Genomic DNA, 57,671 nt, shown 5'->3' with positions numbered 1-57,671 from the left:
AAGGATATTTTTTAATGATTGGGATATTTTAAATATATCGCTGAAAGCGTGTTTCAATTATATTTCTACAATATTTCAATCTCTAAAATATAGTCAAATTTTAAGCATTAGGTAACAATTTCCGTACAACCAAATCCCCTATTTCATGTCTTGACCATGTAGATCGGAATCCAAAGTATCCCTTTTCTAATGGGTCTGGGTCTTCGTATTCGAAGAACAAAACATCATCAACCCAAAAACTAACCTTTCCATTCTTGCAGATGGTTTTGATTTCGTAATCATGGTTGGCTTCGAGTAGGTAAGGTGCTTCCAGAAATTCCCCGAGAACAGGTTTTTCTCCTTGATAGTATTTTCTGAATCGGGTGGTGGAATTGTAATTTCCCCCAAAACCCACATAATACAAATGCATATCATCGTAGGATTCGAATTTTCCCGATCGCATAAACATGCCAATTTCCGTAGGATCACTTGCAGCCCAAAACTGGTTTAGGTCGGAGAGTCGATCATTTTTCCCGGAATCAAGCACAACTTTTCTGGTATAGGTAATTTCATAATCCCCTTCCAATTCCATGTCAAGCCACACCGTCACACCTCCTTCAGTATCAAGGATGAGTTTTTCATTATCTGTATAAACAGCCGATTTGGAAGTAGAATCCATCTCCACTTTCCAAGTATTAAGATCCAAGGTTTTGGTAAAATCACTTTTGAAAAGGATGTTTTCTTCCTGATTTGAACTTACTTCTTGCTCCCTGTTATTTTCCTTGGATTTTTCGCAGGAAAATAAAAGGAGAAGGATTATGAAAAGAGTAAGTTTTGATTCTTTCATTTTTAGTTTGCTTAGATAATTTTAAAGAAAATCGTGAATATTCAACCAATTCGAGGCTTTTGTACTTCAGTTTTAATACTTGCCTCTTGTTTCTAGTCTTTCACATCTCGAATCTCGGTCATTTCCTTATTTTAATAGGAACTTTGTTTACACTTATCACTTAAATTTAAAGTACTAGTCATATCGAACAAAGTGAGATATCTCCCATATAGTCAATATGACTCGCTATTTTTTCTTGGTTCTGTCAAGTCCTAATTTTACATTGACACTTTTTTCTATTGATTTTATCTTTTTATACTAAGCTATTCAATTGCCCCGTCAGGGCAAAAGTTCTCAGATATTTACTTTGGCATTGGGTTGAAACCCAATGTTAGTTTCAATTGCCCTTTCAGGGCATGTCAAAGGCACCTTAACTCTTGTATTTTGCACCTTAAATCTTTGCTTCTTGATTCTCGTTTCTTGACGCTTATTTCTAATCTCTCACCTCTCCATTCCCTCTCCGATGAAAAAGCTCGGATGTGGGGGTTGGTTATAGGCTACATTTTGCCAAGCGACTGCCAAGCGGTACATGGGATCATGCATCAAGGTAATGATCCTATATTGGGCAGGAATGATTGTGGTATAAATCCTAAGTTCTGTATTGTCTTCTGTCCGCCATATCACTTCCTCGCGCCAATCTCCCAATAAATCAGCAGTCAAGCAGGGCGTTGATTTTGTTCCATTGTTGGAGACGACACCTTCGGGTGAAAAGATTGGAACAGTCTTTTTTTCCTCCCAATTCCATTTGGAAATGGTCGTCTTATCCAAAAGCTCTCGCAGCAAATCCCCGTCCCACCATATTCCGAAATTGGTGGAATTGGGCGTTTCTGGATAAATGACTTCCCCAGTATCTACCCTTCTAGTTCCTCCCGGCGCACCCCAAAGTTCCACTCCTGGATAGCGTGGATCTATATCTGCTGCCATTCCTCTTCCTGCATCAGACCCAGGATTGTTTGACCAGATGATTTCGCCTGTCTTGGCATCAAACAATGCAGAAGCAGGAGTTCCCAAAGGAATGGTTCTGCCTTCGTTTTCATGGATACCAAAAACTTCCATTCCAGGTCTATTTGGATCCAAATTTCCAGCGTGCAGCGCATCACCATGTCTCAGACCGGTGGTGAAGAGCCCTTTTCCATCGTGGTTGATCGTCATTGCTCCCACACAAATTTCATCATTGCCATCCCCATCAAAATCGCCGACAGTTACGGAGTGATTTGCCATACCAGAGTAGCCTTCCCATTCGGGCAAAGCTGAATCAAAAACCCATCTTTGGGTCAATTTCCCGTCTCTGTAATCCCAAGCTGCGGCAACAGTCCTTCCATACCAACCCCGAATCATCACCGCACTGGGAAGCGCTCCATCCAGATACGCAACACAGGCACTGAATCTGTCAGAGCGGCTTGCGCTGTCATCGTTTCCACCATTGCCACCTATTCCTCCCCAGCCATCAATTGGATACCTATCGGGAACATAGATTTCTGATTGCAAAGCCTTGCCAGTTGCCCCCTCGAATACTGTGAGATATTCTGGACCTTCGACAATCTTTCCATAAAACTTTCTGTCTTCAGGATCATGGTTTCGCCAATCTTTGTTGGCTTCTCCTATGATATTCCCCTGCCCATCAATGCTTCCATCGGCGGTTTTGCAGATCATTTCTGCCTTTCCATCGCCATCGAAATCATACACTAAAAATTGCGTGTAAGCAGCTCCTGATCGGATATTGATCCCCAAGTCAATTCTCCACAGTAGCGTCCCATCCATCTTGTAGGCGTCTAAAATCTGATTTCCAGTGAGCCCGAGTTGGGGTGGGTTTTTGGCATTTGAGGGCTGCCATTTGAGGATAATTTCATATTCACCATCTCCGTCCAAGTCTCCTACACTGACATCATTGGCTGAATAGTCATACCTGCTCCCACCTACCTCTCCACCGCTGGGAATTTGAAGTGGAATGGAAAGGTATTGCTTTTGGGGTGAGTTTGGTTCTAATTCCACAAATTCAGACACAGCCACTTGATTTCCTTTGACCACGGGGGTCAATTCATAAATAGCCCCTTTGGAAACATCAAAAGTATTATCCACAAAATCCGTGGTTTCCAGGATAGGTTCTTTGTTGAGTTTGTTTTTTTTGCCTCCTGAATTCAGGTAGATGTCAAAAGTGATGTTTTCAGGATCATTTCCCAATAGCCTCCATCCAATATACACTTGACTATCATTAAGTGGAATGGCAACAAGACCTCGATTGATATTTTCCATCAGTCTTTGCCCAAAAATCGGACTGCATGTGATCAGTAAAAAACACGCTACACAAAGAATTGATGATTTTGATATATTCACAGGCTTGGGTTTCTATTTGTGGTTGGAAATTACATTTTCTTTTTCCAAAAAGTCTCCTGTAGTGTCATGTTGGGGATTGGAGGATTAGTTATAAGGTTGGGAAAGTTGGAAGGTTGTAAAGTTAAAAGAGCTTGGCCGTGGCGGATTTGGAAAATTATATGATTCCATATTTTGCCATTCAATTGCCTGTCCCGTACCGAAAGCTTTCGGTACGGGACAGGCAATTCAGGGCATATTCTCTGTTTCTTGTATCTATGTCACATCCTGATTTTACTTGACACTTTTTCATTGCTTTTTGAGACTTGCTTTTTCTTATGGGACTTCATAATTCGATATTTAAAATTCAATATTCGACATTTTTTAAATCATGAATTTTGAACTCCGAATAATGAATTAAGAATTCGCTAGATCCTTGATTGTAATCCCGCATCTACTATCCCCAGCGTATCTCAGCAGCTTTGCACTCTGCGAGATGTTAATTTTGTCTTTTTACTTAATTTAACTTCACATTTTTAGGGTGCTTTTTGTGTAATTCCCTAAATCGTTCGTGCCTACGGCACTTGATAAACCGTCACGAATCTTTAATCTCGGTAATAAATTACCGATCTAATATTTCGTTCGTGCCTACGGCATTTTTTCTCAAGTACATGTCTCTAAAATCCCACACGCCCTCTCTCATCTTGTCACGTCCTGAAAATAGTTGACACTTTTTTTATACTTACGTCCTCGTTTTAGAGGCAAGTCATTTCGACTAGAGGAACCTGTCCCGCAGGATTGCGGGAAGAAATCTCGTACTGAATTTCACACTCCAACTTTATTTTCATTTGCCTGCTTCAAAGATGGGACGAGACCTCTCCTGCCGTCGAGGTGACTTGGTGGTCATTTCGAATTTACCTCCCGTAAGGGAGGCGTGGAGCCTGTCCCGCAGAATTGCGGGGAGAAATCTCGAACTGAAATTTATAGACACTGTTCATTTTCCAACTTCTTTGTCTTGCTTCTCGCCCCTTTGCTTCTTCTTGTCTCTCGCTTCTCGCTTCTAATATCTCACAATCAATCTTCCACTATATTTCCCTCTACCACGGTACCGCTTCCTGCGGAAAGCAGGTTGGCTGTGTGGCCGCCATTGCGAACGTCATTGTTGAGGATAAAATTGTTGTTTGTTCTAGGCAAGGTTTCCCAGATTCCGTGACTTTGGACTTTTGGAGTTCTGTCATCGTAAACCCTCAGATTTTTGACGGTAACATTAGAAGAAGCATGGTGCTCTTCAGAAGCTCTAGAGGTGATTCGCACGCCTTGCGCACCCGAATTGGCAACTGTCCCTCCTTCCACCATGAAGTCTTGCGTGTCTTCTATCAACATACCGTGACTGGTGCATCCGGAAATATCCACTTCTTTTATCGTGATTCCCCTACTTCCTGATACCGTAAATACACCTCTTCCGCATTCACGAGCGATTACTTTCTGGACTACGATGTTTGGACCACAGTTGTTGGCAGTTCGGAATCCTGCATATCCTCCACCATTATTGGCTCGGTATGCATCTACAAGCTCTACGGTTCCATCTTTGGTATCGTTCAATAAAAGTCCTGCACCTCCTGTATTCTTGGTAGTGATGGTCCCAATCGTAATGTTGTCAACTCCATAAGTTTCCACAGCATGGTGTTTGGTGTTTTCCACGTAGATACTATCCAAGTAAACATTTTGTGATCTGCTGCCACGGGCTTGATCAATTCTGATCCCCAGGCCGATACTTTGCGCTTCCGGAATATTGACATCAATATTAGTCAATCGGATATTTCTGCAACTTTGCAACCATATACCGTATCTTGGATTGCCTGTGATTTTTAGGTTTTTGACTTCAATATCGCGAGTGGAAAGTCCCCTGATCGGGACAATCAGGTCATCTCCAGTATCATTGACATGAATGGTATGCCCCTGAAAATCCAAAATTGTATAACTGGGAATATCTATAGCCTTCAGTCCACTTGTAGCTCCTGTTTCTCCAGAAGCATGGATATAAACAGTCTGCTTGAAGTCTCTCACTGCAAATAGACCTCCTGCCGCCTCCTGGATTGCCCGGATCATATCTGTTCCAGTGAAAACCGTATCTTCGTTGATCTTGACGATCCATTGGTTATCCTTTTTATAGACATTTCCCTCTCTTGCAAATGGATCCACTGGCGGTGGTGGGGGAGTTGTATCCTCAGGCTCTTCGGGAACGACCACTTCTTCTTCTATTTCCTCTTCTTCCACTACAGGTTCTTCTGGGCTAGAACATGCCCCAAGCAGTATGAATCCAAGCAAAAAAATGCTCAGGAAGTAATTTGTTATTAGTTTACTCATGATCTTTTAGTTAAAACAGTTGAAGGATTGATTTTAGGTTATTGTTTTTTTGACCTTCAATAGGCTGATGTTTTATTGAGGTTGCTATACCACTTAAGGAAATAGGCTCTGGTTTAAATATAGGTTGTTCTTTTTTGAGGTTAGATAACACCTTTTTCTTTCAATTTGAAGAGTTCAACCCGCTTCGGGGTTGTTGTCTTCTGGATCGTCATTAATCCCCGGGTTGCGACCCGGGGTTATTTAAAGTTTAACCCTGCCTGCAGCAGGCAGGCACTTCGTGGTTGTTGTCTTGAATCTTGCAGCTTACATCTGTCGTGTCCTGATTTTACTTGACACTTTTTTTATTGATTTTTCTTTATTTCCGACGACCATTCAATTGCCCCGTCAGGGCAGAAATGAACATGTCTTTTTATCCAAGCATAGGGTTACAACCCTATGCTAATGTCAAAAGTCCTTTCGGAGCAAGTCTTACTTCTCTACTTTTCGTCTACTGTCTCTTGTCTCACATCTAACCTCATTTCCCCTGATACTCGATGGTGCGAATAGCAGGCAATTTTGGCATTTCCATATCGTGGCCAAAATAATAGTCTGTGTGAGGGGGTTGGTTGTAGGCTACATTTTGCCATGCTACGCTTAGGCGGTAATGTGGGTTGTGCATCAGTGTGTAGATTCTGTATTCGGTAGGAATGGTCGTAGAGAATATCCTCAATTCCTTTCCATCCTCAGTTCTGGTAATCAATTCCTCTCTCCAATCTCCAAAGATGTCGGCAGATAGATTTGGATTGGATTTGGTGCCATTGTTTCGGGTCACTTGATAATCTGCCCCTGCTAGGATTCTGTTGGTTTTGCTGTTTTCCCAATCCCACTTGTCGATATTCACCCCATCAAGCAATTCACGCAGTAGGTCACCATCCCACCAGATTGCCATATTTGCAGTAGAAGGTCTTTTGTCTGAAATGACCTCACCTTTTACATTCCAAAGACCACTAAGCCCTTCACCGGAAGCCCAACTTTCAAATCCACGATGTCTTGGGTCTATGTCGATCGCTATTCCCCTTCCAACATCAGCTGATGGATAGGACCAAATCACCTCACCTGTCAATGCATCCCTGAGGTTTGCTGCATGTGGATGTCTGGCCCTTTCGTGGATACCAAATACTTCCATTCCCGGTCGGTCAGGGTCAATGTCTGACAAATGCATCGCATCGCCATGACCCAACCTAGTACTGTAAAGCCCTTTTCCGTCATTGTTTATGACCATAGAGCCAAATACGATTTCATCTTTTCCATCTCCGTCCACATCTCCAACAGACAAGCTGTGATATCCTTGACCCGCATACTTTCTGTTTTCTTCATTCCCATCATGGCTGTCAAATGTCCAAACTTCACTCAATTCCCCGTCTCTCCAATTCCAGGCAGAAATCACCGTTCGGGTATAATATCCCCTGCTGAGGATCAAACTTGGCTTTTCACCATCCAAATAGGCAATCCCTGCCAAAAATCTGTCAATTCTGTTTCCATAACCGTCTCCCCAAATTTCCTTCATTTCGTCTACACTAGGGTCTGTAATGCTTGGATGCCTGCTTGGAATGTAATCTGTAGTAGCCAAAGCAGCACCAGTCAACCCATCAAAAATGGTAAAGAATTCCGGGCCTTTGAGGATATAGCCATCGGCATTTCTATGGTCAGCCTCAGGATCACCAATGATTTTTCCCTGTCCATCTTTGGTTCCATCGGCGGTTTTGCAGGCGATCTCTGCACGGCCATCCCCGTCAAGGTCATAGACCATAAACTGTGTATAGTGTGCACCTTCCCTGATATTTTTTCCCAAGTTGATTTCCCAGAGAAACTTCCCCTCTAAGGTATAAGCTTGAAGAATGGGCTCTGTTGTGATTCCTTTTTGCGAATTGTCTTTGCCATTTCCGACCATATGAACCACGATCTCGTACTTGCCATCACCTGTCAAGTCCCCCACAGAAGCATCATTTGCATGGTAGCCATCCGGCGTTCTGAGTGGAATGGAAAGATAAGGTTTGTCCCAAGCACCGTAGGCTTCACCTTGTTTGGTTTCTTTGCCATCAATGATGGTCGTGACATAGTAGCTATTGTCCTGAATCGGATCAGCTGAGCTATCCAAGAAGTTGTTGCTCTCAGCAATTGGGCTGCTGTTGACTTTGATGGGATCACCATCATTTTCTATTCTATATAGATTGAAAGCGATGTCTTCCGCTTCAGTTCCCAGTTGTCTCCAACTTACAAAAATCCCCTCTTCGGATTGAATGGCCACCAAACCCCTGTCGAGGTGTTCCATTTGCCTTTGTTGGGCGATTGTAAATAATGGAATGGCTAGGAAAAGAAATAAGTTGGTAAAGAATTTTACTTTTTTAAATCGTATCATGTAATTTTTTTTTGACCTTCAAAGGCAGGGAAATCGCTTTTAAGAATTTTGGAACGAGGGCTTCCCATTTATAGGTTGTTCTCTTTTGGTCTGTGAGGACACAGACCAAGGCTACGGGAATAGTTTTTCAGATATAAATATAAGTAGAAGCATTGCCAGGTATGAATTCAAGGAAAAGGGATAGATCCGACACCTTTAAAAGCATATAAGTTTCCAAATAAAGAGGCTGCCTCAAACATTAATTATTGTTCAATTTCACATTTGAAGCAGCCTCTTTTCAATCTATATAAAATGTTTAAGGATAGATTTCTATACTAAGATGTAGCCTCCCTTCATCCCATGTACCATAAGGAGTTGGAATTGTAAAGTCCATTTGCAGCTCACAATCCCTAGTCTCAGTTCCAATATAAACCGAACCCTGCAATGTCATTGAATGAGAATAATAATGGTTATCTGGATAATTGAAATCCTCATTTGATAATTCCATATGAGCACCCCAATCATACAAAGTTACGCCTCCATCACCGAAAGCATTATGCACTCCTGGATAAGTTGGAAATGATAAAATATAATTGAAATAACCATTATTGGTAAATTCATAATTATAGGTTACATTACTTGGCATACTATGTGTATAAGTCTGTTTAACCACGTGATTATCCTGTGCTTTTGCAGCGGTAAAACATATTGATAATAGGAATAAAACAAAGTACTTTTTCATAGTTATTTTGGTTTACTATTGAGCCTACTCTATTAAGGGATTTTCAGCTTGCTCCTTTACTCATGATTTTTAAACATTATCATCTACTCTTAAAATATTTTAATAACCCTAAAGCGAGAAAAAAAGGGAAATGACATAAAATAAGCCACCTCCCTTCAGATATAACCCAAATAAATTAATTTGTATCCCAGTTGTATGGCAAGAACCAATCTCCTGCGAGCAGTTTTGTCCTTACCTCAGAAGCTCTTGACCTCTCGATCGGGTTGCTTGATTTAGATAGTTTTTCGTAAACTCTATCTGCGAGAATGGCAGGATCCCTGCGCATGGCTATCCTCAATAGCTGCTGCCATCTATGGCCTTCAAAAGCCAACTCCAATGCGCCTTCCTGCAAGATCAAATCCTCCGTCCAAATAACCTCTTCTTCGCCCGTCACATCCTCAGGAAGCACTACAGCAGGTAGGTTTGCCCTAGTCCTTATCCCAAGGTTTCTATACCAAGTACCTCGAAAGTAAGGGAAAGCACCTTCCCTTGCGTCAAAATCATACGGAGAAGGGTAGAACAAGGTATTCATCACCTCTGTAGCATCATGAAGGTTTTTGTTGAATCCTGGAGGGGTATATTCTACTTGTACTCCATTATTCACAAAAGCCCTTGCCAACCTGCTGAGCCCAGGAAGCGAACCTCTATTGGTTGCCTCTGCATATTTCAAATGAAGAGATGCAGCCCTTTCCAAAAACCACCTCCCATTTTGTATCAAGGGTGCTGTCAGCCCATTGTAGTTGAAAGTATATTTCCCAACCTCCGGGTATGCAGTCTCGTAGTTTTTGGTGGACAGCCTACCACGTGCATCAAATTCAAACCTGTTGTTTTGTACTTGACTATCCCAAGCATCGATCACAGCTACTGAAGGACGCAACTTGTATTCACCCGCACCTTCATTGGCAAATAGTCTGATAAAAGGATATGTAGGTGCAAATTGACTGTCAAAGTGCATCGCCCAAACCCATTCGTAATTGTATGGTCCATCTATGTTTCTTGCAAAAATCGATCTCCATCCATTGTTATTGGTGTTCACCAAAGAGTTGATATCATCAGCTTTGGTATATAGCACAGAATGAATTGAATTGGTCCCCCAAGTGATTCTATAAGTATCATAGTACAATGTTCCTGCAGTATCACCGCGAGGAGTTGCTGTCTCCATCACAGCCTTGTAATTCTCAGCTGCCCTTTCATAGTTCCCTTTCCAAAGATTCAGATCCCCCAAAAGCATCCGTTTATTGATAAAGAATTTAGCCGTAGCATAACCATCAGTACCGAAAGTGAGGTCAATATTATTTGGGTAAATATCCAAATACGGAAGTCCTTCTACGGTATTGATTAACTGGTCCAATAAGGCATCAAATTGCAATCTTGGAAACAATGATGGATTGTTCACATCATTGATTGAAGTAATCGTGCTAGTCACATAAGGAACCGTACCAAAATGGATTCCCAACTGAAGATAAACCCAAGACCTTACGGCAACGATATCGGAAATGCGTTGTTCATACTCACCAACTCCTATTCTATTTTCTTCCCGCATCTTTCCAAGACCTTCCAAAGCATCATTACAATTTAATACCACCCTATAGAATGGCTTTGGATCTGCATATTTATTGTTGTCAGTTGCCCTTACATTGTGGCTGCTGATAGCGATCAATTCGGCATCAGCATTCATGGTTGGCTCCATCAAATCCGCCCGAAGCTCATTGAGAACCACATATTGCTCTGCTAATTGCATCAATTGTCCATAGATCCCAATTACCGCCACATCCGCATCAAACTCATTTTGGTAATGCCTGTCTTTGTCAAGATCCAATTTGGGTTCTACTTCCAGCATATCCCCACAAGCCATCATTCCAAACCCTAAAGCGCAAGCTATTGAGAGTTTTTTGAAAGGAGTGATCAGTGCAAAAATTCCTTTGTTAAGTCCTGATGTTGAAATCATCTCTATATTTTTCATCAGCTTTTCGTCTAGTTGTTTTCTAAAATTCTTCATCATTACAAGCCAATTTTAAGTCCGAGCAATACACTGCTGAAAGTAGGCATCAAACCATAATCTACCCCTTGACCAAACACACTTCGTGTGGCACTAAACTCTGGGTCGTATCCCAGATAATTTGTCAAAGTGAACAGGTTTTGACCGGAACCATATATCGTTAGGTTCTTCACCATTTTTCCATCGATAGGAATATTGTAGGTGATATTGATGGCTTTCAGTCTCAAATAAGACCCATCTTCGATCCATCTGTCAGAGAACCTGTTGTTGCCATAAGGATCTCCGAAAGACATCCTAGGCATATCAGTGACCTGGCCTTCATTCCTCCACCTGTTGTTCACGGAGATCAATTGGTTGTCAAAATTCGTCATCGACTCCAGCTGATGTCTTTGGTAATTGTAGATGTCATTTCCTAATGAGAAAGTAAATGCCGCATCAAAAGTAAATCGTTTGTAGGCCGCATTGAGGCTGAACATCCCGAAAAGATCCGGATTGGGATTGCCAATGATCTGCTTATCATTTGCATCAATAATCCCATCACCATTGGTATCCACAAATCTCACATCACCAGCCCTGAAAGGCATCAATGTACCATCCGCAGCCCTGGTTTGCAATCCCGAGGCGTTGGCTTCCGCAGTCGTGCTAAAGACACCATTGGTCTTGTAGCCATAGAACATCGCTGCAGCACTTCCTTCTCTGGTGATCACTTCACCATTTCCCACTGGTGTCAATCGTTGCTGATAAGGCAATTCTGTCATTTCATTGATATACCTTCCCAGAGTCAAGCCCAAATCCAATTTCAATTCCCTGTCCCAAACTCTTGAATTGACTGCAAAATCAATCCCCCTGTTGGTCATGGAACCTGAGTTGACCAAGAAAAAATCCAAACCAGTCGCTGCATTGAGAGGCTGGAAAGTCAATAGATTGGAAATGTTATTCTGGTAGAAATCAATGCTGAAAGTCAATTTTTGGTTGAAAGCGGCAACGTCTACCCCTACATTGGACTTTTGGTTGGTTTCCCACTGTATCTCCGGGTTGGCAAGGTTTGACCTGATCAGCCCCTGCATACCTAATAGGTTACTTCCTCCATACAATTGGAAAGAACCATAATTTCCTATTCCATCATTGCCCGTGATCCCAAAACTTGCCCGCAACTTCATTAAATCCAACGCGGAATTGGCCATGAAATTTTCTGAAGAAATCAACCAAGCACCACTTACGGAAGGAAATACCCCAAACTTGTGCCCAAACAAAGCGATCCCATCCTGTGCTTCTTTTCCGATTCTGGAAGAACCATCCACGGACAGCACGGCATTCAAGAAGTATTTGCTCATAAAGTTGTAATTGGCATTCGCATAGTAACTCATCCATGCCCAGTCCGAAGCTGCACCAGAAGCCCTGTTCAAATTCAATACACCTGATTCCAAAGTGATCAAATCATCAGTACCTGAATTGAAAGCCAAACCTCTATCTTCTTCGATATTGTTGTTTTGGTATCTAAACCCAAGACCTACATTTAGATTATGGTTATAATCAAAAATCTTGTCATAGTTCAGCCTTGTATCACTGTAGCTGGAGGTCAATCTCTGCACTTGACCACCCATTCTATTGGTAATCAATGCATTTGGAGTGATCAATTCTTCTACACCAAGACTTGGGACAAAGAAAGATTCACGAACCTGATCCAAGGTCAATCCATAGAGTGAGGTGATGTTTAGGTTCTCGTTAAATTCATATTTGGCATTGAAAGAGCCAAAGAACCTGAACCTTCTATTTTGTCCCTGCATATTGTCATAAATAGCCATAGGATTGGTTTTTCCAAACTCATCTACATCGGAAATATTTGGTGAAATCACCCCATCTGCGGAGAAAATATTTGGTGCAAGGAATGGTGATTTTATCAATGCTGTATGGATAGGTGACACCGTTTGTGTACCTTGTCCATACATGTATTGATTGGCTATGGCATAGGCAAATGACATATTGGTACCGGCAGAGAGTTTCTCTGTGATCTTAAAATCGCCATTGAACCTTACACTTGATCTTGAGAACACATCATTTCCAATAATCCCCTTGCTATCGATATGCCCCAAAGAAAGTGCATAGGTTGCGATGTTGTCACCACCCGACACTTTGATGTAGTAATTCTGATCAAATGATGAATTCATTACCAAATTTTGCCAATCAGTATTATTTTGGTAATTGAAATACCCAAGTGTATCCTGCCTTTCATTCATATAGGGGTGCAACAAAGCTTCTCCTGGTGTCAATCCGCTGCTCAGCAACATTTGTGAAAAATAAGGCCTGTACTCACCGGCGTCCATTACTGGCAATCTCCTGGGACTCATATTCACCCCCCCATAAGTATGGAAATCGATTTTCGTTGTCAGACTTTCTGCCCTTGAGGTAGTGATCAGGATCACGCCATTTGCAGCTTTGGTACCGTAGATAGAACTTCCGTCCTTGATAAATGTCACATCAGCGACATCCTTGATATCGATCAAAGAAAGTGGATTGGAGAAGTAGCCGTCAATGATGGAATTATCATACTCATTCATATCATAAATCATCCCATCGACCACCACCAAAGGCTGTGTATTGGAATTCAAACTGGACAGACCCCTAATAAAAGTATTGGCACCCATTGCCAATGTACCTGATCTCCTGATCATATTCACACCAGCGGCACCACCTTGCAGGGCAGTCTCCGGAGAAACGGCGTTCATGGTCCAGGAATCCCTCAAGTTTACCGTAGATGTAGCTTCGGTATTGTGGTTTTCGAAAATCCTTCTGTAGGGAAGTTGTACTGTATATCCAGTTTTGGTCAAATCAGCATCTGTCAAGCTGATTTCCAATTGTTCCAAACCCTTAATTGGGATTTCCCTGATGACTTTGTCATCCCAGCGGAGCTGGATGGTACTTTTCAGTGAAGAAACCAGCAATTCAAACGCACCCTCTGAGTTGGTAAAGGTGGAAGTGAATTTTCCAAAAGAGACCCCTACACCTTCTATGGCTTGACCGTTGCTCTGATAGGTGATTTTTCCTTTTACCAATACCCCTTCCAGGGTTGGAGCACTTACTTCTACTACCTCTTGATCATCTTGGGCGCTTACAGGAGTTCCTGTGAATAGCCCAAATAGAAGCAGACCTAAGGCAAATTTTATATATGTAGTATATTTTGTCATGGTTTATAGTTTAGGCTTATTCAAATACAGGTTCCAATCTCAGGTAATCCAACACCATGGTATTCCAATCATTGTTAGTTACCGATGCTGAAGTCAAAAGCAAATTCAGGTTGCCATAAAGGTCGACTTCATATTCTCCCACAAAGACCTCCTCAAAGGTATTCCTAACTACCCACTGATAGCCAAAAGTCGGGTTGGTGATTTCGTTGATGGCAATCCTCTGCTCGTTGTCCCTTGGAATATAGTTGTCATTCACGGCTCTCCAATAGACTCTGTATTTGACAGAATGTGCTCGTGGTACACGATAGGTCAGGTGAAAACTGGCCGTAGCATGGCCTCTGACCAAGACATCCCTTCCACCGGAAGCCCAAGTTCTTGGTCTGATACTCACGAAATTGCTCCCGCCACTAATACTGTTATAATCTTCCCCTTCAATGATGATTTCTGGGATTTTGTCAGACAGCTTGAAGTCAAACTTGTCCACCATGTATATTAGCCCATTGCTGGCATTGATCTGCTCCACTACATGGGCTTGGTCAAAATACACCTCCACACTATCCAAGGAATGCATCATCGCAGGAAGCTCGGCATAATGTGCCCCTTTGAGTACCAAATCCTTGGCTACACCAAGGGTATATGCTTTCAGTACTTCGCCATCTGGAAGCGTATCTTTGTAATATACTTTTAGCTCTTCTTTGAAGCTCTCGAAAGCAGCATCCGTCAGCATTACATAGGTATAGAGAGAATCTTCATTGCTCAAATCAACTACTTCTGTCTGAAAGTAATTAGTACTCACATTTGTGATCTCGTTGATCGAAAGCATGTTCAGAATGTAGCTGTTGGTAGCATTGGATGATTTTTGCTGTATGATTTCCCAAATGTTTTCTTTGGCTTCAAGTACTCCATTGACCTTGTGCAACACCCCGTTTTTGGCAAGGATATCTTTTGAAGTCAGGTTGACTGATGCTTCGGAAGACTGAAAAGTGTTGCCATCAAAGGTATTGGTTTTCCCATTGATCATTTTGATCCTCAAAGGCTCGGAAGCATCGACCGAGAAGTTCTCAAGAAATCCAATATGGTTTCCGAGGAATTTTCTCAATGCCTCTGGATTATTTCTGACCGAAGTAGGCAAAGCTTGCAATGCAGTATTGGTCGGTGCCCAAACCGTATAGGATTTGTTCGCAGTAATCTCAGCAGCGATTCCGGATGTGCGCAACAGTTCTGCAAATTCCGTCAGCTCAGGGTCATTTTCCAAGAGCTGAACCAGTGGCTTGTCACTATCGTTTCCAGTTTGGTATCGCTCATCCCAGGGATCAGTACAAGCCCCCAAGAAAACCAATAGGATAGCATATATAAATATTTTGTTCATAACTTTCATTTTACAGTAATCAGTATTTAGATTTTTGAAAGAGATCGAATCAATCCATGAAACGCTTTCATGATTCGACCCATAAATATTGCTTGGATCAATCAGGGTAATATGCTTGACCATCCCTTCCAAACTTCGGCCATATCTGATCCATATCCTCTGGGATAAAGTGGATCATATCCAACCAAATACCACCATTTGGTCTACCATTCCCAAATACCCTGTCAAATCTGATAATTTGTTCTCCAGTAGTTGTAATATCCACTATCCCAATCAATCTGGCTACATGTCTGTCACCATTGGTTCCATTGATCAAGTAAGATTTCCAACCCCTAGCTTCCAGTTCATCTTCCGGAAGGGTTGGCGGCTTTTCTTTGGTATCAAACAACCTTGCTCCAGGAATCTCCTGCCCATTGAAACTTACCCTAGTGATACAGTTAATATCTGCTCCAATTGGTCTGTAAGCCATCCATATTTTATATCTTCCTCTTATGAGCAAAGGAGTTCGGATTTGCACCCACTCCAATCTATTTGCATTGATCTGGATTCTCATATAATCACCATGATTGAAGAATAGCTCATTTAACGGTGGAGGTACATATGAGACAAGCCCATTTACGGCACCTCCAGCCCACGACATTCTGGAAAGTTCTCCCAATCTAAAGTAATATTCTGAAGCTCCAGCAACTCTAAACACAGAAGTCAATTGCCTGATCTCAGCTTGCTCTGCGACATCCCAATAGACAGGGGTAGGTGCCCGAAGCTTGATCATAAAATGTATATCAACACTGTGTACTACACCATTGGTCACTGCAATATCACTTCTAGGTCTCACAATAGGTGAGCCTTCCTCAAGTACTCCAAAGAAAACATCTTCGTTTACCAACACATCAGTACCTTTGAGTCTGATTGTAATGACTTCATCAGGAGCCTTGGTCGCATGTGCCGTGGCAGTCAGCAAATCCGCCACAAACTTGATATCTGGCAATACATGGTAGGCTATATACAAGTTCAAGCTATCAGACAGATTCGTTGGATCATTTAGGTGGGAATACCTACTCCGCAATTCAGCGTAGCTATTGAACCCTGCTTCTGCCAATACTGCATTAGATTCGGCAAGAATAGTATACCAAGTTCCGTCCACCTCTTGGTTCAAGGTCTCATACCAGCCTGTCTCTTTTAATGCCTCTGCAAAAATCGAATAGTCAGGATTAGCTTCTAATTCTTGTGCTGCCGATCTGGTAGGTGGTGAAAGTACATTGTCAATGACATGCAAGACCCCATTACCTACAGCTACATTGCTTTCGGTGATGGTGGCCTGTCTGTTAACCCTATACACTGCCTTACCATCTATCAATTCAGCACCTGTCACCAGGTATTTCCCATATTGGGTAGGGATCTTTAGCTTGCCATCAGTAAAGCTTGCCGTGGATAAGGTATCACTCAATAAATGAAACCTTACGATATCAGCCGCTTCAGACTGTGTGAGGCTATTGAGGTTCAGACTCTTTTCAGAAAGATAAGAATCCACTGCTTCATTGGTCGGTGCAAAGAAGGTATATGTGCCATATGCATTCAGATAGGAGGCTGTATTGGATACTTCCAGTATTCTTTCTAAGCTAGAAAATTGCTCTGGATGTCTTTTGATATAATCTGTGATGTTCACATCATCGGAGACATTTACGTTTGCAGGTGGTTCAAATTCACAGGCAAACAAACCCAACATCAATAGTAGAGACCAAACTCCACTTTGAACAAGTGCTTTTTTGGTTATTTGGGAAGTGCTCATATTGTTAAATTTTTTAGGTTATTGCTCTTATCTTAGGTAATATTCATTCTGTACCAAATTAGGATTGGAATTCAGTTCCGTATTGAAGATCGGAAGGTAGTGGCTTCTGGTATCCCGCAATTGGTTGATGATAGAGTTCAGGTTTGTCACAGGGGCATTTTCTATCGCCACAGTGATCAACAAATCCAAATTGGAGTAATTATTCATCTTCGCCACCCTCAGCAAATCAAACCAGCGCTTGCCTTCGAAAGCAAACTCCCTGGCCCTCTCTTTGAGGATGTATCTCAAGATAGCGTCTCCATCTGTAGTTGTTAGGTTTTCTTCAGTTGACATTGCCGCGCCTCCTCTTTCCCTGATTGTCTCTACGATCTCCAATGCCTCAGCCCCTCTATTCAGTTGGGAAAGTGCTTCTGCCTTCATCAGCATCACATCCGCAAGCCTGTAGACAATCCAATTGGCAAAGGATTCTGTTGCAACCCTTCTTGTATTGGGACCTAGACTGGTGTATTTGAAAATCTCACCAGATGTCTTCAATGAAGCATCTATGCTTCTCAAATCTATGTCTTCAGGCTGCTCTGGGTTAAAGCCAAATACATCTGACAATACTGAAGGGTAAGCTATAAATCTTCTTCCCTGATCCATGCTGAACATCTGAAAAAATGGATTATTCTGTGGGGCTTGGTATTGGATTTCGAAAATACTCTCTACAGAATTCCCTTGGATAAACAAGGCTCTTGCCCATTCTTCCTGGGGAACCAATCCATACGGACCAGCCAAAACCTTGTCAGCGGCTTGCACTGCCAATTCATAATTTTCCATCCAAAGATGGACATCTGCCTGCAATGCATTTACCGCATACTTGGTCATTCTTCCTTTGGAAGCAGCATTGCTTTCATGGCCTTCATATATATCCACCTCAGCAAGATTCAAATCCTCCAATATTTGGGAAAGCACAGCTTCTTTGGAAGATTTTGCAGGTGCCAATTCATCTTCATCTGTATCCACCGCATCGATGACCAAAGGAACTTCTCCGAAAGTACGGACAAGATAGAAGTACATCAATGCCCTCAGTGCCCTAGCCTCTGCCACATAGTTTTTCATATCTTCTTCCCTAAAAGTCTGATCTGTTTCCAAAGCCAAATGGGCATAATCCACTACGAGATTACAAAGATTGATCGTACCATAGATGGAGGACCAATCAGTAATATTATTTACCGGCTGGATATTGCCAAAGATGATCTGGGTGTCGTTGAAATTCGCCCCTTGGTTCAAACCCACCATATAGGCTCTCAATTCTCCCCAAAGGAACATGTTTTCGGTAACATGGCCCCCACGGAAATTCCCTGTCATAGATGCGTAGGCCCCAAACATGGAAGCTCGTACCTGCTCCTTGGTTTTCCAATAGTCCTGCTTGACTACACCATTGATAGGCCGCATATCCAACCAGCCATCACAGCCTGTGCCCAAAGTAATGAGCAAAGCAATCATGAATGTATTTATATATTTTTTCAACATGATAATTTCTTTTTAAATGTGATTCGCCTACTTAAAACCTTGTGTTGATTCCCAGTGTGAAAGTCTTCACTGGTGGAGTCCTCGCAACATCATATCCAATTTGGAAAAGCCTATTGGCATTGTTGCTTGTCATCCCAACCTCTGGATCCTGTCCAGTGTAATTGGTCCAGGTGAATAGGTTTTCAGCTGTGATATAGAAGCTAAGGTCACCGAGTTTTGTCCTATCCAAGAAAGTCTTCGGCATCGCATACCTTACCGTGAATGTTCTAAATCTAAGGAAAGATCCATCTTCAACATACCTGTCGGAGCCCAGCCAGTTGTACCCCGTTCTGATCAATGCCCTAGGCATGTCTGTTTCATCGCCCGGATTTCTCCATCTGTTTAGGGTTGCGCTATTCTGGTTGTTGTAGCCGTACATGTTCTCTGTGTCCATCTTTGTTTTGTTGACGATAGAGACACCATATCTAAAATTGAAGTAACCTGAGACCTGAAGGTTTTTATACCTCACCCTTGGTCCAAATCCACCAAAGAGCTTAGGGTTTGCATCCCCCAACCAGACCAAATCCTTGTAATCAATATTCCCATCGTTGTTGATATCTTCGTATCTAGCATCTCCAGGTTGGAATTGATAGTTTGTATTCGGATAGTTAAAAGCCATTTGGATAGGATCACCGTTTGGTCCTATGATGGCATTGCCATTCGCATCCCTTGCAATGGTGGCTTCGCCGTCTTTGTAGACACCTTGGTATCTAAATCCGTAGAAAGACCCCAATGGCTGGCCAGTTTGGATATTGATAAAGTAGTTGCCGTTGAATTGCATCTGCTCCAAGTTATCAGTTTGATAAAGCTCACTGATTGATCTGACGATGTTCTCATTGCGAGCGATATTCATGTCGAAATTCACCGTCAAATCCTTCGATCTATGCAAAGTCGTAAATACCGAAAGCTCATAACCTTGGTTGTCCATGGAGCCAATGTTCATATTGACACTGGTGAATCCTGTACTGCTTGGGATCCTCAGGTTGTCAAGGAAAAGATCGGTAGTTCTATTTCTATACACATCCAATGCTACATTTATCCTGCTTTTCAATACTTCCAGATTCAACCCAAAATTGATCTGGGAGACAGTCTCCCATTTGAAATTGGTCAGTTCCAGACTTTGTGGAACAATACCTGCCTCTCCAAGGTAATTCCAAGGAAGGTTGGCATAGGTACTGAAATGTAGGTAATCTGCTCTTGGTGTATTGCCACTTTGGCCATAACTTGCCCTCAAGCTCAACTCATCAACGAAAGTCTGGTTTTGCATAAAATTCTCACCGGAGATTCTCCATCTACCAGAGATACTTGGAAAAGTCCCCCAACGGTTGTTCGAACCAAACTTGGAACTGCCATCTCTTCTAACCGCTCCATTGACAATGTACTTGTCCCTATAGCTATATTGGAAATTGGCCACTGCACCTATACTTCTAGATTGGCTGGTAAATGTGCTTAAGAGAATGTTGTTGTCCCTAGTGACAGAAGCCGGATCCCGAAGGAATGATGAAGGAGAATTGCTAGACTGTACTATATACCCATCATTTCTCTGATCCCAAGTTGTAAACAACAACATGGCCATCAAGCTATGGTCTTCATTGAACTCTTTGGTGTAATACAACTTTGTAAAAGTCTGGGTGATCAGTTGATCTGAATTCTGGTTGCTGGCTTGGTTCACATTCTGATCCCTCATAGGCAGACCAGAAACAGTCTGTGGAAGGAATCTTTCCGTAATACTGTTGTTGATATCAAAGGCCACATCAGATTGGAACATCAAGCCCTCCAGGATATCGTATTGAATGGTGAATTTTGGCATGATCCGATTACTCACCACCACATTTTGGGCTTCCCTTGCCATGGCTACAGGGTTGTATGTCCCCGGGAATCCACCTTGGATGTTGAATGCAGGAGCAAAATAGTTCGGAGTTCTATTGCCATAAATATCATATTCATAGATCGACATGTTTGGCATTCTGCCATAAGCCACGTTTCTTACCCCATCCTGATTATCACGGTTATTTACCCAGTTTCGGGTCACTTTGGAATTGGTATAGGCCAAATCTGTCAGAATCCTGATTTTGCTGGACACAAAGTAATCGAGTGCGATCCTGGTTGAGAACCTGTCAAAGCCCGTTCCCACCGTGGTACCGGCGGAGTTGTTTTTATTGACACCTACTCTGTATCTTGTTTTTTCGCCACCACCTGACAAGGCGATGTTGTGGTCCAACATATAGCCCAATTGTGTGATTTCATCAATCCAATCAGTATTGTTATTATAATTGTAGAAATAATATGGATCACGGGGATCGTATGAAAACTCCTTGGTATTTTCAGTATTCAAAGGGATTCCAAAGCTGTTCATAAAACCTTCTGCGATCAAGGTAGAATATTGGTTACCGTTGAGCATTGGGATTTGGTCAGGTTGTTGTGTCACCGCACCCCTGAAGGAGTAATTGATGGTCGGCTTTCCCTTAGCTCCCCTTTTGGTCGTGATCACCAATACGCCATTGGAACCCCTAGTACCCCAGATGGCTGTAGCAGCTGCATCCCTGAGTACAGTGATGGATTCTATATCTGCCGGAGCTACATTCAACAGCTGGGCATATTCCTGCTCATTGGCATTGGCAAAGTCAAATGAGGAAGTTTCTGTCTGAAAAGGGATTCCATCTACCACAATCAAAGGCTCGGAGGTAGAGTTGATGGAAGTAGTTCCCCTCACCCTGATGGACATCCCTGCACCTGGGTCACCGGAATTGGAGACAATATCCACACCCGCCATTCTTCCCTGCAGGGCCTGATCAATGGACAGTGCGGACATTTCCCGAAGCAATTCAGCATCTACCGTAGAAGTAGCAGAGGTCATTTGTCTGGGATCGATTTTCATCATCCCCTGATCGACATATTTTCTGGCTGTCACTTCAGCCACGTCCAAATCACTGATGTCCGAAACCAGGGTAATATTGATTTCTGACCTATTGTTGATGGGGATAGTTTGGGTTTTGTAACCTATAAACGAGACCCTCAAAAGGTTATCCTTGCTATTGACTCTCAGGGAAAAATTTCCATTGACATCAGTCGCCATTCCACGAATCGTCCTCTCATCCCCTTTATCAATCTCCATGATCGTAGCTCCAATGATGGCAAGCCCATCGTCTTTGTCGATGACCTTACCTCTCACTATCTCAGTGACCTGCTGTGCAGCAGCTGTATGGAATCCTGCTTCCGGTAGGAATATACAGAACCCCATGACTACCCAAAGCACCTTTTTAGTAAAATTATACATATAAATATCTTTTAGTTTTGGGATTATTGATTAATATTCGAGGACTCTGTCCAATTGGTGAATCACAGCCCTATTGGCAAGCACATTACTTTGGGGAATAACCACATTGGCTATATTTCCTTTGTTGTCCCTTACAGTCATGGTAAATGGAGGGTTGTTTCCATTGGCGCTGTTGTCAATGATCACTTTCTGCGCTTCCCCATCCAATGTGGTATACAGGGTATTGAATTCTTCCCCATTTGGATTGACGATCTTTTTGCCGTCAGGCACAATTGTATTCCTTGGGACGAAATGATACTTCAAAAAAGTAGCTATTTGCTCTCTCTCCAATTCAATCCCTGTGAAAGGATCTGCAGGAAGCTTTCCATCAACCACAGCTTGTTCTATTGCAGCATTGGAGGGAGCCAATACGGTGAAAAATGCCCCTGAACCAACCCCTTCAATCTGCAAAGTACTGGCATTGTAAAGCAAAGAGCCTCTCAAATAATCAGCAAATCTAGAAAACTGAGGTGCATCAAAAATACTCTGCGCCAAGGTTTTTTCTGTAAATTTCAACAAGCCATTGACATACAACACGTAGCCATTGTTGGCCAAATGAGACTTGGAAACATCAAAGTCCAAAGCTATTCCTTCGTCTGCATTTCCAGAGGCATAGATTTGGTTGTTTTCTATCCTTACATATTCACCTCCATAGGTCTCAAAGATTTTTGGTGTACTGAGGTCAGCAAGCTCAGACGGGTCATTGACTTGGATCATGGACAATTCCAGCATTCTGTTGATGCGGTCAAAGGCCAAGTTGGCCACCCCATTATAAGTCCACTCTACTGGTGTGCCTGGATTGTATTCAAAGCCGGCATCTACGATTTGTTGGTTGGACATCATGATCAAGCCAAAATTCTGCCCGGGGGAAGAAATTGTAAATCTATAATTCCCCAACAAAGTTCTCATGATACTGTAAGCAGGATTCAAATAGGGCTTGCCATAGACTGAGAAAAAGAAATTCCCTTCTTGAACCCTATTGGTACCGTAAAACAAACCATTGCTGAGAACTTTCTTATCGGTAATATTTGTCTCTAAATCAAATCTTGCAGCTTCACCCAGCCCATTGGCATTATCTCTGAACTTGCTCGGCCATACAGCAGCCTGGAACATATGCATGTTCACAAAATCAAACATGATTTCACTAGGAACATTACTTAAAGCACCATAGTTTTCCAAAAGAATTTCATCCAAAAACTGCTGCAAAGGTCCATTTTCCGGTGCGAAAAGCGTCCAAGAATCAGACTGTGCATCGTTGACATTTGCCCTTAGGAAATTTTCATTGTTTGGCGCAAAGGCATACTGTCCAGCATATGATTTGACATGAACTGGTCCCAGTAATTGTTGCAAGGCACCATATCTTTCCGTTAACTGTGGATATGATTCAGAATCATAGTTCACTGCCGAATTGTTGGCTCTGCTCCTATATTCCATTTCCACTATGGATTTGAACAAACTGTATTCCGGCTTACTGGAAAGGTAATCTTCAATATTCGGCAAAGGCTCAATCACACGATCCAGCACGTGGATGATTCCATTCTCAGCACGTACATTGGAAATCGCTATGTTGGCCCTATCTACTTGAGCTCCCGAAAATGTCCTGTTGTAAAATGCCTCGATATCCTTGGCTGTGATATCTTTCTGTCTCAGGTAATGGTTCAAAAAGTAAGGAACATGCTTGTTGTTGTTGTCATTGATGGAAAATGTCCCGATCCCATTCCTATTGGTTCCGATCACTTCCATTTGTTGTCCGTAAACATTTTTTCTGGTGACACCTTCGTAGTAGGCTGTTTTTCTTCTAAAAGAAGAAGAAAGCGTGTCATTCCCAGGACCAGTTTGGTAAAAACCCAGTGAATTCAAGTCATAGGCATTGAAAACCAAAGAGTAGGCTACCAATTTGAAAGCCGTCTCATCATCAATGTCCTGAATTCCAGAAATGCCTTTTTCAGTAAAATAGGCATCAAAAGCATCATCGTCCGGAGCGAATACCGTCCAATAGCCTGCTGAGCTTAGGGTTTCTTTGTACCCCGCCCTTTCTACCAATGCCAAATAATGGTCAAAATTCCCCTGGAATCTGGCAGAATCTGACAATACCTGATAAACTGGTCCAGCGAGATTGGCTGGTCTAGCGTAATACTCATCAAACTCTTGTTGACAGCTTATCATGGATAAACTCATCATGATTGCCAATAGAGGAAGATAAATTCTAATGGTAAATTTGTTCATATGTTATTTTGGTTTATTGAGTGTCAATGATGAACAGTTATTTTTACTACCAATCAAAGTCATGCACTGCATTTCCCTGAATGAAATAAAATTTTGCTATTTCACCTGATTTCGAAATTTATAAAAAACAGTTTTTTTTGGTATCCTGTAGTATCTGCAACCGGCGTAAAATTTATCTCACTTAACCCATCGTTTTCTACCAAAAATAATTTTGAAAAAATAGTTTATAAGAGCTTTATAAACTATTTATCAATAAATGATATAGATTCTTAAAAATAATTCAGTCTTTACACAATATTATTGATTATTTCACAATGAAATTACTTTGCGATATATAATTTGGTCTTGCTATTTTTATTTAAAAATTTTCGATTCAAGCATGTTTTTTTATCGAATCGACTGTCCGCCACTTACCTGAAATAGAAAAAAGCGACTCTTTTTTCTTTTAACTAGTGAAGTTAAACCTCCCGTACCAATGGCCCTGATATTCTTATCGGGGGAGGGAAAGGCTCCTCAGGACATTGTCAAGTCCTGAAAATAGTTGACACTTTTTTTATTGATTTTTCTTTATTTCCGATGACTATTCAATTGCCCCGTCAGGGCAACGGTGACTCAAATATTTACCATTGCATTGGGTTTCAACCCAATGTTAGTATCAGTTGCCCTTTCAGGGCATATTCTCACGTCTCTGACTTGTGTCTCACATCTCACGTCTAACCTCCAAACTTCATTAAACAAGCATCTTTGTTCGACCATTTCAGGGTCGTGGGATGCTTTACTTATCTTTTCATCCCACGGTTTCACCTAGGGCTACTGAAATGTTAAAGCTCCCGATTCTCGAGACAGGCTCTTCGGGCTTGTGTTTTCTAAATAGAACTTTGTGTCTTGATTATTTTCAATTTTGTCTTGGATCTTTGTCTCACGTCTCATGTCTTGTGTCTCAAATCTCATGTCTCTTATCACTAGTTTCTCGAATCGCACTTTTCTAAGAACTACCAATTCTCTGGCACAGGAATGACACAGATATTCATACTTCTATCATCTTCAGAGAGCATGGCAGATTGGATCTGGATTTTCGTACCCTGTGGGTTGAAAGTGGGATGGGGGTGGTCTGCAGCTGTGGTTTTGTGTCCTGTAGAGAGTACTTTCATTTCTTTTGTTTCCCTATTGATCAAGTAGAGGGTTCTGGAAAAGTCATCCCCTACAGCCCATTTGCCATCTGGCGATCCATGGACATGCCATAGCCCACTTCCGCTTTGTGTCTGACCTTCGATCCGCATCTCTCGCGTTCTGAGATTGACGATTGCAAGACCTGTTGGTTTCTCTCTCGTTCCAGAAGGACCCCATGATGCTTCTTGACCGGGGTTGGCTGTAGAAGATTCTTTAGCATCCTTTGCTTCAAATTCAATATCTCTATGTCCCATGATCGCCATGGCAACTTCATCTTTGCTGATCACAGCTTCATGTGTCACCCACTCATATTCGGACTCAGGATACAATGGTCTCAAACCCGAACCATCTTTCATCACCGTCCAAGTCCGTTGAGGAGATTTTCCTCCAGTTTCCCAACAAAAAACGATCTCGCCCCCTACCCAAGGATTGGTCTGTACATGGCCTACTTGAAAAGGAACGGCTATTACTTGAGAAATCTTCCCTGATTTCAAGTCCATGCTCGCTATTCCTCCAGGACCAGCTCCCATGTTCCTTGGTCCGAAACTCGGCTCTATCTCCACACCTTTGTCAATGTGTTTCGTAGCCTCTTCTTTGTTGATTTTGAAATAAACGCTCTTTTCATCCGCATCCAATGCCATATCTCCACCATTTCCCATGGACTTTGGTACTACACCATGAATGGTTTCATAGCTGGATTTTTTCTTTAAGCTTTTTGATTCACTGTCTGCAAACAACTTTCCCAAATCAACAGAAACCACTTCCATATCTCCTGCTTCCAGTTTTCTCATGTAGAATAGTCGCATTTCTTTGTGTGACAAAGTGAGCATTCCATCATAACCTCCCTCTGTGACTTGGACGATTTCCCCGGAATTTTCATTCACTGCCAATGCTTCACCTTTCACCCTATTTGATCTGAAAACCAACCAATTCCCATCCGCTGTCCACTGCGGATGGGTTGGGTAGATTTTCGAATCACCAGCCGGAGTACTCGTCAAAAAAATCAAGTCAACACCTGTCAGAGGATCTTTGATTGTCCTTTTCTCGGAAGGAAATCTTGTTCCTATTTGTGCATTAGCCATCTCTGGTAATGCAAGTAACATCAATAGAAACGTTATTGAATTTAAAATTTGATAGTTTTTCATTATATCTGGTTTTTTATGGGTGTTTGGCCTGTGAGAATACTCTTGGATTGGTCTGTGAGGACACAAACTACGATTCGAGATTGGTCTGTGGGGATACAGATCAAGGGTGTTAGGTTAGTCTGTGGTGACACAGACCAAGGTTGGCAGAAAACCTTGACTTTTATTTCTAGCTAGCAGCAAATTCTCACTTTTACTCTTCCTCAGTTTTGACCAGTCCTTCTGAAGTTTCACCATTGATTTTGACATTCTTGAATGTCACATCTTTGAAATGATTGGTTTTGAAATGTTGATCTACTCCGTTGATAGTGGTATTGGTCATGACGAAATTCTCCACAGGGGAGGATTCGTAAGCATTGATCATGACGGCATACTTTCCTCCATCTTCTACTTCCAAGTTATCCACATAAATATTCCTGATCGTAGGAACATGGTCTCCGGCCTCTTCATAGAACATATTGAAACGCACTGCGGCTTCTTTGTAAGTACCGACTTTGACATTACGCATATAGACATTTTCCACTGTCCCCCCTCTTTTGGAACTGGTTTTGATTCTCAAAACCCTGTCAAGGTTAGGACTGCTCATGACCAAGTTTTGCGCAAAGATATTTTTTGCCCCACCTGATATTTCGCTTCCTATCACCACTCCTCCATGGCCTTCTTTCATGGTACAACCTTCGATGACAATATTTTCAGATGGTACACCAGGGTCTCTCCCGTCCTCATTTCTCCCTGATTTGATTGCGATACAGTCATCACCGGTATCGAAGTAACAGTCTTTGATCAGCACATTCTTACACGCTTCCGGATTACAGCCATCGTTATTTGGTCCCAAAGTCTCAACACGAACACGCTCTACGGTGATATTTTCGCTCAAAATTGGGTGGATGTTCCACATGGGAGAGTTCAGCAAAGTGATGTCTTGGATCAGGATATTTTTACACTCATAGAACTGTACAAACTGTGGTCGCAGGAAATGTCCCTCGCCAAAGATCCTTTCATCCAAAGGAACTCTGTCTGCTACCATTTGGTGAAGGAGTTTGCGTGCGGGTGTTTGCGTACCCTTTCCTTCTTCCCAACCATAGTGCCTTGCCCCACACCAGTACCACCAATTCTCGATGCGTGAATTTCCGTCAAGCACTCCCTTTCCAGTCAGCCCGATATTCTCTTGTCCATTGGCATAGATAAATGGGGAGTAATTCATCAGCTCCATCCCTTCCCAACGGCTATGTACCAAAGGCAAATAATCTTCAGGATTGTCGCTGAAAAGCAAAGTTGCACCTTCCTCCAAATGAAGATTGACATTGGACAATAAGTGGACTGCCCCTGTCAAATAAGTGCCTTTTGGAACAATCACTTTCCCTCCACCAGCTTCGTTACAAGCCTTGATGGCATTTTTGATAGCCTCTGTATTCAAGAACTCTCCACCCTCTTTCGCTCCAAAATCACCAATTAAAAACTCCCGATCTTCAAATTCGGGTGCGACGATCTGATCCAAAACAGATTGGAGACCGTCCCAAGGATCAAATTCCTTTTCTTCTTTCGGCTGCTGACAGGATGTCTGAAGCAGACCAAATACGATAAATAAGCAAATCCAGTGATTTTTCATATGTTTAAAATTGTTTTTCAAAGGTTACATGATCTCGAAAACTTTTGGGATGACGATTTCATGTTTTCAAGGTTTATTTTTCTAATGCTATACATGCCATGATAAATGGCCCAACGCCTTTCGGGTCATTGGTTTTGATTTTTTCATTGATATAATAATCGTAAGTACCATCCCGATATGGATTTCCGCCCAAACCAGCTACAGCACAGACTTGATGCAAATGGATTTCCCCATCATCAGTTACCTCCACCATATTTTCGAGCATTCCTTCTAGGCAATTTTCAGCTACTTTTCTGTAAGAAATATCCAAATGTCCACTGTTTGCCCCTTTTGCCAAGGCATAAGCAAACATGGCGCTGACCGAAGCTTCCTCAAAATTCCCAGCTTCTTCTCCTTTATCCACCACTTGGTACCAAAGTCCAGTTTCGGAATTTTGATAGGGCAAAATTGCCTTAGCCAATCGTCCCAAAATACCCTGAACTTCAGCCCTTCCGGAATGTGATTCTGGAATGTAATCCAAAGCGTCAACCAATGCCATGGCGTACCAACCCATTGCCCTCCCCCAAAACTCGGGGGATTTTCCTGTATCTGGATCAGACCATTGCTGCAATCTGCTTTCGTCATATCCATGGTACAATAAGCCCGTCTTTTCATCCCTAAGATGCTTTTCCAACAAAACCAATTGCAAAATCCCCTGATCTATAGCTTCTGGTTCTTCAAACTCAACTCCATATCGGATCAAAAATGGAGTGCCCATATATGCCCCATCGAGCCACATTTGCCATGGATATCGGAGCTTGTGCCAAAATCCGCCATCCGTAGTTTTCGGCTGCCATCTCAATTGATTCCTAAGTGTCTTCAAAGCGATCAAGTACCGATCCTCTCCTGTGTTTTCATAGGCTTTGAAAAGCAACTTTCCGGAATTGATCATGTCAATGTTGAAAGTTTCTTGCTGATAGGTTTTGATTACTCCACCTTCTGAAATCATCCCATCGAGGTACTCCATGACATAGTCATTGTATTGGGTTTTGCCTGTTTTTTGGGCGAGTTTTTCGAAAGCTGTGAGCATCAGACCTTGTGGATAACTCCAGACTGGCTTTTCCATAAACTCGATCATCCAAGGTTCTGGATTTTGCCTCATCACTGACAAAGCGGTCCGCTCAGACCAACTGAGTTTATCACTGATGGTCTGTGCTTGTACAGCTCCGACCAAAAGCATACCCAAAATAAATGCTGATAAAAATCCTTTCTTCATCATTTCATAGGTTTAAGTCCTTCCCACTTGACCTGCCATTTGCCATTGTCTGGGAAGCCTGGATTAGGTCTATCAGGTGCTCCTTCCCATCCAGCAGCCATCATAGCTACCGCTGTCAGCAAACCACCATTTCCTGGAAGGTAGATCCTGAGTCTTTTATCCTGATAATTGTGTCCATTGGGTAAATAAATGTTTTTTTGCTTACCCAAAAATATAGCATCCAATGCTGTCTCAGGCATATCCAACCTCGCAGCATTCATCGCCATCATGGGATAATCCCAACCCCAAGTAGTATCCCATTGCCAGATTTCAAGGATTTTCTCCAAAGTATTCCGCATGATCTCTGGGTCAATCATATCTGTCTTGGGCAGCATGCCATAAGCACCCAATACTACCGGATGATCATGCAAGTAAAATTCATCGATGTAAGCATTTGGATGGGTAGAACTTGGCAGATAAAGCCCATCCTTGATCGGCAATGGTGCAATATTGTCCAATACTTCCTGCCATTTTGGGTTTGGAGATTCATTCAATCGCTTTTGCCAATCCAATGCTACCGTCAAACCAAAATGCCAATAAGCCAACTCAAAAGGAGGGTCATCCGTGGCATTGGCAGGGAATAATTCTTGTGCAGGAATCAAAGGGGCGATCAAATGATACTTCCCAGTTTCTTCGCTTTTTTGGGCAAAAGAAGCCATGAAATCCGCTGTTTCGTAAACCAATTCCTTATACTTTTCCAACAAAGCCACACTGCTATCTTGGGCATAAAGCTGCTCCACAAAATAGAGAATATGCGGCTGTTGCCAAATCAAATACGCAGCAACCGAAGAAGGACTTTCATCACCATAAGGATCTGTCATTTTCTGCCACCTTGCCCCTTCAAAACCCTGACGCTTTGCGGTAGCCTTTGCCTTGTCCAATACATCAAAGTACCATGGCAAGCTCTTCTCCAACAACTCAGGTCTTCCCCATAATGGAAAATGCGCCCCATGCCACCAATGCATCTCGATGTGGAATTTTCCATACCAAGAGTTCATCGTCAAGCCAGTCTCCTGTGGAGGAAGCGAACCTGTACAGTTTACTTTGGTCAGGTATTGGGACAACACCACACGCCTTTCCAGTTCATGTGCCCGCTCGTCCGTACTTCCAGAAAAGTCGATTGCGCCACCTGAATTCCAGAATTGTTCATAACCTTTCTTGGAACTTTCGGCAGTAGCAGAGAAGCTCGGGGTATTGGTTTTTGTTTCTTTTTTTGTGAAAAATGAAGAAAATTCCAATGTCTCCGAACTTGGATCAGGAGTGAAATAATACTTATGCTTTTCTGGAGAATCCCAAGAACCATCACCTGACCAAGCCACTTGGGTAAAGTATGCAGCACTATCGAGCTTTCTCTCGAACAAAACTTCCTGTGTGGATAACTCTTTCAATTCGGTAGAATGCCGATCCTGTTTTTCCCAGTCATAACCAGGGCAAACATGACAGCCCGAACCATAAGGAAAATTCATTTTGACTTTCAATCGTCCTGCTTTTACCAATGGGGATTCGATTTTGAAAGCAACGCCATCCTGCTCTTGATGTGCATACAAAGTCACTGAAATGGGGCTGCCTTCCAGTTCATAAGTGGAAACAATCTCGCCCTTCCAAAGGCCCAAGCGTTGATTGATATTTTTCAAATCTTCAAGCTTGGCAACTTCCCCATTTTTCTTGAGCAATTCCAATCCGATGATGCCCAAATGCAATCTATGCGGACTGGTTCTGAAATAATCAGTTACTTCCTTTTTTCTACCTTCTTTGTGCTGCACGGGAAATGAAATCACCTGACCTGTGGCAGAAGTATCATTTCTCAATATTTCATTCCAGTCATAGTCTCCAGGGTTGGGAAAAGCATGCCATGCCCATTGTGTTTGGGTGCCTAAGGAAACGCCATTTTCATATTCTTTATAAAAAGTCTGCAAACCACTGACATCAACCGTGAATGCAAATTCACCATTGCCAACAGTCAGGGAAGCCAAGGTGTCAGGTGCATCCAAAATCACATCATGTCGATCCACCAGTGCTTTCCTGTCGATTTTTTCTACTGTTTTTTCCTCAGACTTTTGATCGCACGAAGTCAAACTCAGCATACAAAAAGTCAAACCGGAAATAATTGTTGCTTTGAAAATAGCAGTAAGATTAGAACAATTTCGCATAGTTGATTACTTTAAAGTTACTTCGATTTTAGCTTCCAAATGGACTACCAAATCCCGAAGGTGTTGCTCAAAGTAGGCTGCATCCTTGAATCCATCTTCGCTCAATTCCCAAGCGGCAATGGCATAGTACTCTATCGGCTCATTGTTGGCAGTTTTCATTTTTGCCAAGTAGGAATTGGTTACATTCCCTTCTTTGGGCGCCTCAATCATCTCCAGAAATTGTGCTTTGGGAAGAACCAATGCCATTCCTATGATCCATTCTTTGTCATAGCCTTGCGCATCATGCGTCATCAAGACTACCCAATCTTGGAAATCATCTATTTGCTTGATTCCTTTGTCATTGTGGATATTTACAAGACCAATTGCAATGTGCTCGTCTCCTTGCAGTCCATGGAATTTCACTTCGTTTTTGAAGCCATACATACCAGGGACGATGCTTACCTTCTCTTCTACTTTTGGATATTTCCTATCAAACGCATCCCAGTTGTTGTACTCAAAATGCATGATAGAACGCACAGGCCCTTCGGATAGAATCTTAAAAGTGGATTTCTCGATATTGTTGACAGCATCTTCTACCAAAACACCAAGTCTTGCAGGCTGATTTTCTTTGAGCAAGGTGAAGCCTCCAAGTCCAACAGAATTGCCAACAGCCAAAATATCCCTGCCCCAATCTTCCATGGTGTGGTAATTGTCTTCAACTTCCCCTTTTTCATTGACCCCTACATCTTTTGGACTGATAGCAGCTGTCTTTTTTCCAAACAAATCCTTAGAATTTCTTCCGTCAAAATAATGCCTGAAACCTACCTTGTCATTTTCCCAAGAAGGACCATCTGTCTGATATGGCTGGTACCCTATGCTTCTTGGAAGTTCATCTGCAAGCAATACATCCCCTTGTCTTGGCGTAACAGGCTGATCTATCGCATCCCTTTTACCAAACCTCACGGCTGTACGTTTATCAAAATCAGCTGCTTCATCTACCCATTCCAAGGTGAGGCTTTTCTCTTCGTCGGCACTGAAATCCACCAACAAAAACAACTGATCCCGCTGTCCGTCTCCATTGGTATCATCCATTTGGTAGGCAATTGCATTTCCTTCGGCATCAGTAATCTTTGGAAATTTCCCTTCGACTATTTCCAAATCCTGCATGTTGATTTCTACTCCTTTATCCTTCAGCGGAATTGAACTGCTGTTTTTCAAAACAATCTGTGGCAAGGACTCTTCTTCGGCAGGATTACATGCCAGCATCACTGTTGCCAGGCATAGTGTCGAGAATAGATTTATTTTTTTCATAGTTTTATATTTTCATTTTAATTAAAATGTATATGATTATCCGCTACTTTGCCAGTAATGAAGTAGGCAAACCATCATGTTGCGGATAATCGTCAACTACGCCACGGCGCACGAGTGTCAACGGTAGACTGTCAACAGTAATGAAAATCCGTTGTTGGAGAAACTTTGCCAGTTGCCAAGCAAAATCATATAATATACCCCCAACTGATACACTAATAACTTATTGACTGACAACTCTTGTACGCTCCATCACCGACCAGTCGTGGCGTAAGTAATTATTAATTCACCAATGTAACCGCCATCAGTCCAATGACCACATCCACTGAGACTGTTTTTAGACGGATTTCCTTTAGTTCTTTAGTTGCATCCAAAGGCAAGTCCAAGACTGTGGCAGCTCCCCCTTCTATTGCGTATTTTGTAAAATGTCCAATATTTGTATACTTATCATGCGGAAGGTTGGAGATTTTTCCTGTCGCCAAATGCACCCGATATGGCCTTGGGCGGTTTGTATCAAATGCCAGCCCATCCAAATAATAGTCTTGCTCTATCGGCCACCAATTTTCCGGATTGTGGATTGCCAACTTCTCAATCGACCCATCTTGGTAAACCACCTCTAGGTAGCCATTGTCAATTCGGCTTTGCATGTGGTTGGTAGTCCCTGCCATCAAGAAGTAGGCGTGGGAGGCTTTCCCACTGATAGGAATGGAGAGGGAATCAGGATAATTATCCCAAAAAGAAGTAAAGGCGATGTTGCTTTTTTCATCAGGATTGAGCGCAAAACCCAGTCCAAATGGCATGTGGATAACTCCATTATTTTGACTGGCCAGATCCCTAACGCCCTGGTCATCAATCTTCATATATGCACCAAATGAAGCCCAATCACCCAGACCCTGCTTTGGAATCTGCAAGGTGGGATAAGGCGATCTTGGACTCAAATATTCATTTTCAAAAATCTGTGTGACTGCGTCATTGAAGTGCGTGGAAAGGGCGATTGGTTCTCCAAGCTCTTGAACCTGTATATCCCAATTGATGATTTCAGCTGTATACAGCAACTCATTCCCAGCAAGTATCTCAAGCTTATTCGTACCGGGATAAAGATAATATTCCTCCAATCCCAAATCAAAAATCAATTCATATCCTTCTTCTAATGAAAAAGCTTCTTCCTGTTTTCCATTGATCTTCAATGTGAGTGCTGAGAGATCCCCAATATTGGTTTCCACACCAAAATGAATTCTGTTTTTTTGTTGAATTTCTGACACATGAACTGTAATGGGTGCCACCAGCTCTAACGCAATCGGATGCCACCATTCCAGTTTGCCTTTTTTGAGCTTGAGGAAAATCGTGAAATTTCCTTCCTTGTCTAGTGTATTTGCTTGAAGGGTGTTTCCTTCAAGTTTAGAAGAACCAAGGATTTGCTGTGGATCATTCACCTCCAGCAATTCGACGCCATCAATATTGTGGATAAGTGGCTTTCCGGCTACGGCTCGGATTTCACTTTTCTCTGTTGGGATATCTTCTCCTGACCAAGTCAGGCTGATCGTACTTTCTTCATCCAAAGGCACATCCACTTCATATTGTGGATAACCTACCACTCCATCCACAGGACTAAACCCCAAAGCAGTTCCATTTGAATCAAGAGCCTTTAATAGTTCGCTTTTTGCCTGAACAAGGAGTTTGATGTTTACTGCTTTCGAAAAATTGGAGGAGAAGGTGTATTGATCGACATTTCCAGTCTTTTGGAAATCGAATGTAAAATCAGGAATTTCCAAATGTGCAAACTCCCAATCCACAGGAAAGCCCGGCTGCACATGTATTTTAGAATTGGTCAGATCGGGATTTATTCCAAAAAGCCCTTCGATCAATGACCTGGAAGCCATTCCGATAGGATCTGCAAAATCCCTGTACAACTCTCCCCGCATGGCATCCAATGTGGATAACTGCTGAAAATTGCCCGGACTTCCACCCATGTACATACTTTCGAGCAAGGCACTTTTCCACAGCTGGTAAGCACCTTCCTTGTTATTTGCCTGCCAATAAGCCAAAGCCGTGTGAAGCGTTTCAGCCAGGGCAACATTGTTCACAGACCAAGTATAAGGCATCCAGTTTGTTGTCGCTACCACTTGGTAATCCACATTATTTTCCTGAAATCCAATGGGGATATGTGGAATCTCCAGATCTACATATTGGGTCATCAAAAAGGATTGAATCGGGTCTGGGACTTCCGAATCGAGTACATGATATACAGACCATATCCCTGCTTGAGGGTGGATTCTTTTTCCACCCAACAAATCCTTGTACTCGGCATATACTCCCTTGTCATTTTGCCAAAGCTCCCTTTCCATGGCTTGCTTGATCTTAGCAGCCTCTTCTTGCAAATGGCCTACCTCTTTCCCTATCAAGAGACCCAAGCGAGCAGCATTTTTGAACGCATAATAATTGTAAGCCGATGCATGTGCGACTCCACCGCCGTTGTATTGCAGGGCATCCGAAGCCCAGATACTCGCAAAGGCATTGTAGAGTCCATCTCCATCTGGATCAAAATTCCTCTTTTCCCAATCCAGATGACGGACAATATTTGGCCATACTTTTTCCAAATAATCCAAATCCCCCGTCCAGTCAAAATGCCTGATCAATTGGTCAAAAAAGACCTGATTCATATCATAATGATGTGGTGGAGAAGGTGGTCCCGGCCTTCTGCTGAGGTAGCCACTGTTGTAGATCGAATATCCAGTTTTTTCGATTTGCCTTCCCAAGTTCTTTTCAGGGTCGGGATCATTGCGGCTGCCATCCGGCTCCAGGTACTGGGAAGCCAAGTATCCATCAAAGTGCCTTCTAGCCCTATCATGCCAACCCAATCCATCTGCCACATAAGCGCCTCTCCAGCCGGGCAATGGCATCCGCCAAGCAACGGCACCATGTACGAAGGCAGAAACTTTCTCGTCAAAAATGGCATTACCTGCTACCGCCAAAGCGCCATCAATTGTATTTATAAATGGATCTGGTGTATTGACTTTTATCCTGTTTGTCAAATCTTTTCTTTGGACTTCCGCATTCAAAAAAAGCCTGGGAAGACTATTCGGCTCGATCTCGGAAAAACCCGGTTGATAAATCCCCAAATACACCGGAGTAGAGGTATCCGAAACCCTACCTGCCAACAATGGCTTATTTTTCGGTAAAGATTCCCACATGTCAACCGGTGACTCCAAAGTCCCAGCGTCTATTACTTTCAAAGCAATTCCTTCGGAAAAAGTGCCTAAAACTTCTTTTTGGGCATTCGGAGAACCATATGCTATACTAAAATGCTGGTTTTCGGCAATGTTGACCGTATTGCCAGTACAGTTTTCGGGATGCAAATAAAATACTGATTCGGGATCAGCACCCAAGTCCCCAGACCTGCTGAATTTCTTGCCGGAGACACCTCCCATAAATACCAAAAGATCAACTTCTTCCGGCATCCTCTCAAATTCAATTTTGAGAACAGCCCCTTCCACCTCTCTGAGCGGAATCATTTCCAGAAAAATCCTTCCATCACCCAACATAGGATCCTGAATGGTATACAGCATTTTGCCAGGCCTGTACCTTGCTTCTATGTCCGAAGCTCGAATCAGCCACTTTTCCCCATCTGGACCAATCAAAGCTAGGCTCAGATTACCACCCATTCCGGGCAGATAAAAAGCAAATTCCGGCAAATCCCCTGCTTCCACCCTGTAATCAGATGGATAACCATACAAGGCTCTATTAAATCGCCTATTGCCATTCTTTATCACAAAGTCCTTCTGGTCTGGAAAATACCTGAGGGTTCTACCTGCGTTTTGTTGGGCAACAATTTGTGCATTTTCAAGGCTACTGAAAATCAATAAACTTGGCAAAAATATCCAAAACAATGTTCTTAACGGCAAATGGATTATGGAATTAGACTTGGCCAACTTCATTTTTTGGGATGAAGTAAGCGGTGTTGTCCAAACAAAAATAATTCTACTCAGCAGTCTTAAAATCATAATGGTTATTCAGGGTATCAATCGAATTTAATTTTTTATTGGGCAAAAACCTTCCTGTAGTATCTTGTTATGAAAGAAAAGCCACCCCTGAATTACAGGAGTGGCTTGATGCTTATGTCAATGAAAATCAATAACCCGGATTTTGGGGATATTCAGAATCATTTAGATCCAGGGCTGCTTGTGGGATAGGTCTGAGAATTTTCAATCCTCCACCGATTCCTTCAAATGGATTGACACCATTGTCAAACCATTTTTGCTTGATATCCCTGTTGTAAAGGCGAGTCCTTTCGATCAATTGGCCCGTCCTCTTGAGGTCAGTCCATCTGTGGTATTCTCCCAAGAGTTCCCTTCCCCTCTCGTCGAGAATAAAATCTATATTCACATCTGCTGCAGAAATCTGCATTTGGGCTTGGCTGCCTGTTTTTGCGGCCCTTGCTCTTACCGTATTGATGCGATCAGCCGCAGTGGCCAGATCTCCCCTTTGAAAATAAGCCTCGGCTGCAATCAGGTATGTTTCGCCCAATCTAGCCAAAAACATGTCCCTGCTACTGCTACCGGCTCCAGAAAACACCGCATTCGGATCATCAAATTTCCTGACAGCCGGAGTTGCATTGTCCAGTGGAGTAGACCTGGATGCTTCCCAAACATTGGAATAAGGAATGATTTTGGTGTCGGCCCGGTTGGCAGGATCAGCCTGTCTCCATGCTGTAGTATCTGCCAAATCCCATTTCGGGGTATAATAATATTTCACCTTCAACTCGTCCCGCTCATCCTTTCTATCATAATAGTCATAATACCTGTTGTAGTACTCTATCATAAAGGTGGTATTGAACCTGGCATCATGTTCGGTGAAAAGGTCAAAAGTGTACATGGTAGGACAGAGTGTATAGGATCTATTTGGATAACCTTCCGCAGCACCCTGGCCACCCATGTATGGCCCAAAGAAATAATTCTGGATATTGCCACTATTGGTAAGGTTCGGCATAGAGGCCAGATCATACTGGATACTGAACAAAATCTCGGCATTCTCTTCATTTCCTGGCCAGAATAAGTCCTCGAAGCTAAGTGTCAAACCCTGCCCTGCAATCGCTGCATCTGCAAGGCTACTTGCCAACTCGAAATCATTGCTTGCAGCTATATCCAAGTAACCACGGGTAAGGTGGACTTTCGCCAGAAAGTGCCTTACAGCCCTCTTGCTTACCCTGCCAAATTCAGCTGCCACTTCAGGCACCAGTGCTAGCGCCTCGTTCATTTCACCAATAATAAATGCATAGACTTCCTCCTCGGAATTTCTGGTGAATTCTGTCTGTGGAGAATTGATTCTATCAGTTACGATAGCCACCCCTCCAAATTGCTGGACAAGGAGGAAATAGTAGTATGCGCGGAGAAATTTCACTTCCCCAACCCGCGTGTTGAGACTAGAGAATTCGGGTACCAATTCACCATAATAAAGTGCTGTATTGGAATGTTGGATAGCACGATATACATTGGTATAAAAGGTATTTACCTCGCCGGTGAAAGGAGTAAGGTTTCTATATTCACTGATTCCTTCTGGCTGGGCATTTCTACCCTCGACGTACATATCAGTGCCGGCATTATATACCCACGGATCTCTATGTACAGGTCTCAAATTGCTGTAAACTGCATTTACCAAACTTTCAAAACCTTCTTCTGTAGTGAAGAACTCATCTGCCACTACGTTCGATTTGTTCTCCTCATCCAATAGTCCATGGCAGGAAGCAAAGACCATTGTCGCAAATAAAACTATATATTTTATGGATATTTTTTTCATCGCTCTCAATAATTAGAATTTCACATTCAAGCCAAACTGATAAGTTATAAAGCTGTTACCACTGGATCCAAGTCCGGCACTCGCCCATTCTGGATCAAAGCCTTCATACGGTGTCCAAACAAATGGATTGGTTACATTGGTATAGAGTCTCAAAGATTGGATTCTATATCTTTCCAAAAATTCCTTTGGTACGGTATATCCCAAAGAAATATTTTGGATTTTCACAAATGAGGCATCCACATAATCTCTAACAGCACCCCAGTGAGGGCCTCCGTTTCTTGGTTGTGGATAGGTATTTGAGGATCTTGCCGGTGTCACGCCATTTTCAGGCATATAGTAATCCACATTCAGCTTGGATCGACCCCTATCATCCCAATTAAGAAACTCAGAATGGAATGGACTTCTCACCTGAACTCCCTGTCTGGAAAATAGAGACATATTGAAATCAAAGTTTTTGTAAGTCAAGTTTGTAGAGAATCCACCTGTCCATGATGGAACGGGATTGCCAATGATTGCTCTGTCATCCCCATTGATCACACCATCATCATTGAGATCTACAACCCTAGCTTGGCCCGGCAATTGCCCATAGCTCAAGGCCTGCTCACGCTCAGATTCTTGCCAAATCCCATCAAAAATAAAGGTATAATTCACATTCACCGGCTGTCCGATAAACCATGCATTCCCTATCATATCTTCTTTGCCATTGATCAGTTCTTCAATTGCATTTCTGTTTCTGGCAAAATTGAAAGTGGTCGTCCATACCAAATCCCTGGTGGAGACATTGACGGTGGTCAGACCAAGTTCCACTCCTTTGTTTCTTACCGAGCCAATATTGGCTGTGATTGAGCCCCAACCTGATTCTCTTGGCAAAGCCCTACTCATCAATAGTCCATCAGACAGTTTGTTGTATACATCGATCGTACCTGTGACACGCCCTTGGAATAGGGTATAATCCAAACCGGCATTGACTTCCCTACTTTTTTCCCAAGTCAACAATTCGTTGGTAATCCTATTTGGGACATAACCCAGCCCCAACTGTCCTCCGAAGTCATATTGCCATGGAGAACTTAGATTGGCCTGGGTGCCATAAGGTGAGATATTGTTGTTGTTTCCCGAAAAACCAAAACTAAGACGTGCTTTTAAGTCGTCCAAGAACGAAATGTCCTTCATAAATGCTTCTTCAGATAGCCTGTACCCAATAGATGCCGATGGGAAATTTGCCCATTGGTAACCCGGTGCAAGTTTGGAAGATCCATCTGTCCTGGTAACAGCGGTAAATAGGAACTTGTCCTTATAGTTGTAATTCAACCTAGCCATATAAGAGATGATGGCCAATTGGCTAAAACCACTTCCTACAACCAGTTGGTCTCTTGGACCAGATCCAAGATTGTAAAAGGAAGAATTGAACGGAAGGTTGTTGGCTTCGATGTTGCCAAACTCATTCCTCTCAAACCACACACTGTGGAGTCCTGTAAGTGTAAAATGATGGTCGCCAAAAGATTTTGTAGCAGTAATCTGGTTGTCCCAGTTGTAGGAGAAGGATTCATCTCTATTCATTCTGGCGGAAGGCAACTGCTCCCCTCTGGCTTCTGTAAGTGAGCCAAAATATCTACCTGTCCGCTCATGCTTGATTCTTGGAGCAAAAGTTGATCTGACACGCAGCCAGCTAATCGGAGAATACTGTAGGTATAAGTTACCAATCCCAAAAGTCCTCCTCATATTATTATCAACATTTTCATTGTCGATAAGAGGGTTGACAGAGCTAGTAAAACCTAGGGCATCAAACTGACCCGGGCGGAACACCAAATTGCCTTCATCATCATATGGTGATACCAAAGGAGACATTCTGTAGGCATTGGTCACCGCTAAGTCACTACCCAATTCCCTTTCCACCATAGAAATATTGAAAGCCATACCCGCAGACCAATTTTCATTGATTTTATGGTCAACACTGGCTTTGAAGTTAAACCTGTCATAAGACTCTCTGGAGATATTTCCCTTTTCATTTTGGTAACCTGCCCCAATTACATAATTCATCCCATTGTTCCCTGTACCGGATACATTCAACCAATGGTTGGTTTGGATTCCTGTCTGAAGAAGGATACTATGCCAATCTGTGTATTCCCTGTTGGCTACTCTCCTGGCAAGGGTAGGACTCACAGCAAGTCCACCAATAGTATTGTCAAATTCCCTTCCTGCCAACATTTCAGGAGTGATAAAGGCATTTTGCCTGTATTCCCACCAATCGTCACCTCCCATGAAGTCCGGCATACGGGCATTCTGTCTTATACCCACATATCCTTCATAGGAAATGGAAGTACTTCCCTTGACACCAGATCCACCTTTGGTAGTTACCATTACCACACCATTCGATCCCCTAGAACCAAACACTGCCGTAGAAGCAGCATCTTTCAGGATATCGATTGATTCAATGTCGTTTGGGTTTAGGAAATCTATCCCTCCAACCAACACACCATCCACTACATAGAGAGGTCCTCCACCAGCAAGTGAGTTTTGGCCACGAATCTGTATGTTGAATCCGGTACCTGCACGGCCAGACGATGCTGATATATCAACACCAGCTACTTGACCCTGTATACCCTGGAGCGGATTCACTGTACCTCTTTGGGCTATAGCATCCCCTTTGACACTACCGATAGCCGAGGTGATTTCCGCCCTACCTTGCGAGCCATAGCCCACCACAACTACCTCTGAAAGTTGCTCGATGTTAACTTCCAAAGTAATGTTGAATTCAGTTCTGTTCCCCACAGCTATTTCCTGATTATTGAAGCCTATCGATGAGAAAACCAAAACAGAAGCATCAGATTCAACAGAAAGCCTAAATCCTCCATCTACATCGGTAACGGTTCCATTGGTGGTGCCCTTCTCCAATACGGTTACTCCAGGCAAACCCATGTTGTCTTCACTTGATATTACCTTCCCATAAACGGTCTTTTCTTGATAGTCTTTGGGTGATAGCTCTGCATCAGACACAGAAGCAGACAAGTTTTGTGCAACAAAAAAGGACAATAGCAGAGCTATTGCCCCTAACTTCAATTGATCATAAAAACAGACGAGTCTTCGCCAATAGTGGTAAAATTTTAATTTTTCCATAATTTTCGGGTTTAATAATAATTGATTTTAGACAGAAGCATGACCAATCAAAAATGCAACTTTGCGCAATAAATTGCACAATTTTGCATGATTTCAATCTTATATTCCAATTTTAATGTTATAAACAAAATTTTATTTCAGCAACCTGTAGTATCCTGTTTATCAAGAAAAACATGCCTGATTATCCACCCTTTCTACATCATTACAGCCGATTGCTTACATGTTTTTTGGACGCCAATCCTCTGTGTTTCACTTGATTTTTAAAGCACATTTTATATGGATCCAAACAGGATAAAAAATTGGGATGAAACAAAAAAAAACCACACCGCAAAGAGGCATGGTTTTCCAAACTAATTAACCCTATATATTAAAACATTAAACTTCTATTATTGCTTTAGAAATGTTTTCAATTTTATCACTTCTATTCCTGCATCGATAACCGATCCGACACCGTGCTTTTCATTTGGCCTGGCCGGTCTTGTGTAATAAAACCGGAGATCATCGCTGATTCCTGTTCCCACACAAATATCCTTCACCTGGCCATCTTCTGTAATCATTATTTTTTTCAATCCATCCCAGCCCTTCAATGCTACAGAAGCATAGCGCTTATCTATCCAGCCTTCGGTAATCGCTTTTGCAAATCCCTGCACAAACATCGCCGATGCGGAAGTCTCTTGATAGGAATCGTTCTTGTCCAGCAGTTGTCTCCAAAGACCATCTTGGTCTTGGTGTCTAGACAAGCCTATCAATTGTTTTTGAAGATTTTTGATCACTTTTTCTTTTCCAGGGTAGCCTTCTGGCAGTCTTTCCAACAAGTGTATCTGTGATAGCACCAGCCAACCATTGCTTCTTCCCCAATGTGCTACACCATTTTGTTCGCTATCTGTATAATAACAATGGAAGTACAGGCCATTATGTGGATTCCAAAGGTATTTGTCAAAATTCAAGACTTGATTGATTGCATCATCGAAGTATTTGTTTTCTCCAGTGTAAACAGCCAATCTTGACAAAAAAGGAACACTCATGTACAAATCATCTGCCCAAAGTGTCATTTCCTGTGGAAAAGTCCTTACCAATGTTTTGTCAAACAACCTCTCTTGCCCATAAGTCAGGCGCTTTGCACCATTCTCGATGTATTGCTTGTAGTCGGCATTGTCATCTTTTTCCATCAACTCCAACATGCTGGCCGAAATCGCCCCAAAATCATCCAACTCCAACATCGTCCAAAGCTGTCCCAAAGGATACTTGTGGTGTGGCCTGTCATTTTTGAACCTGTTTTGGAAAAACTGATAGTTCTCAAAACCATGGGCTACATGGCTCTTTGCAAAATCATAATATTTTGATTCTCCAGTATGGGAAGCCAAATGCATCATGGCTAGGTTGATTACACCATTGGTATAATGCCACTCTCCATATTTGGAGGCAAAGGTTACCTCCCTTTCTTTAGGAATATCTTTGTATGAAGCAAAGTGTTTTCCAGCTTCATCAACAAATCCCAATTTGTTTTCGGAAAGAATAAAATCAGCCACCTTCCGAACGACCGCTATATCGGAGTCCTCATTAGACTGCTGTGCAAAAACCTGCACTGACGAGAAAAAAACTACGAGAATCGCTGTAAAAGCAGATTTTGAAAATACTCTGTATTTCATGTTGAAAGGTTATCGGTTTATATTTCCCCCCTATCAATGCTCTCATTGAATGGGATGTAGCTGTTAATTATATCGAAAATTAACGCTCTGTTTTTAATTTCCTATCCTGTACTTACCCGAACGATAAAATTGATCTTCAAGAACTTCACAACCTCACTGCTGTGTCCTGCTTGGGTTTACGTAAATGTAATTTTCCTTGTGGAATAGAAAAGATTGCTTTAACCTTATGGTCTCAAACAACCTTAAACCTATGAAGACCATTGCCCTTTTCACTTTAATTTCGATCATCACACTTACAAGCTTCAATTGCGCTTCAGTCGAACCTGATGTATATGTATTTTCATATTTTACAGGAAATGGGGAAGACGGCCTTCACTTATCCTATAGCATGGATGGGTTGCACTGGGAATCCCTGCAAGATGGAAAATCCTTTCTCACGCCTACCGCAGGGGATGACAAGCTGATGCGCGATCCCTGCATCATCAAGGGAGGAGATGGCTTGTATCATATGGTTTGGACCGTAAGCTGGAACGAAAAGGGGCTTGGATATGCTTCCTCTCCCGACCTGATCCACTGGAGCAAGCAAAAGACCATTCCTGTCATGGCGCATGAAACAGGGGCTAGAAATACTTGGGCTCCTGAAATATATTATAATGAAGAGGGAGAGTACTATATGATATTCTGGTCTACGACCATCGAGGAAAAATTTCTGGAAACACAATCGAAAGAAGAGAGTGGCTACAACCATAGAAAATACTATACCACCACCAAGGACTTTATCGATTTCACACCTACAGCATTGCTTTACGAACCGGGATTCAATGTCATAGACGGCACGATTATCAAGGAAAATGGAGAGTATATCATGTTTGTAAAAGACGAAACCCGTGAACCTGCCCAAAAGAATATCAGAATCACCAAAAGCAAATCACTGACAGGTGAATATGGTCCAGCCTCCGAGCCAATTACAGGAGATTATTGGGCGGAGGGACCTACAGTCGCAAAAGTTGGTGGGCAATGGATTGTATATTTTGATAAATACATAGAAAAAAAGATGGGGGCTGTGACCTCCAATGACTTGGTCAATTGGACAGATATCTCGGATCAGGTGAATTTCCCAAAAGGCACAAGACATGGAACGGTTTTCAAGATCAGTATGACTGAATTGGAAAAACTGAAGAAGGCGGTGTTGTAGTTAGGCAATTTTTTTGAGTTGCCTGTGTGAAAGAAAAAAGAAGCGAGAGACAAGAGACAGGGAGAAATCTTGCAGAGATGCGCTGAGGATAGTAGATGCTGGATTACAATCAAGTACTTAGCGATTTCTTGATTCATTATTCGGAGTTCAAAATTCAGATTCAAGACTTGAGAACCCCGATAGGGGTTAAACTTTGAGTAGCCCCGGGTTTCAACCCGGGAAGATAGAGAACAATATAAAGATTTAAGACCAACCCCGAAGACGTCAGACAGGATTGAATCTTTTAATTTATCTATGAAAAAAAGTGTCAACTATTTTCAGGACGTGACAAGACCTGAGATGCCCTGAAATACCTGTCCTGGGTACCTATAGCTCCTGACTGGAGGCTGAATTTTTCTCAGCCTCAGTCCGAAAGTACAGGATACTTATTATGATAAAATGGCTTTTATTAGTCGTTTCATGTCAATCCAAATACCATGTCTTATAGAAATACACTGAAATTATTGATCGCATCTTTCCTATTCCTATCCACAATCACTACAAGCCAGGGGCAGCACACAGAGCAATTTTTTCTCAGTGGCACAGACAATGAAAACACAGAAACGTGGGAATTTTTCTGCTCCTCCGGGAGAAATAGTGGCTTTTGGAGCACCATTGAAGTGCCATCCCATTGGGAGCAACAGGGTTTTGGTGCGTACAACTACGGTAGGGACTATGTGACTTATGGCCGCTCTCATGAATTTGCCGATGAAACTGGATTCTACAAAAGAACTTTTACCATCCCACAAAATTTCAAGGGGAAATCCCTTGAACTAGTCTTCGAGGGCTCGATGACCGACACAGAAGTGAAAATCAATGGCCAATCCATAGGGCCTGCCCACCAAGGTTCATTCTATAGGTTTACGTATGATATCACCGACTTCATCAACTTGGAAAAAGAAAACCTGATAGAAGTCAAAGTGAGTAAAATGTCTTCCAACAATTCTGTCAACCGTGCAGAGCGCTATGCTGATTATTGGATTTTTGGAGGGATTTTCAGACCAGTCTACATCAATGCAAAACCCCAGCAACATATAGCCCACCATGCAGTAGTCGCAGAAGCAGATGGCAATCTGGAAGTCCACTTGGAGCTTGAAAATGTAACAGAGAATCACGAAATCATCGCAACAGTTTCCGAACTGAACGGAAAAACCATCAAAGAATGGAAAACCAAAGCTAACTCATCAGGAGAGCTGGTTATAAAAAACAAGGTAGAAAATATCAAGGCTTGGAATTCGGAATTCCCCAATCTCTATCAACTTAAGCTCTCGCTAAAAGGCAAAGGAAACAAAACCCTCCATGAAGTCGAAGAACGCATTGGCTTCCGAACCATCAAGATCATAGAGGGAGATGGAATCTATGTGAATGGAGTAAAAGTTAAAATGAAAGGGATCAACAGGCATGCCTTCTGGCCTGAAACAGGCAGATCTCTCAATGCTTCCCTGGACTTGATGGACATCTTGCTCATGAAGGAGATGAACATGAACTCAGTAAGAACCGCCCATTATCCGCCAGACAAGTCATTTTTACATTTGTGTGATTCTCTTGGTCTCTATGTGATGGATGAGCTTGGAGGTTGGCAAAACGCCTATGATACAGAATCAGGTAAAATATTGGTGAGGGAAATGGTCCGAAGAGATGTCAACCATCCTTCGATCATCTTCTGGAGCAATGGCAACGAAGGGGGAACCAACAAAGCCTTGGATGGTGATTTTGATCTTTATGATCCATCAAAGAGACCCGTGGTTCATGCCCATCACAGACCTGGCAATGATTTCAATGGCATAGACACCGATCACTATGAAAATTATGCAAGTCTATTGAAAAAATTTGCAGATTCTACCCTGATCTATATGCCAACGGAATTTCTCCATGCACAAGATGATGGTGGCGGAGCAGCTGGTCTTCACGATTTTTGGGAATTGATGTGGGCTTCCAAGATGTCAGGAGGTGGCTATCTTTGGGTGTTTGCAGATGAAGGTTTGGTCAGGACAGACATTGGGAATAAGATAGATGTCAATAGGGTCAATGCTCCAGATGGCTTGCTTGGTCCCCATAGGCAAAAAGAAGGGAGCTTCTATGCCGCACGGGAGATTTTCAGTCCGGTAAAAATATTTCTGGACAAGCTTCCCGAGGATTTCAATGGGGAAATTGAAGTGGAAAATAGGTTTCATTTCACTAATTTATCTGAGGTTAACTTTGAAATAGCATGGGTCAAATATAGAAAACCTGGAGATCCGATTTCAGGCCATGTAGTCATCGGTCAATCTGAGGTAGAAAGTCCAAATGTTAAGCCAGGGGAAAAGGGAAAGATCAAAATCCCTGATCTCAAGTTGCACAGTGAAGCGGAAGGCATCTACCTGAAAGCCATAGATCCCCATGGCAACGAAATCTACACTTGGTCTTGGAAAATCAATGCATTGAAGGACTTTTTCGAAGTTATCAACAGCTCAAAAAATGAAAACAATGCATCAGACCTTACGGTCAGTGACAGTCTGAGCGTGTTGTCAGCAGGTGGATTTACACTGACTTTTGACAATGCAAATGGCACACTTTCCAGAATCCAAAAACCAAGCGGAATGGATCTAAGTTTTGGAAATGGTCCCATCTTCACATACGGTGCGCAGAGAGTAAGCAATATTGAGAAAATAGAAGATGGAGGATCCAGATCACTTATCATCAAATACGATGGACACCTGAAAGAAGCCAAATGGACAATCCACCCAAGCGGCTGGGTTGAACTCAATTATACCTATAATCTTCCAGAAGGGGAATATGCTTACCCCGGAATCAGTTTTGATTATCCAGAATCGAATGTCATCAGTGCCAAATGGCTTGGAAAAGGTCCCTATAGAATCTGGAAAAACAGAAACCAAGGAACGATAGATGTCCACCAAAATCTCTACAACGACACACATACCGGAAGTACGCCATGGGACTACCCAGAGTTCAAGGGATATTTTGGAGATATCTCATGGATGGAAATCAATACTGCCCAAGGAAAATTCTATGTAGTCTCAGAAAAAGAAGGCTTAAATGTCCGTCTTTTTGATTTCTATGGTGTCTCAGGTCCAAGCAGCCATCCTGAATTGCCGAAAGGGGATATTTCGTTTTTGGATGGTATTCCTGCACTTGGCAGTAAATTGGCCTTGGGAATCACCTCCAATGCCGCCGTCTATGGTCCACAGGGAGAAATGAACACTATGGACGGCACCTATACTCGAACCTTATATTTCTATTTTGATATTATCCAAGATCCAACATTGAGCCATGATAAAACAAATCGCTTTCCGAATGAAAATTAAGCCCGGTTCTGAGGCTGAATACCAAAAAAGACATGATGAAATCTGGCCTGAACTGAGAAGTCTACTCAAGGATTCTGGCGTATTGAACTATAGCATCTTCTTGGACAGGGAGACCTCCATGCTTTTTGCCATACAAGAGGTCGCTGGTGAAAGTGGTTCACAGGATTTGGGAAATGAAGCTATCGTCCAAAAATGGTGGGCTTTCATGGCGGACATCATGGATACCCATGAAGACAATTCTCCAGTATCCGTTCCTCTTGAAGAGGTTTTTAAATTGTAGAGTGTGTAGGAGACGCTAGATATGAGATGCAAGACATAAGATTCAAGAAACATGACATAAACAAGATACAAGTGAGAATCGAGAGAGGAAAAGGGGTATAAACCCCGAACGGACCTGCCTGACGTCAGACAGGGTTAAATCTCGATTAGCCCCGTATGAAATGCGGGAAACATAGAAAGAATACCCTTTATGGTTTTTTTAACCCCTTCGGGGTTAAACATTGAATAACCCCGGATTGCTATCCGGGGATCAAAGTCGATGATGGAAACAACAACCCTGAAGGGCCTGCCTGTTGCAGACAGGGTTGAATTTCTGCAATTAAAAGAAAAAAGTACCAAATAAAATCCAGACCTAACTGGACACAAACCCGAAAGTTTTCAAAAAAATATGAAGTCATTTTCAATAAAACCCAGACTGCTGTTATTTACAGGTATCGTTTTACTTTTTCAATTTTCTTGCAACAGCCCCGAGGAAAGTGAAATCTGGGAAAAGGAAACCCTTGTAGACCAATGGCCGGAAATCACCAAGGAAAGCAAGCCATGGACAAGATGGTGGTGGATGGGAAGTGCTGTAGATAAGGAAAACATCGATTACCTTTTGGAAGAATATGATCGGGTTGGGCTTGGGGGTGTGGAGATAGCACCTATATATGGAGCCAAAGGCTATGAGGATAGGTACTTGGATTTTTTATCAGAAGAATGGATAGAGGTGTTAAAGCATACAGTTTCCAAAGCAAGTGAACTCGATATGGGCGTGGACATGACTTTGGGTACAGGTTGGCCATTTGGCGGTCCTCAGGTCAGAATGGAACATGCTGCATCAAAAATGATCGTGCAGGAATATGAAATATCCGATGGACAAAAAAAATTGGAAATCATCCAAAAGAAAAGAAATGATAGAGAGTCTGATGGCATGCTGATCTATGTGATTGGAATATTCAAAAATGGGGATAGAAAAGAAATCTCCAACTTACTCGTTGCTGATGTGCTCGAAAACCTTCCTGCTGGCCTCGAAAAAGTACAGGCATTATATTTTGCAAAAACGGGACAAAAAGTCAAAAGAGCTGCTCCCGGTGGGGAAGGTTTTACCCTAGACCATTTTTTCAGGACAGCTGTCAACAATTACCTAGAAACATTTGACAATGCTTTTTCGGAAAATTATCCCGAAATCAGGTCATTTTACAATGACAGTTTTGAAGTCTATGGCGCCGATTTTACAGCTGACTTTTTGGATGAATTTGAAGAAAGAAGGGGCTATGATTTGAAATTGATGCTTCCGGAGCTGATCGAAAACTCCGGAGAAGAAAAATCAATCCGGGTCAAATCTGATTACAGGGAAACACTGCATGAATTATTGCTGGAAAATTTCACGGAAAACTGGAGCGCCTGGGCAAGAGAAAAAGGCAAAAAAACCAAAAACCAAGCCCATGGCTCACCGGGAAACTTACTTGATATCTATGGCGCAGTGGACATTCCCGAATGCGAAACATTCGGTTCCAGTTATTTCCCGATTCCGGGATTGAGGAGGGACAGTGCAGATATCCGCAATGTAGACCCCGATCCCATCATGCTCAAATTTGCCTCTTCTGCCGCACATCTTACCGGAAAAAACCTGGTTTCCTGCGAGACTTTTACTTGGCTTGGGGAGCATTTCAAATCCTCTTTTTCCCAAATGAAGCCCGAGCTTGATCAGACATTCTTGGCTGGAATCAACCATGTATTCTACCATGGTGTGACTTACAGCCCCCAAGATGTCCCATTTCCGGGCTGGTTGTTCTATGCTTCCCTCAACCTGACGCAGCACAATAGTCTTTGGGATCATTTTCCTGAATTCAACCAATACATCGCCCGCACCCAATCGGTGCTTCAGGCGGGGATACCTGACAATGAACTATTGGTGTATTGGCCTGTTTACGATGTCTGGTCTAACCCAAAAGGCATGATGGAATTGATCTCAGTACACCACATTGACCGATGGCTCCATCCGACAGCGTTTTATAGACAATCCAAACAGCTGATGGATTTGGGGTATTCTGTAGATTTTATTTCTGACAAAATGATAGCTGCATCCAGTACAGAAAAAGGACAAATCAAAACCCATGAAAATGCAAATTCTGCAAAAGCCCTAATTATACCGAAAGTCGAATTCATGCCTTTGGAGACTTTGGAAGACATCTTGTCATTGGCGAAGAATGGTGCGACGGTGATATTTCAGGAAAAACCAAAAGATATTCCCGGGCTGCATGAACTGGAAGACAAAAGAACAAGATTTGCATCCCTATGGAATAAGGTAGGATTGGACAAAAGCACCCAAGTGACCTGGGGAAAAGGAAAATTGATCCTATGCGAAAATATAGCTTCCAGCCTGGAAAAAGAGGGGATACATCAGGAAGGAATCAGTGCCGCAGGACTGAAATTTATCAAGCGAAAAATCGGAAATGATAAATACTACTTTATCGTCAACCACAGTGCCAACACAATCAGCCAGAAAGTCAACTTCCTGACTGACTCGGAAAATGCAGTGATCATGAACCCATTGAATGGAAAAATGGGCCTTGCAAAATCCGAAAGAGCAGAAAAATACCTCAGTGTTGACCTCCACTTAGAATCTGGAGAATCACTTATCATCCGGACTACCAACCAAAAGCCTAATCAAATTTCAGGTTGGGGTTACCATACCAATGCCATTTCGGCCACCGAGATCATTGCTGACTGGAAAATCACCTTTGATCCCAAAGGAGGGCCAAAGCTCCCGCAAGAACAGCAAATGGATAAGTTGGCAACGTGGACAAATCAAGGAGACAAGGATGCGGACTTTTATTCGGGAAGGGGTACTTATAGTGGGAGCTTTGACTTTGAACCTGACCAATCAATGGATTACACCCTGAATTTTTCCAAAATCCATGAAAGTGCCAGAGTCTGGATCAATGGAAACTATGCCGGACAAGCATGGAGCCTGCCGTACAAGTTGGATATATCTGGCCTATTGGTGCAGGGAAAAAATGAAATAAAAATAGAAGTAGCCAACCTGATGGCCAACCATATCCGCTATTTGGACAGCAACAAGATCCAATGGAGAAACTACCACGAAATCAACTTTGTAAACATCGATTACAAGCCTTTCGATGCATCTTCTTGGAAGGTAATGCCCTCAGGACTTGATGGAAAGGTAGAAATCAGGGGGTTCAAAAAATAAATCCCCTGATTTTTACAAAACTTTTGATACAGGTAAGTACAGGTAAGTTGCGCAGAAATAATTACTTGTATTAATATAAACCAGAGGACTATTATCCTGTCAAAAGTGCGTGGTTTTCAAAAAATCAGAACTTTGTTTTGTTTCGATAAAATAAGTAAAATTAAATTTACTGTTTTTTGTGAAAGATAATTGAATCGTATGTGTGATTTCTTTTGTAAAATACAATTTTCCAGTAAATTGCAATCGATTGCACAATTACAATGATAAACCCTTATGATCTCTTTTGACAATATTATTAGAATCGAGAACGATTCTAGAATCCCGAAATACCAGCAGTTAGTCCAGTGTCTTATTGAAAATATAGAAAGGGGATACCTCACCGTGGGGGAAAAAATCCCCTCTATCAATGAGGTAAGTGAACGCTTTTATCTTTCAAGGGACACGGTTGAGAAAGCTTACAACCAGCTCAAAAAGCAAAAAATAATTCTATCGGTCAAAGGAAAAGGTTATTATGTTGCACGAAATGTATCCCAATCGCAGGTGAAAGTTTTATTTTTACTCAACAAACTCAGCAATTACAAATTAAGAATATACAATTCCTTTTTGGAAAGCTTAGGCTCCACAGCCAAGGTGGATCTGCATCTCTACCATTGTGATGCCAAGATCATGCTCAAAATCCTGGAAGAGCATATGGGGGCTTATGATTACTATGTAGTCATGCCACACTTCAAGGATGACAAGCTCCGCCATCTGAATACAAATGAGGAAATCATCGAAGCATTGCAATGCATCCCTTCGGAAAAATTAGTCATCATGGATAACCTGATTCCTGAATTGGGTGAAAATGTCGCCTCCATCTACCAGGATTTCAAAGCAGATATCTACAAGGCACTGAAAGAGGGAATTGCCAGACTGAAAAAATATGAAAAGCTTGTATTGGTATATCCCGAAAAAGTACACTATCCATATCCTTCAGAAATCAAATGTGGTTTCCAAAAGTTTTGTGCAAACCATAACTTCGATTATGAAATCATCCCGACAATCTACCCGGAAATGGAACTGGAAACCAATGATGCCTACATCACCATCGAAGAGAATGATTTGGTCAGTCTGATCAAGCAAATCCGGGATCAAAAATTCCAAATGGGAGAAGATATTGGTGTGATTTCATACAATGATACCCCACTGAAGGAACTTCTTGGAATTACAGTCATGTCGACCAATTTTAAGGTAATGGGTGAAACAGCCGCCTACATGATCAAAAAACACAAGCACGAGGTGGTCAAAAACGTGTTCAACTTTATAGATAGAGGCTCAATTTGATTTCCAACAGCAAAGTACAGGACAGTTATTTCAGCTATTCATGATAGTTTGAGCCTTCTTTTAACCCAAAAGCAATCATGAGTAATAGCACAAGCTTAATTGCAAAACTAAATGCGATCAACGAATACGAACGCCAGCCAATCCCTGAAAACAAGCTAAAAGGCTGGAAAAAATTCATTGGAACCTATGCGGGAGAACATACCGCGGGAACCGAATTCGTTTTGGGGCCATTATTCGTAGCCCACGGAGCCACAGCTTTTGACTTGGTAACAGGATTGCTCATTGGCAATATACTGGCAGTATTGAGTTGGGCATTTTTTACAGGGAGAATCGCAGTAAAGACAAGACTTACCCTTTACTATCAATTGGAAAAAATCGCTGGGTCTAGGTTTACCCTCTTGTATAATTTGGTAAATGCTGGATTGTTTTGCTTCCTCGCTGGAGCCATGATTGCTGTATCAGCTACCGCAGTCGGGATCCCTTTCAATTTGGAAATGCCTACGCTGACGGATGTATTGCCAAACTCCCTTGGTTGGGTCTTGACAGTATTTGCCATTGGAACCATTACTACAGTAGTAGCCATGTTTGGTTTTGAGCAAGTCTCCAAATTCGCAAACATTGCAGCGCCATGGATGATCATGGTATTCATAGCCGCGGCAGTCGGTGTACTTCCAAGATTGGGAATCAATTCCATATCAGACTTTTGGCCAGTGGCCCAGGAGACCATCTGGAGTGGAGTTCCTTTGGAAGGCCAAAGCAAATTTACTTTTTGGCATATCATGTTCTTTGCATGGTTTTGTAATATGGCCATGCACATCGGTATGGCAGACATGTCTATCCTAAGATATGCCAAAAAATGGACTGCTGGATTTTCAACAGCCTCAGGGGTTTTCCTTGGCCATTATATTGCATGGATTGCTTCCGGGATATTATACTCCCTTTTCCTTCTGGAATCCAACAACAGCCTCACTTTCGCTCCAGGGCCAATCGCCTACGAAGCGGCTGGTATAGCAGGGGCAGTATGCGTGGTCATCGCTGGATGGACTACCGCAAATCCAACCCTTTACAGGGCAGGTTTGGCAATCCAGTCCATCAACCCAAAATGGAAAACTTGGAAAGTCACTTTGTTCGTTGGCCTATTTACAACCATTGCAGCATGTTTTCCCGCTTTGGTCATGCGTTTATTGGAATTTGTGGCACTTTATGGCTTGATCCTGATGCCTCTAGGTGCAGTGATTTTCATTGATGTCTATTATTTGGAGCGCTGGGGACTCAAAAGCAACTATGCGTCATTGTCCGGCAAAAAACTAAACCCGGCAGTGGCATTTACCTGGATTTTGACCTTGGGTTTCTGTCTGGCTTTGAATCTGTTTGCAGGAATTGAAATCTTCTTCTTGGGATTGCCAGGTTGGTTTGTGGCAGTGATAGCTTATTTGGTTTTTAGTAAATTATTCCAAAAACCAATCATCATTTCATCCAAACCTAAAGAGCCAATCGTCGAAACGGCGCTAAACTAAGAAACCACCATGAAAAATATAACCGTTATCTTGTCAATAGTAGGTTTGCTCTTCACGATCACTCCTCCATTTTTGGTGTTCTCAGGAATCATTCCACCAGCAACTTCAAAAACACTGATGTTGATAGGCACAGTTGTCTGGTTTACTACCGCCCCTTTTTGGTTGAACAAGAAATCTGAAAATACTGAAATATGAAAAAAATCTTCCTCTTGATGGCTCTCTTTGGTGCTTGCACAATGGCTTTTTCCCAGAAAACAGAAAAAATAAACCTCTGGGATCAAGAAGCTCCCTACACCAAAAAAGCGATTGAAGAAGATCAGCTCAATGAAAGAGGAAATGTACAGACAGTAGCCAAACCGGATATCACTGTGTACTTCCCAAATGCTGACCTGGCCAATGGCCGTGCGATTCTGATCTGTCCCGGCGGGGGATATGGCAACTTGGCCATCAACCATGAAGGATATGATATCGCAAAATTCTACAGTGACCATGGTTATGTAGCAGCCGTTTTGAAATATAGATTACCAGAACCAAGCTTGGTCTCTGAGCCTTGGCAAGTCCCATTGGCAGATGCCAAACAAGGATTGAAACTATTGAGAAAAAATGCCGAAAATTGGAAAATTGACCCAAATATGGTTGGCGTCTTGGGGTTTTCTGCTGGAGGACATTTGGCGTCTTCCCTGTCGGTGCATGGACAAAAAGAAGACAATAGCCTTCCCAGTTTTAGCATTCTGGTCTATCCTGTGATCAGCATGGACAAAGGGGTGACCCATGAAGGATCAAGAAAAAACCTATTGAGAGAACAGCTGGACACAGATTGGGAGACTTTTTATTCCAATGAAAAACAAATCAATTCAAATACTCCCCCAGCATTTCTAGTACACAGCTGGGACGATAAGGCTGTACCGGCGGAGAATTCAATCCGCTACGCAAAAGCACTGGCTGCAATCGGGACAAAAACCGAATTGCATCTCTTCGAAAAGGGAGGGCATGGCTATGGTCAGGGCGATCCAAGCAAACATGGAACCGCTTCGCAATGGATAAATATGAGCTTGGTTTGGCTGGACAATTTGCCAAAGTAAAATCCGAACAGGAGAGTAAAGGATAGTGTAATAAATCATATTGGGTATTTTTGGATTCTTCATCTTCTGAATCAACTGCTGGTGAATATCAAATTTCAACTTAACCCACAAACCATTATATGAAAAAATCATTCTTTTTTGTTCTGGTATTGTTATATTTTTCCCAAAATATAACTTTTGCCCAGACGCAGAATTTGCTGACTTTTCAGACGGACGATGCAGAACTTCAAATAGCATTCTACAAGCCTGATTTATTTAGAGTCAAGATCGGAAATGAAATACAGGAAGAGGGATTCTCCTACATGCTTGAAAAGCAACAATGGCCAGCTATCCCAGTTGAGAAAGAAGAAAGCCAATCATCCTACCTCATCAAAACCCAAGCACTGAAACTAGAAATAGACAAGAACACCCTTGCAATAAAGGTGTACAATGCATCTGGGGATTTGATTTCTTCGGAAGCGTCCAATGGAGCGGGAGGGTATTACCAACATGAAATCAAGGCTGGAATTTCCAAAAATATCTCGGCCGAAGAGCATTTTTTCGGCTTTGGTGAACGCATGGACTTTATGGACCAAAAAGGAAAATCTTTGTCCTTGAATGTAGGCAGAGGCCTGCTCAAGCCGCACATCATTGGAGCCTATAATATTTTGGAAGCCAATTATGCTCCCGTTCCCTTTATGATGAGTACCAAAGGATATGGCCTTTTTTACCATACCTCCCAGCCAAGTGAATTTGACTTGGGAAAATCGAATAAAGACAAATTGACTTTTGAAGCAGAAGGAACATATGTGGATTATTTCTTTATGTATGGACCTGAATTTACGCACCTGATCAACCACTACACAGATCTCACAGGAAAATCACCCTTGCTGCCAAGATTTGCCCATGGATTGCATGTGGGAACTTACAGCGGCGGAACTTGGGGACACGAACACTTGACCTCTGGAGAATATGTGGTATCTCTTGCCAAGAGATACAGACAAAAAGGGATTCCATTTGATGTGCTTCATTTGGATTCTACCTGGAGGTTGTTTGGTAAAAATGGGGGAAGTGGAGCCACTTCTTTTGAATGGAGAGAGACATTTACCAATCCTAAAAGTATGTTTGACCAGCTTTATGGAATGGATGTGAATATGGTTGGCCTACATGTACGGCCAAGGTTTGACAATGGCAACAACCTCAACCTCCTTGACCAAGCCAGGGAAGCTGGCCATGTATATCCTGAGGAAAACAACAAAGGGGAATTTGTGAACTTCTTTGATGACAAGGCAGTCGACTGGTGGTGGGAAAATGGTGTGATGAAGATTGCCGAAATAGGGGCGATGTTTTTGAAGACTGATGAAGGAAGTGCATTTGGAAGGCAGGCCAACGAAAGCAGCAAAACCGGACCGACCAGTGCAGCTGCCAAAAAACTACACAATGTATTTCCGGTAGCATACGCAAAAGCTCCTTACGAGAAATTCAAGGAGCATAACAAGATGCGTGGCATGAACCATACCCGTGAAGGCTATGCAGGTATCCAGAGATATCCATTTATATGGGCAGGGGATTGGCCAAGTGAGTGGCAATATTATGCACCTGTGATCCGTGCCGGTATCAATATGGGCCTTTCCGGAGTTGGGTATTGGTCGCATAACATGGGGGGCTTCGAGCATGACGCCGATCCAGAATTATTCGCTAGATGGGTGCAATTTGGAATGTTTAGCCCAGTAGCCCATGTATTCGGTATGGATCATCCCGGTTATAAGGAACCTTGGAATTATGGATCAGAGGCAGAGCAGATATTCACCAAATATGCAAAACTCCGCTACAACCTGATACCCTATATCTACTCAACAGCCTTTCAGCAACACCAGACTGGAGTTCCTATCATGCGTGCATTGGTATTGCATCATCAGGAAGATTTGAATACATATTCCATCGATGACCAATATTATTTTGGAGACCAAATGATCATCTGTCCAGTAACTACAAAATCTGCAAAAACCCGCGTGGTATATCTTCCAGAAGGAAAATGGTTTGATTTTTGGACAGGAAAACCATACGAAGGAAACGATTATTACAACATAGTGACACCATTGGAAACACTCCCGATTTTCGTCAAAGAAGGAGCAATCATCCCAACACAGGATGATGTGCTTTTTGACAATAAAAAGGATTATGGACAAATCACCTTTGAAGTTTTTCCTGGCAAAAATGGTAGTTTTGAGCTTTTTGAGGATGATGGAATATCCGAAAAATATATGGATAAAAACTATTCAACCACTTTGATTACCAGCGAAACGGAAAACAACAAAACCCAGATTACCCTCCACGAATCTAAAGGGAATTACGAAGTACCAACTAGGGGGATTGTTCTAAAAATCCATTCCAGTGAGACGCCTCAACA

Annotated in this window: 30 protein-coding genes (1 of these 30 only partly in view); 9 read left to right on the top strand and 21 right to left on the bottom strand. The window is 42.4% G+C overall.

Features of this window, described 5'->3' with window-relative positions; genetic code table 11:
• Nucleotides 1-100: 100 nt before the first annotated feature.
• From ACFSKL_RS16855 to ACFSKL_RS16755, 21 genes are all read right to left on the bottom strand, one after another.
• Nucleotides 101-826, bottom strand: coding sequence for a DUF6250 domain-containing protein (locus tag ACFSKL_RS16855; protein ID WP_376887526.1), 726 nt, complete (start codon nt 824-826; stop codon nt 101-103).
• Nucleotides 827-1,306: 480 nt separating this feature from the next.
• Nucleotides 1,307-3,118, bottom strand: coding sequence for a rhamnogalacturonan lyase (locus tag ACFSKL_RS16850; protein ID WP_376887524.1), 1,812 nt, complete (start codon nt 3,116-3,118; stop codon nt 1,307-1,309).
• Nucleotides 3,119-4,249: 1,131 nt separating this feature from the next.
• On the bottom strand, nt 4,250-5,542 hold the full coding sequence (locus tag ACFSKL_RS16845) for a right-handed parallel beta-helix repeat-containing protein (protein WP_376887523.1): 1,293 nt from the start codon (nt 5,540-5,542) through the stop codon (nt 4,250-4,252).
• A gap of 514 nt (nt 5,543-6,056) precedes the next feature.
• The gene (locus ACFSKL_RS16840; RefSeq protein ID WP_376887522.1) at nt 6,057-7,940 is read right to left on the bottom strand and encodes a rhamnogalacturonan lyase; all 1,884 of its coding nucleotides are present in this window, start codon (nt 7,938-7,940) and stop codon (nt 6,057-6,059) included.
• A 295-nt stretch (nt 7,941-8,235) separates the two neighbouring features.
• Entirely contained in the window at nt 8,236-8,661 is a 426-nt protein-coding gene (locus ACFSKL_RS16835) for a hypothetical protein (RefSeq protein ID WP_376887520.1), read from the bottom strand.
• 175 nt (nt 8,662-8,836) lie between these two features.
• Complete coding sequence (locus tag ACFSKL_RS16830) at nt 8,837-10,702, bottom strand: RagB/SusD family nutrient uptake outer membrane protein (RefSeq protein ID WP_376887519.1); 1,866 nt, start codon at nt 10,700-10,702, stop codon at nt 8,837-8,839.
• Nucleotides 10,702-13,884: a SusC/RagA family TonB-linked outer membrane protein gene (locus ACFSKL_RS16825; protein WP_376887517.1), complete on the bottom strand. Its 3,183-nt coding sequence runs from the start codon at nt 13,882-13,884 to the stop codon at nt 10,702-10,704. The genes ACFSKL_RS16830 and ACFSKL_RS16825 overlap by 1 nt, the downstream gene beginning before the upstream one ends.
• Before the next feature lie 16 nt (nt 13,885-13,900).
• Nucleotides 13,901-15,253 (bottom strand): fasciclin domain-containing protein, encoded by a 1,353-nt coding sequence (locus ACFSKL_RS16820; protein WP_376887516.1) that lies wholly within the window; start codon nt 15,251-15,253, stop codon nt 13,901-13,903.
• 97 nt (nt 15,254-15,350) lie between these two features.
• On the bottom strand, nt 15,351-17,042 hold the full coding sequence (locus ACFSKL_RS16815; protein WP_376887515.1) for a fasciclin domain-containing protein: 1,692 nt from the start codon (nt 17,040-17,042) through the stop codon (nt 15,351-15,353).
• A 27-nt stretch (nt 17,043-17,069) separates the two neighbouring features.
• Nucleotides 17,070-18,557, bottom strand: a complete 1,488-nt coding sequence (locus tag ACFSKL_RS16810) for a RagB/SusD family nutrient uptake outer membrane protein (RefSeq protein WP_376887514.1) — start codon at nt 18,555-18,557, stop codon at nt 17,070-17,072.
• 31 nt (nt 18,558-18,588) lie between these two features.
• The gene (locus ACFSKL_RS16805) at nt 18,589-21,873 is read right to left on the bottom strand and encodes a SusC/RagA family TonB-linked outer membrane protein (RefSeq protein WP_376887513.1); all 3,285 of its coding nucleotides are present in this window, start codon (nt 21,871-21,873) and stop codon (nt 18,589-18,591) included.
• 30 nt (nt 21,874-21,903) lie between these two features.
• Complete coding sequence (locus tag ACFSKL_RS16800) at nt 21,904-24,138, bottom strand: fasciclin domain-containing protein (protein ID WP_376887511.1); 2,235 nt, start codon at nt 24,136-24,138, stop codon at nt 21,904-21,906.
• 992 nt (nt 24,139-25,130) lie between these two features.
• Entirely contained in the window at nt 25,131-26,411 is a 1,281-nt protein-coding gene (locus ACFSKL_RS16795; RefSeq protein ID WP_376887510.1) for a TolB-like translocation protein, read from the bottom strand.
• 232 nt (nt 26,412-26,643) lie between these two features.
• Nucleotides 26,644-28,059, bottom strand: a complete 1,416-nt coding sequence (locus ACFSKL_RS16790; protein WP_376887508.1) for a glycoside hydrolase family 28 protein — start codon at nt 28,057-28,059, stop codon at nt 26,644-26,646.
• Between the two features lie 73 nt (nt 28,060-28,132).
• Nucleotides 28,133-29,317 carry a glycoside hydrolase family 88/105 protein gene (locus tag ACFSKL_RS16785; RefSeq protein ID WP_376887506.1) on the bottom strand — a complete coding sequence of 395 codons (1,185 nt, stop codon included), beginning with the start codon at nt 29,315-29,317 and terminating at the stop codon, nt 28,133-28,135.
• Nucleotides 29,314-31,503, bottom strand: a complete 2,190-nt coding sequence (locus ACFSKL_RS16780) for a hypothetical protein (RefSeq protein WP_376887504.1) — start codon at nt 31,501-31,503, stop codon at nt 29,314-29,316. The genes ACFSKL_RS16785 and ACFSKL_RS16780 overlap by 4 nt, the downstream gene beginning before the upstream one ends.
• Nucleotides 31,504-31,509: 6 nt before the next feature.
• Nucleotides 31,510-32,793, bottom strand: a complete 1,284-nt coding sequence (locus ACFSKL_RS16775) for a DUF4861 domain-containing protein (protein ID WP_376887503.1) — start codon at nt 32,791-32,793, stop codon at nt 31,510-31,512.
• 278 nt (nt 32,794-33,071) lie between these two features.
• A complete protein-coding gene (locus ACFSKL_RS16770) occupies nt 33,072-36,791 on the bottom strand; it encodes a DUF4450 domain-containing protein (protein ID WP_376887502.1) in 3,720 nt (1,239 codons plus the stop codon).
• Between the two features lie 127 nt (nt 36,792-36,918).
• On the bottom strand, nt 36,919-38,583 hold the full coding sequence (locus ACFSKL_RS16765) for a RagB/SusD family nutrient uptake outer membrane protein (protein ID WP_376887500.1): 1,665 nt from the start codon (nt 38,581-38,583) through the stop codon (nt 36,919-36,921).
• Between the two features lie 12 nt (nt 38,584-38,595).
• Nucleotides 38,596-41,697, bottom strand: a complete 3,102-nt coding sequence (locus ACFSKL_RS16760; RefSeq protein ID WP_376887499.1) for a SusC/RagA family TonB-linked outer membrane protein — start codon at nt 41,695-41,697, stop codon at nt 38,596-38,598.
• A gap of 386 nt (nt 41,698-42,083) precedes the next feature.
• Nucleotides 42,084-43,346 carry a glycoside hydrolase family 88/105 protein gene (locus ACFSKL_RS16755; protein ID WP_376887497.1) on the bottom strand — a complete coding sequence of 421 codons (1,263 nt, stop codon included), beginning with the start codon at nt 43,344-43,346 and terminating at the stop codon, nt 42,084-42,086.
• A gap of 250 nt (nt 43,347-43,596) precedes the next feature.
• On the opposite strand from ACFSKL_RS16755, the gene ACFSKL_RS16750 reads away from it, so the two are divergent.
• The 9 genes from ACFSKL_RS16750 to ACFSKL_RS16710 form a co-directional block, all read left to right on the top strand.
• Entirely contained in the window at nt 43,597-44,541 is a 945-nt protein-coding gene (locus ACFSKL_RS16750) for a glycoside hydrolase family 43 protein (protein WP_376887495.1), read from the top strand.
• Between the two features lie 476 nt (nt 44,542-45,017).
• The gene (locus ACFSKL_RS16745) at nt 45,018-47,885 is read left to right on the top strand and encodes a glycoside hydrolase family 2 TIM barrel-domain containing protein (RefSeq protein WP_376887494.1); all 2,868 of its coding nucleotides are present in this window, start codon (nt 45,018-45,020) and stop codon (nt 47,883-47,885) included.
• Nucleotides 47,851-48,165 (top strand): L-rhamnose mutarotase, encoded by a 315-nt coding sequence (rhaM, locus tag ACFSKL_RS16740; RefSeq protein WP_376887492.1) that lies wholly within the window; start codon nt 47,851-47,853, stop codon nt 48,163-48,165. The genes ACFSKL_RS16745 and rhaM overlap by 35 nt, the downstream gene beginning before the upstream one ends.
• Before the next feature lie 387 nt (nt 48,166-48,552).
• On the top strand, nt 48,553-51,360 hold the full coding sequence (locus ACFSKL_RS16735; RefSeq protein WP_376887491.1) for a glycosyl hydrolase: 2,808 nt from the start codon (nt 48,553-48,555) through the stop codon (nt 51,358-51,360).
• Between the two features lie 273 nt (nt 51,361-51,633).
• Nucleotides 51,634-52,683 carry a GntR family transcriptional regulator gene (locus ACFSKL_RS16730; protein WP_376887489.1) on the top strand — a complete coding sequence of 350 codons (1,050 nt, stop codon included), beginning with the start codon at nt 51,634-51,636 and terminating at the stop codon, nt 52,681-52,683.
• 77 nt (nt 52,684-52,760) lie between these two features.
• Nucleotides 52,761-54,200: a purine-cytosine permease family protein gene (locus tag ACFSKL_RS16725; protein ID WP_376887487.1), complete on the top strand. Its 1,440-nt coding sequence runs from the start codon at nt 52,761-52,763 to the stop codon at nt 54,198-54,200.
• A 9-nt stretch (nt 54,201-54,209) separates the two neighbouring features.
• On the top strand, nt 54,210-54,395 hold the full coding sequence (locus ACFSKL_RS16720; protein ID WP_376887486.1) for a hypothetical protein: 186 nt from the start codon (nt 54,210-54,212) through the stop codon (nt 54,393-54,395).
• Nucleotides 54,392-55,282, top strand: a complete 891-nt coding sequence (locus tag ACFSKL_RS16715) for an alpha/beta hydrolase (protein ID WP_376887485.1) — start codon at nt 54,392-54,394, stop codon at nt 55,280-55,282. The genes ACFSKL_RS16720 and ACFSKL_RS16715 overlap by 4 nt, the downstream gene beginning before the upstream one ends.
• Nucleotides 55,283-55,401: 119 nt before the next feature.
• On the top strand, nt 55,402-57,671 hold the 5' portion of the coding sequence (locus ACFSKL_RS16710) for a glycoside hydrolase family 31 protein (RefSeq protein ID WP_376887483.1). 133 nt of this gene lie beyond the right edge of the window; 2,270 of the gene's 2,403 nt are visible here — the first part of the coding sequence; it begins with the start codon at nt 55,402-55,404; its stop codon lies off the right edge, out of view.

The organism is Belliella marina (genome assembly GCF_042682445.1).
Classification (GTDB): Bacteria; Bacteroidota; Bacteroidia; order Cytophagales; family Cyclobacteriaceae; genus Belliella; species Belliella marina.
The sequence above is the reverse complement of the archived record's forward strand: the minus strand, read 5'-3'. Positions and strand labels throughout refer to the sequence as shown.

Coding starts and splice junctions, on each gene's coding strand:
- ACFSKL_RS16855 (WP_376887526.1), bottom strand. CDS start 826: ATGAAAGAATCAAAACTTACTCTTTTCATAATCCTTCTCCTTTTATTT.
- ACFSKL_RS16850 (WP_376887524.1), bottom strand. CDS start 3,118: ATGGAAAATATCAATCGAGGTCTTGTTGCCATTCCACTTAATGATAGT.
- ACFSKL_RS16845 (WP_376887523.1), bottom strand. CDS start 5,542: ATGAGTAAACTAATAACAAATTACTTCCTGAGCATTTTTTTGCTTGGA.
- ACFSKL_RS16840 (WP_376887522.1), bottom strand. CDS start 7,940: ATGATACGATTTAAAAAAGTAAAATTCTTTACCAACTTATTTCTTTTC.
- ACFSKL_RS16835 (WP_376887520.1), bottom strand. CDS start 8,661: ATGAAAAAGTACTTTGTTTTATTCCTATTATCAATATGTTTTACCGCT.
- ACFSKL_RS16830 (WP_376887519.1), bottom strand. CDS start 10,702: ATGATGAAGAATTTTAGAAAACAACTAGACGAAAAGCTGATGAAAAAT.
- ACFSKL_RS16825 (WP_376887517.1), bottom strand. CDS start 13,884: ATGACAAAATATACTACATATATAAAATTTGCCTTAGGTCTGCTTCTA.
- ACFSKL_RS16820 (WP_376887516.1), bottom strand. CDS start 15,253: ATGAACAAAATATTTATATATGCTATCCTATTGGTTTTCTTGGGGGCT.
- ACFSKL_RS16815 (WP_376887515.1), bottom strand. CDS start 17,042: ATGAGCACTTCCCAAATAACCAAAAAAGCACTTGTTCAAAGTGGAGTT.
- ACFSKL_RS16810 (WP_376887514.1), bottom strand. CDS start 18,557: ATGTTGAAAAAATATATAAATACATTCATGATTGCTTTGCTCATTACT.
- ACFSKL_RS16805 (WP_376887513.1), bottom strand. CDS start 21,873: ATGTATAATTTTACTAAAAAGGTGCTTTGGGTAGTCATGGGGTTCTGT.
- ACFSKL_RS16800 (WP_376887511.1), bottom strand. CDS start 24,138: ATGAACAAATTTACCATTAGAATTTATCTTCCTCTATTGGCAATCATG.
- ACFSKL_RS16795 (WP_376887510.1), bottom strand. CDS start 26,411: ATGTTACTTGCATTACCAGAGATGGCTAATGCACAAATAGGAACAAGA.
- ACFSKL_RS16790 (WP_376887508.1), bottom strand. CDS start 28,059: ATGAAAAATCACTGGATTTGCTTATTTATCGTATTTGGTCTGCTTCAG.
- ACFSKL_RS16785 (WP_376887506.1), bottom strand. CDS start 29,317: ATGATGAAGAAAGGATTTTTATCAGCATTTATTTTGGGTATGCTTTTG.
- ACFSKL_RS16780 (WP_376887504.1), bottom strand. CDS start 31,503: ATGCGAAATTGTTCTAATCTTACTGCTATTTTCAAAGCAACAATTATT.
- ACFSKL_RS16775 (WP_376887503.1), bottom strand. CDS start 32,793: ATGAAAAAAATAAATCTATTCTCGACACTATGCCTGGCAACAGTGATG.
- ACFSKL_RS16770 (WP_376887502.1), bottom strand. CDS start 36,791: ATGATTTTAAGACTGCTGAGTAGAATTATTTTTGTTTGGACAACACCG.
- ACFSKL_RS16765 (WP_376887500.1), bottom strand. CDS start 38,583: ATGAAAAAAATATCCATAAAATATATAGTTTTATTTGCGACAATGGTC.
- ACFSKL_RS16760 (WP_376887499.1), bottom strand. CDS start 41,697: ATGGAAAAATTAAAATTTTACCACTATTGGCGAAGACTCGTCTGTTTT.
- ACFSKL_RS16755 (WP_376887497.1), bottom strand. CDS start 43,346: ATGAAATACAGAGTATTTTCAAAATCTGCTTTTACAGCGATTCTCGTA.
- ACFSKL_RS16750 (WP_376887495.1), top strand. CDS start 43,597: ATGAAGACCATTGCCCTTTTCACTTTAATTTCGATCATCACACTTACA.
- ACFSKL_RS16745 (WP_376887494.1), top strand. CDS start 45,018: ATGTCTTATAGAAATACACTGAAATTATTGATCGCATCTTTCCTATTC.
- rhaM (WP_376887492.1), top strand. CDS start 47,851: ATGATAAAACAAATCGCTTTCCGAATGAAAATTAAGCCCGGTTCTGAG.
- ACFSKL_RS16735 (WP_376887491.1), top strand. CDS start 48,553: ATGAAGTCATTTTCAATAAAACCCAGACTGCTGTTATTTACAGGTATC.
- ACFSKL_RS16730 (WP_376887489.1), top strand. CDS start 51,634: ATGATCTCTTTTGACAATATTATTAGAATCGAGAACGATTCTAGAATC.
- ACFSKL_RS16725 (WP_376887487.1), top strand. CDS start 52,761: ATGAGTAATAGCACAAGCTTAATTGCAAAACTAAATGCGATCAACGAA.
- ACFSKL_RS16720 (WP_376887486.1), top strand. CDS start 54,210: ATGAAAAATATAACCGTTATCTTGTCAATAGTAGGTTTGCTCTTCACG.
- ACFSKL_RS16715 (WP_376887485.1), top strand. CDS start 54,392: ATGAAAAAAATCTTCCTCTTGATGGCTCTCTTTGGTGCTTGCACAATG.